Raw genomic sequence first — 46,475 nt, forward strand, 5'->3', positions numbered from 1 at the left:
CGCCAAGCATGCTCAAGCTTCACGATTTTTGCAACAGAGCCGAAAATAGCACCCTTCCGCCTGACCCAGAACTAGAATTTTAGCCGGTCCGCGCCTTCGCGGCCTTCCGGAAAACCACACTTCCGATATCGGCAACGCCAGTACAACAGTCAGGACGTCGTCCTCCGTCAATCCTCCGCCGCCAATCTCTGAAAAAAGGCGATGTCCTCATCAGGCTCGTCCCAGCGGTCGGCGATCCTGGCCCAGCGATCGACCCGATTCCGGAATTCCAGATTATCGATCGAGACGTTGAACGTGTATAGCCGGTTGACGATCTCCCTCATCAGCGCGCGCATCTGGTCATCGTCGAGGTGGGAGACATCATTCCAGCCGATTTCGCGCCCATCGGCATCAATGACGCGGACGTCCGAGTAGTCCCCTGCATGGGTAACCGGGACTATGCCCGCGTGAAGGGTTTCGATGCCCGTATTGCGGACGCACATCATCGCGAGCGTTTTCGCCATCTTGGCGGCAATGCGCTTTTCGTTGTCCCGGTTCATCGGCCCACTATAGCTGCAAATCTCCCGCATAGTAGGCCCGAACCGCTTCTGCTTCGTACATGCTCAGCTCGCACAACGGGCCTGCCGCGGCATTGATCTGGGGTATCTCTACCGAGACACCATCCCCGCCAAACCAATCGACTATCTCTCGCAGCCCGGCCTCATAGTCTGCAAAGGGCAGCACGGTAACCCGAGGATCATCCAGCCACTCCGACTGCAGCCGATAAAAACTGAGATTGCCGCCCCGGGGCTGGCGCAGAACACCTGGAACAAGAGGCGGCGGCAATGCGGCCAGGATGTCTAGTGGCGGGACGCTATCGATGACCGCGCGCATATCCAGATTAATAGCGTTAGGATCGGGTTCAAACCATCGCGGATGCCGCTCAATGCCAACGAACCGCTCCGGAAACAGCTGCATCAACGAATTCGGCAGGCAGCGCTTGTGGAACTCGATCGCCGAGCAAAACCTCTCAACCGGATCCCGCCAGAAGGCATAGATAGCCGTTGGTGAGATGCTCTTCCCAGGGAACTGCTCCTCAGCCAACCTGATCGCTTCCGGCAATGTGGGGTGGCGTCCCATCTCGCCAACCAGATCAACCCCGATCTGGCCAAGGACAGCCCTAGCCGTTTGCGATCCGTTCTTTGGCACGCCGATGAACAGCGTCTTGCGGTCATGCGAAATGATCATGGGTCAGATCCCGGTCGTGGCGTTGGTGTAGGATCCGGCTGCAAAGCTGTAGGTTGGGGTCCCCGCGGTCAGAGTGCGGCTCAGCAACGAGAAGCTGCGGAATGTCAGCGACCAAAAGGTGGTTCCAATACTGGGCGACGACGTGTTGTAGGTCACGCCCTGCGTCGAGGCCCCAGCCACTGACCAGGTGCCGGTCTTTGATCCGTCGATTGGCACTTTGAAGATGGCGCCGCACAGATCCATGTACCCGTAGGGCGAGAAGTCCATCATGGTGTAGATGGAGAACACCATGGCCGTCGAGCTAACCGCCAGGCCCGTGAGGCTGAAAGAGTTCGCGCCATTGCTCGTGTCCAGGCTGACGGTGCGGGCCAGCAACAAGGTGCCATCGATCGAAAACTGATAGATGTCCGCCCCGGCATAGATCGGCGCAAAAACCCGCAGACTGCCGTCTGGCCCGAGGCTCACCGACCCACTGCCGTAGCTGGAAGGCAGGGACAGCTGCCACTGGATCACAGCGCCAGAACTGATCTTGAGGAGGCTCAGCGTGCCGTTGATGCCCGCGAGCCAGTAGATGTTGTTACTGCTGTCTACCGCAACGCCATAGCCGTAATCATAGCCAGTACTCCCGATCGAGCGCTGCCAGCTGACCGAGGGGGTGGCAGTGCTGATGACGTTGATCAGGGCATCGATGTTGCCCGCTGTTGACGTCGAGGTATTGCCAGAGAGGACCAGCAGGCTGCCGTCCGGGCTCAGCGCCATCTGGCTGGCATATTCGTTGCCGGAGCCGCCGATCGAGCGCTGCCACAGCAGGGTGCCGGCGCTGTTGTATTTGGCAATCAGAGCATCGGCATTGCCGGAGCCACCGCTCGATGTTGAATAGCCGGCCACATAGACGTTGCCGGATGCATCGACCGCCGCATTGTACCAGATTTCCTGGCCGGAGCCGTTGAGGCTGCGCTGCCATTGCAGGGTTCCCGAGGTGTCGAGCTTGGCCAGCCAGCCATAGTAGTTGCTCGAGTAGTAGGCCCCGGCAAGGTAGACATTCCCGCTGGCATCAATCCAGCCCCCGTTGATGAAAGGCCCAGAGACGTTTCGGGCCCATATGAGCGCGCCGTCACGGTCCCATTTGAAGACCGCGCTCGTGGCACTGGCGTAGATGTTGCCGCTGCTGTCAGTGCCCAGGATCAGGAAATTGACCACGGTCGAGCCAAAGGTCGCATACCAGAAGCTCTCGTTCGACTTTCCGTAGAGGTTGGAGAGCGAGATCGGCCCGGATGCGACACCAGCCAGCGTACGGACTGCCGCCTCGCCGAGTGAAGTCGTGGTAGTCGATGTGCGGCCTAGTTCGACGGCGACGTTGCCAAGCGAGATCGGCCCCGAACTCTGCAGGGTCATGGTTGGGCCTCGAGGCGATCGACCTTGTCGGCCAGGTCCTTCACGGCCTCGATCAGTACGCCGACGAGATTGCCATAGGCGACAGATAACAGACCATCTTCATGGGTCATGACCGCCGCGGGCACAATGGCTGCCAGTTCCTGGGCGATAAGACCAACGCCGCGATTGCCTGTGTCGCGCCGACTAAAGGTAACACCACGAAGTTTCCGGACCCGGTCCAGAGCGCCAGTGATCGTCTCGATGTCCGTCTTCAGGCGGGCGTCGGAATAGGCCGTGATATCGCCGGTCGCGGTAATCGAGCCAGACACGGAAATACTGCCGGTAAAGCTGTCGCCGGCCTTGTTGGCAGGCGTATAGCCAAGAGCGCTAGTGACATCGCCGGAGGTCATCGATGAGCCCGCGGTGACCCGCCCTTTGGCATCGACCGTGACCTTGAGATAGGTTCCAGCCGTCACGCCGCTATTCGCCAGTGTTGCGGCAAATGACAGAGCCGCCGAGCCGTCAAATGCCGCGCTGGTGCCGGTCACATCGCCGGTCAGCGTAATGGTGCGCCCAGTCGCCCACCTGGTCGCTGTCGCGGCATTGCCGGTGCAGGATCCTGACGAACCGGTGATCGACCCACTGGCCGTGATGTAGCCGCTGGGGTTAGTCGAATTGTACGGCGTGAACCCGAGCGCGGTCGTCACCATGCCTGAGGTCAGATTGCCGAACCCCACCTGTACCACGGTGCCCGCAGCAGTCTTGGAATAGAGCTTCTGGTCAGCCAGATTGACGGCGAGTTCGCCCGCCTGCAGCGATGCCGCCGCAGGCACGCTGGAGGCGGTCGACGATCGTTTGAGCAGGATGGTGCTCGGCATCAGAAGGTTCCACCATCCAGCGTCACGCCATCAATCGAGCCACCGGTGATGGCGACGTTGCTCGCTGCCTGCGTCGACATGGTGCCAAGGCCAGAAATGTCGGTATTGGGAATGGTCGCGGATGCCGTGAACGCCGCCGTGCCGTTGCCCTTGAGGTAGCCGGTGAGCGTGGTGGCCCCCGAGCCTCCTTTAGCCACGCCGAGCGTACCGCCGATATTGCCCAACGTGAGGTTGGCTTCGTTGACATCGAAGGTAGGGTTGCCCGCCACACCATCGCCATTGGTGACTGCGATCTTGGTCGAGCCGGCCGTCAGCGTGCGCGCTGCCACAGTCCCAGCGGCCGTGCGGGCGATAATCCCGTTGGTGCCAAGGTTGTGGAGCGCCAGCGCCTGACCGGTCAGTGCGACAGCGTCAGCGGCCACAGCAATGCCTGTGCCGGCCCCCACGTCGATCGTGTTGCCGGTCTTGGTGAGGCCATTGCCGGCAACGATCTGTCCGGCGCCGTTGAACTGAACGAAGGTGACAGCAGTGGTGCCCAGCGTGCCACCCGCATCAACCGTGCAGAGGTAGCCGACGTCGGCGTTCACTGTGCCCTGTTCGACAAACAGGTAAGCCGAGACATGCTCGTCCCAGGTCGAGAGATCGATCGCCCGAGCCCAGGCGCCAGAGGCAACCACATAGACGCCGTTCTGGGACGGCGTGGTCTGGTCCTTCACTAGCACGCGGTCGCCCGCGGCAAGCGCCACGCCGTCGATCGTCATGATGCCGGACAGCGAGGCAATATTGGCAGTCGATGCGGCTTTCACCGAAGCCTTGGGATCGAGCCCCTGAACGGTCAGATCGACGTAGTTCTTGGTGGCGGCGTCCTGGGCTGCCGTTGGGTCAGCAAGGCCTGTGATGCGCTGGCTGTTGAAGTCCACCGCAGCGGTAGGTGCTGCCAGCTGGTCGAGCCGGTTGGCGCGGACCCGGGCATCGGTGAAATAGAGGTTGGTGCCTTCAGAGACGTCGCTGGTCGAGAGCGTGATGGCACCGGTACGACCAGCCACCGAAGTCACCGGGAACGTGATCGCGACGTTGCTAGCGGCTGTCACCCGACCTTTCGCATCGACCGTGACCTGACCGACTTGCGTGGCAGAACCATAGGAGCCAGCGGTGACGCCGCTGTTCGCTAGGGTCGCGGCAATAGTCGCATTGGCGGTGCCATTGAACGAGGCTGTGCCGGTCACATCGCCGGACAGACCCAGCGAGCGCGCCGTTGCCAGCGCGGTTGCCGTGCCAGCATTGCCCGAGATCGAACCCACAATCGTGCTCGAGAAGGTCTTGATCCCGGCGACGGTCTGGTCGCCCGAGAGCCCGACGAAGGCGCCCGGGCCGCCGATGGCGATGACCGAGGTCGCTGTTCCGCCAGCACCCCCGGTGCCGGTGCCGTAGTAGAGTGTGTTGTCCTGCTCGTTGAATGCGAGCTCGGCATTGGCGAGCGATGCCGGAGCCCCGGCCGCACCGCCTGCGGCCCGGCGCTTGATACGCAGGGTATTGGCCATCAGAAATTACCTCCGTCGACCAGTCTGGCCGCTTTCTCGTTGATCCATGTGTTGGTGGGGGATGAGTACGTGAGCACGTCGCCGCCCTCGGGGAGCTCAAGCGCCACATCGGAGAGGTCCGTGAGCGCACTGAGCGGCCCGGGCGGACCTGGTGGGCCCTGAGGTCCGGCAAACCCGCGTGGACCTGAGATCCCGGCGTTTGAGACCTCGAGGGTTATGCTGGTGCCGTCGCTCTCGACGAGGATGGTCTGAACCGCCTCGATGATCTGCAGCGCGGCCGTCATTCGACATCAAACGTAAGGGTCGGCAGGACTTCACGCTCCCCGCTGTCGTTCTCGAAACCGAGCGTTAGCCAGACTCGCCCAGCGCCGCCCTTCAGCGGCGCAGTCTGCTCATCGGTCCACAGCACCTCGATCTGGCCGCCCGTTGCCGGCGGCAGAATAACAAGCGCGGGCGGTGCAATGTTCGGGCTCTGGTCAATGACCATGAGCGCGAGACCGGAGAGATCCCGAGCAATCCCGGCGCCTTGGTCGGCAAAGAAGGTGGCGCGCACGCGCTTGGTGCCGCCCCGTCGGATGGTCAGCCTGGTCATGCCTGCACCTGTGAGAAAGGAGGGTGGCGGGAGCCACAGCCCCCGCCATTTGATGTCAGCCGATCCGGGTGGTCGCCGTCTTGCGGAACAGGACCCCGCCAATGCCGGTCAGCGCCAGGACGACGGTCAGGACGTCCGTCTGGCTGAGACCTTCCGGCAAGATGCCGATTGCGCCAGCAACACCCCAGATGCTGCCGAGGATCCCGGTCCAGATGGCCTTCGAGGTCCACCAGGGCTTCAAGTCTTCCATGTCAGTTCTCCAAAAGAAAACCCGCCTGAAGGCGGGCGATTGTCCGGCTGCGCAAAGGGGCAGCGGATTGGTCGTGGCCTGATCAGGCCTCGTTGGTGGACAGAGTGCCGGTTGCAGCCAGTTGGACTGGCTTCGCGGTCGCCGGCGCCTTGCGATAGGCCGGCCTGCGCACGGCAATGCAGCGCTCCTTCGCAATCCGGGTGATGGTCACGCCGTCGGATTGGTTGCCGCCGAGCACATGGTAGGCGCCGTAATCTTCACCGACATAGAGCCCGACATGGCCAGATCCCTGGCCGCGGCGGAACACCAGCATATCGCCCAGCTGGGCCTTGTCAGCGGCCTTGCCGAACTTTGCCCAATTGCGTGCCCACAGCGGACCTTCCACGATCGGCTTGCCGCCCCGTTTGGCGACCACGGCCATGAAAAGACCACACCAGGGAATGCCGTCCTCAAGATAGGTCCGGGCTAGCCCGACCTCCTTGGCCCATTCGAGGATCAGCGGATTGCTGGCAGGTCCGGGCACCTCGAATGTGCCGTAAAGTTTGCGCGCTTCTTCCAGCATCCGGGGCAATGGGCGCAGTTCATCGAGCCAGCCATAGGCCGACGGCAAAGGGTTCATGGGAGTTTCTCCTTTGGGAGGTTAGCGGCCGGAAAAGCCCTTGAAGGCAGCGGTGATCACCGCGATCGCGGCAACGAGGGTAGAGAGCCATTTGATGAAGCGGACCACACCCGTTGCCGTGTTCCAGGCGTCGAGCAGGTCTTTGAGTTCCTTGCGCACGGCCTTGAGTTCGGTCTGCATGGCTTCGAGGTCAGCACGGATGAGCGCCATTTCCACGGCGGGGTCTTGTTCGGGCATGGCAGGTCTCAGCGGATCGAGCAGATGATGGCGATGTCGCCGGCCCCAAGATCGACAGTGTAGCCCGGCGCCGGATTGAATTCGGTCTGTCGCTGGCGTGGGCCGGTGGCGTAGTGGATGAAGAGCGCGGCTTCGCTCAGCACGGTTGGCTCGGTCAGCACCTCGAACTGGTATTGTACACCAGGCGCCCGCTTCAACTTCTGCACCACGCAGCAGAGCGTGAAATCGTCGTGGAAGTGCCGGGTGAATTCACCGGCCGGGAGATAGCCACCGCCATTCTCGACATTGTGGCAGCCAGGGGTCCAGGTCTGGATGATCGGACCGTCAGGGCCTTCGAACACGTAGTCGGCCGATCCGTTGATGCAGATCGAGACATGCTCGCACAGGGTCCAGGCAACGCCTGCCTGGTACATCTCAGCGATGGTGGCATTCAGTCGGGGCGGCACGAAGCCCAGCATCGGCCAGAGCCGCCACGAGTTTGCTGGCCGACGAAAGGTGAAGTCGTTCTTGAACACCCCATAGTTGATCTCGAGGTCGTCGTTGATCGCAATCACCTCGTCGGTGACCGTCGGCCGGCGATCTGCCTGCATGTTGTGTTTTCCTCTAGCTGACTGTGACCGAGACGACCTCGCGCACAACATGGCTACCGGACTGACCGCCCGACGTGCTGATTGCGGCGCCACCCAGAGTGGCGGAAAGGTTGAACGTGTCGGTCGCGGTGTTGACGACGAAGTAGGTTGTGTTGGCGAAGATCCCGGCCGGAAGCACCCCGGAGGTCGTGAACTGGACACGCTTGCCGTTTGTCAGACCGTGGGCAGCAGAAGTGACGGTCGCTGGAGTGGCAATCGTGATGCTAGCGGCGCGCGGCAGCATGCTCGTAAAGACATTGCCGCTTAGCGTGCCGTTGGCCTGATAAGCCGTGATCGGGTCCTTGTAGCCGTAGCGTGTTCCAGAGCCGGAGCCGGTGAAGCTGAGCGCTGCGCCGCCCGGTGTGGCCGCGATTTTGAATGCGCTCGCACTGACCACCGACTGGACATAGTAGATGGTGAAGGCCGTCAGCCCGCTGGGCATACCGCCGCTGCAATAGAACTGGACCGGATCGCCAACGGCAAGCCCATGCGACGTCCAGTTCATGGTATTGGTTGGCGATGGACTGAATGTGATCCCGGCGACGTAAGTCGCCCAGGAAACCGAGCCCGCGCTTAATGGATAGACCGTACCGTTGATCCGCAAACGGCTGGGCTCAGGCGTCAAACCGTATCCGTCGAGACCGATCAGCGTGCGCGACGCCGCAGCGTAGAAATCATACTCATGGGCAATCGCGCGGATGTTGCGACCCTGCCAGCTTGCCGGCGTGAAGGCGCCACCCACAAGCGATGTGAAATAGCCGCCATCAGCGCCGAACTGCTCGCCAGCGCTGTATTTGTCGCCCCACGAGTAATAGCTGACGGGTAGATCGATCTGCCGCTCGTCGCTGCCCGATCCAAGCAGGACCCCAAGCACACCCGACATCAGCTGATCCCGGTGCCCGAGACGAACCAGACATTGGTCTCGACCTTGATTAGCGTGGCGAGCCCACGCACGGCGAGCGTCCGGTTGCCAGTGCTGGTGGTGCCGGCCTGGCAAAGCGTAACGCTGGAGCCTTGGGCGATGGTGATGGCTGAACCGCCATTATTGATGATGGTGATGGTCGTTCCGAGCGGGAAGCCGACCGTGCCGTTGGGGGGCACAGTAATGGTCTGCGCAGCAGAATTCAGCGAGTAGATGTGCTTGCCGTTGTCGGGCGCGACCAGCTGGTAGGACGCGCTTTGGACGTTCTGGGGTACTTCGCGAAAACCGATCGACCATGCCGAGCCGCCCGCGTCATTCACGGTGGAGCCGGTCGCCGCGCCCGAGATCGTCTTGTTGGAAAGCGTCTGGCTGTCCGTCGTCCCGACGACTGCGCCTGAGGGAACTGACCTGCCTGACCAGGAAGCGAGATTGGCGCTGTAGCCCTGTACATCGCTGCCGATGGCGAGGCCGAGATTGCTGCGGGCGGTGGCGGCATCGGCTGCACCGGTCCCGCCATTGGCAATGGCCACCGTGCCCGTAATCTTGGAGCCGGCCAGTGCGGTCAGCCAGGCGGGATCAGCATAGGTGCTGGTGGTCAGGACGGCATTGCCGGAAACCGACGGCGCGGAGAGCGCAACGGCCCAGGCGGCAATCGTGCCGCTGCCACCCACCATGGCGACATTGACGACGAGCGCACCGGTGCCGCTGGTGTAGGCCGTAATCTGCCCATGCATCCAGTTGGTGGGTGTGGCCGTGCTGGTGATGGTCACCCATTGGCCCACCACAAAGGCTTTCCCGGTCTGAACGGTCAGGGACTTGGAGCCCGTGCTGATGGCAAGCGAGGTGGTGCTGGTGGCGCTGGTGCCTGGCGCGTTGACGGCAGTGGCCGCACTGGCAGCGGCATTGGTTGCGTAGCCGTTGACCTCGACCGCCAGCGCATTGGCCTCCGAGCCGAAGGTCGGCAGCGCGCCGAGGAAGGCGTCCGCACGCGCAGAGAAGTTCGCCGCGTCCGTCCGTGACGGCGGCGTGGGCAGTGCTGTGATAGGCATGGAATTACCCTTCAGGGTGGATCAGGCCAGAGAGTTCAGGTCAGCCCTTCGATGGTCAGGCTGCAGTAGCTGACGGTCGGGTAGGCAAGGTCGATCGAGAACTCTTTGTAGAAGCCGTAGACGGTAAGGCTCTCGAAGCTTTCAGAGCCAATCCAGAGGACCGGCGAGGCGCGAAGCGCTGCAAGATTGCGGGCCACGTCATCGATGGCGCTGGTCGGCATCACGACACGCGCGGTCATCCGCTTGGCAAAGGCGCGTTCAACTACCGAGGTGACACCGAACTGGTCGGTCTCTTTTCTCGAATAGTCGATGATGCCGATGTCCGCGCCGTGCTCGGTTTCGCCGATCGTAAACTGCCTCCCGAACAAGAGCGCGCCGCAGGAAACGAGGTCGGCTGGATTGTCGCGGGTAATGGTGACGGTGATGATGCCGGCCTCGTAGACCGGCACATCGAGGAACAGCAGGCTCGACTTGCGCCCGACAGGTTCGAAGAACCAGGAGAACCAGTTGTCGATGGCCGTGCCGCCGACATTGAAGCTCTGGGTCTTCGAGTAGAGCTGCGTGCCCGAAACCGTAAGCGAAACCGTCGCGCTCTCCGCATCGGTGTCGATGAGCGCTACGCCGTCGGTCGCGCCTGGTGACAGCACAACCTGCAAGCTTCCCGACCTGGTTGTGGCTGTCCCGACCCGGTCATCGAACATGGCCCAGCGGTTGGTTGGCCCGAGATCCAGCCACTTAGTCGGATCACTTGTCGGGTTAACGCCGGTCGATGCTACCAGTGCCTCATAGCGCCGGTGGGTCGCCGTCAGGATCACCCGCGCACCTACCGCATAGGCTGTCCCCGATGCCCAGACCGGGTGGTCGTTCTCCAGGGCCGTGCTGCTGGTCAGCATCCCGTCCGTCAGTGAGGTCGGCCGGATCAGCTTCATGCCGCCGTTCTCACGGCTAGGGCATCGCCGTCTGGCGTCACCCGCTCGAGGATACGAGCGGTCTTGCTGGTGCCCGAAGCGATCGTAGCCGAGGCAATCCGCTGTTCACCGCGCAGGTCGGAGAGTTCCTGTTTCAGAGCTGCCAGCCCATCGATCAGTACTGTGGCGCTGTCGTTTGCTGGCAACGACGCTGTCGCAGATTGATTGGAGGCGAACTGCTCCCACCAGGTCGGTGTGCTCGCCGTGGCATCCGTTGCCATGTCACTGTGCAACCCGACCATCCCGTTGATGATCGCGACGGTCTGCTCAAGGCTGGCAGCGGTCTGGCCCTGAATGCGCGCCAGTTCCTGTGCCGAGGTAGCAGCATCGGCCGCCACGTTCAGCAGGCTTTGGCTTAGCCCGGGTAGCGACTTGGCCGCCTCCTGATCACCAGCCCGGGCAGCAAGAGTGGCGGCGTTGAACTCGGACAGAACCTGAGCGTAGGTTTTGGTACCGCTGCCGATGCTCCCACGGATGCGGGCAACTTCGGACAACAGGCTATCGGTAATGCTCTCCCAGGCCGAGCGTAGCTTTTCGGCCGCAGCTGCCGCCTCATCAGCTGCCTTTTGCTGGTCCTGCAGCGCCCAGATCTGCTGCTGCTGCGCGCGGTTGCTTTCGTCGAGCTGGGCCAGATCAAGCGCCCGCAGTGCTGCGGTATTACCTTGAACCTCAAGCAGCTGGCGCTCGAGCGACAGGCGTTCATCCGCGATGGCGGCTGCACTGGCTGCGTCCTGGGCCGCGCCAATGAGCTCGGCAAAGGCCGGGGCCAGCTGGATCAGGGTGACATAGGCCGCGCGGCCAGCCTCGGTGGTCAGGTCCTGCGCTTCGACGAGCGCCCGGAAGCCTGCGATGCTTTGCGGCAGCCCAAGTCCAAGGCTCTCGAACACCCGGGCCATCTGCGCGGTCTGGGCCGTCGCCTGTTCGGCCTTGCTGTAATAGAGCGCGAAATACTCGCCCGTCGCGGAGGTCATGTCACTGGCCGAACCGAACAGGTCGAACAGGTTCATCTTCGCCGCAAGGCCCAGATCCTCGACCGAGGTGCCAAGCAGGCTGAGCGAGGAACTCACCGCCTCGACGCTCGATGCAATCCGGATCAGCGTCTCGAAATAGCCTTCGCCAACCTTCTGAAATTGCTCGAGCCCGGGGATCGCGTACTTGGCGAGATTGTCGGCCGCTGCGCCAAAGACAGCGGTCAGCTTTTCCTGGATTTCAGCGCCGGTCAGACCCTTCAGATCGATCTTGCCGATGTTGACGACGAAACCCTGCAAGCGGGATTGGACCTCGCTCAGCGACAAGCCCAGCGGCCCGGCTGCGGCCGAGATCGCATCATAGAAGCCGGAGAAGATCAGCGCGAACTGGCGCTCGAGCTCAGCATCGGCAGCCGAATAGCGGGTCGAGTAACTCGAGCCCATGCTGATCCCGAGGAACTTCTTGGTCTTCTTGACGTCGCTGTAATAGCTCGCGTCAAACCCGCCGGAGAGGATGTCAGCCAGCGACTGGCCACGACCGAAGATGCCCTGGCCGGTGATCGTAGTCTTGGTACCGAACAGTGCGCCGAACGCCTTGCCGACGAGCCCGACCAGACCGCCCAGAATGCCGCCAATGATGGGGATCTTGTTCAGAACGGCCCCGACGCCTTCAAGACCCTTGCCGATGAGGCCAGTCACGCCCGTGGACTGATAGCCGGTGTTTACTCCTGCAGCGGAAGTCTCAGCGCCATTGGTGCGGATGATGAGGTTGGTGAGCCCGCCGATATTGGCCTCGATGTTGCGCAAGGAAGCCAGCATGGCAGCGGAGTAGCGCATGGTCAGCGTGTCCACCTCGCGCAGATGATCGATCGCTTTGGCAATGCTCTCCGACTTGGCCGTGCTGTCCCCAAACACTGTTCCAGTTCCATCATTGGCGGTGGGCAGTTTTGGAGACCCACCAAAGGCGCCGCTGATCGCGACACCGAGCGAGGCAATGACGCCGGCCGTGATGGCGCCGGCCGCAATGTTGAGCGGGAACGGCAGTGAGCGGATGGCGTTCACCACGGCCTCCACCGCCTTGATGCCGGTCGTAATGATCGAGTTGCCCTGTTCGACGCCAGCACGTGCAGTGTCTGAGGCCGCCATGGCAGTGTCGCTCGTGACCTTGGCCGCCGTTTGCGCACCGATCAGGCCGATTTTGACTGCGGCATTCTTGATCGCGACCGCCAGTTCAAAGGCGCGGAAGACCTTTTCAGCGGTCAGCAGCGCCTTGTAGCCGTCCGAACCCTCCTTGAAGAAGCCCTTGGCGGCCGAGGCGAGATTGCCATAGTGATTGATCTCAGCCGATGCCTGGGCGGCACGTGCATCGGCATACTGGAATGAAGTGCGTCCATATTCGCGCTCGGCCTCGGCCACACGCTGGGCTGCAGCCACCTGCGCCGATGCAAAACGGGTGATCTCGACCGTAATCGCACCAATTGCCCCGCCGACCGAGCCGAAGGCATCGGCCATGTTCTGTGCCGCTGCTTCAGTTGCCGAAACCATGTCTTCCAAGCTTTGGAGGAACTGCTCCTGACCGCTTTGCGCGAAGTCTGCTTCCATGAGCCGGATCCGTGCGGCGCGATACCGCTCCCAGGCTTCGACCCCGCGTTCCAGCACGATCTGTTCACGCTCGGCTTCCAGATTTGCGAGTGCCTGCGCCCGGGCCGACTGGCCAAGCAGAGCGACCTGCTGTTCGAGCGGGCCGACCGTCTGGCGCAGGAACTCCGAGGTGGCGAATGCGCGCGTCGCCTGTTCCCAGGCTTCGCCGGCTTGGAGAATTGCAATGCGCGCTTCGTCGGTCGGCGCCTTGATCGCTGCCATCGCAACCTCCATCCGCTTGATCTCGATCGGGGTCTTGCCGATCTTGGCGGTCTCGAGCGCGAGGTTGGCGGCAAAGTCCCGGGCGGCCTGGAGCGCGCGTTCGGCTTCAGTTTCCTTGGGGCCTTTTGCGCTGCTGGCACGGTCAGTGCTGTCGCCGCGGATCTCTTCCGCCTTGGCGGCAAGCCGGGCCTTGGCAGCAGCGATGCTGTTTTCCCGCCAACGCGCTGAAAAGGCATCCATCATGCCCATGGCATCGCCAAAGGCTGACGCGAATTCATCGCGGACCTGTGCGCCCATGCGGGCGGTGGAGCCGGCAAAGCTGTTTTCCATGCGCGGTAGAGCCACGCTCTCGATCCGGGTGATGGTGGCAAGGCCCACTCGGTCAAGCACCGGGTTCACCCATTCGGCGAGCCAATTGAGCGCTGCGATTGCTTTGTTGGCGAGATACTCGATCCCACTGATTGCCAGATTAGCGGCGCCCACGGCGGCTTCGCCGATAACGCCGGGTAGTGCTGTCCAGGTAACGCGGATTGCATTGAACCCGCCGACCCAGCCTGCATAGAGAATGGCGACCGCATATTTGCCAGCAGTCAGCACCGCTTCGAAGGCCGTGACCGCCCAGTCCTTGAGGGTCGAGAATACCGTGCCCAGGTTCAGCCCATCCGAGATGGTCTTCCACAGCCCCTTCATGGTGTCGCCGACGGTGATCCCGACAGGGCCCAGCTTTTCCATTTCCTTTTTGGTGAGTCCCAGGCTTTGCGCATAGCGGTCGAGCTCGCCCGTCTGTTTGACGCTCGACTGGAACAGCTTGAATGCGCCGAACGCGAGTGCAGCGGCAGCAGCGGCTGCGAGAAGATAAGGGTTTGTCAGCGCTGCCGCTGCCGCACTGGCAGCAAGCCCCAGCAGCGCCCGGGCCATGCCGCCGATGCCGACACCGGCCTGCATCGCGATCTGCCCGATCTGCGTGCCCTGCTGCATGAAAACGGTCATGGGTTTCTGGCCAGAGAACAGGCCGACTACCATGTCGTTGAGCTGGAAGACGAGGTTCTGGACATGGTGCCCGGCAAGCTTGGCCGAGCCACCCATCCGCGTGACACCGCCGCCCCCGACCGCATTGAGCGCCCGGTCAGCACGCGAGGCGCTGTCGGCCATATCGCCCATCGCACCTGCCACCGTGCGCTTCATGTCAGCCATCTCCTTCTGGAGACGGGCGACGTTGGTGATCATTTCAATTTCGAGGGTGCCTGCTTTCACGTGCTGGGCTCCTTCGACATCATCAGCGCCCGGAAGGCGTTGGTCACTTTCCGGGAGACTTCATCTCGGTTGAGGACGGACGTGGCAGTCCATGGAGGCGGGCAATCAGGCTCGCGGGCGCGGACGGTTTCAGCGACGAATTCGACAGAAAGCCGTCGCAAGAGGCGGACCAGCCAGGGCGGCAGGTCGAGCCCCATGCAGTGCTGCCACTGGCCTATCGTGGCCCAGGAGATGGGGACTGCGCCCATTGCGCCGGGATCGGTGGGGCCGACTTCCATGAGCCAGTCGATCACCCAAGGGGTGCGGATGCGTGGAAAGTCCGGAGTAAGGTCGTCGATGGCCATTCGCTGCAGCCGGGTCAGCGGTTCGCTCTCCGGCTCAGGCTTTGGCGTTTTTCCAGTGCGCGGCTTGGGCGCGGTGCCCAGCCACGCCAGTTGTCGCACGTAAAGGCTCAGCTCTCGGCCGAGCTCTTCGTAAAATTTGCCCAGTCATTGATGTGGGCGGCGACCTGCGTGGCGATGAACCCGATCGAGGGATCGGCATAGGCCTTGCGGAACAGTTCCTGACCTTCGAGCCCGTCGGCGGGCGGATAGGTGAAGCCATTGAAGCTGACCGTGCAGGCAGCCAGAAAATCAGCCTGTTCGGCGAGCTTCTCCTCGGCCGACTGGTCCATCTTCCCGCGCTTCTTGATCTTGTCCATCAGCTGGTTCTGCTGGCGAGCCTGGGCGCGCTGATAGACCTTGGAGCCTGGGCCGTAGACTGTGATCGAGAGGCGCTTGCCCTTTTCGTCGAACAGCGGGGCATCGTCGCCGCCGACGAGTTCGAGGGTCGAGGTATCGGTGGCAGCGAGGGTCGTGATGTCAAACATGGAATATCTCCGTCAGGGTGTCAGGGATCAGGGCGCGAGGACTTCGACAATGCCCACACCGGCGGAGTTGGTGGTGAGTTCGAGGGTCACGGTGGCGGTGGTGATCTGATCGACCGAACCGACATTGACCTTGAAGCTCATGACCTGCGCCTGGAAGTAGTACTTGTCGCCGTTCTGGGTGGTGACCAAGAAGCTGTGATCAGCGTCCGAGAGCGAGGCGGATTTGAGCAGGATCTGGCCGGTATCATCAGTGTCGAGACCCAGCTGGATCTGCATCGTACCCTGGTTGAAGCTACCCTTCTTCTTGACCACGCCGCGGCTGCCTACGGGATTGAAAGTCACGAGATTGAACTCGCGGCCGAACTCGCCGAGGTCGGAGACTTCGCCGACTACGGTCATGGTCAGCGCATTGTAGCCGGTGGCGTCAAAAGTCGCAGGGGTAGAGGCCGACACCTTCAAGGTGGTGCCGGCGGAAGTCCGAACGGTCATGGCAATGGGTCCTTATGAAGGTGAGGCTAGGCGCGCCTCGTTGAATGAGACGCGGAAGTCCTGCGTCTGCATGTGGATACCGGTCTCCTCGTCGAGGAAATCAGGACCGGCGGAATCTGTGTGGACGGTCACGTCAAAGAGCCCGTCGATGGTAGGCATCTGGTCGGCTGCCGCCTGGCGGACGGCTGCGATAATGGCTTTCACTTCAGGGTAGGTCCGGGCCAGAACGGTCACCTGCACGCGCTCGGTGACGCGGCGTTTCGCGCCCGGAGCCTGGACATTGCGGTCGATACTGCTGACCGACATCAGCGATATCGCCGGCAAGTCCGTGCCCTGCGGCAGCATCCCAGCGGCGATCCGCACAACGGGGACAAGTGACGTCACCCCGGTGTCAGCCACCAGGAGCGAGCGGACCGCAATAACACCGTTCATTCGTCATCGACCTCGAGGGTCGGTGCCTTCAGGTTACCGATCTGGACCCGGTGGGCGATGTATGAGCCCATGGCATTCACCGCTTCCTCGGCTTTCTGGTCAAGCGCTGGGCGCAGGAAGGGTTTTGCGGCGTGACCCGGGTGCATGACCGCGGGCCCGATGAAGTTCTCGCCAATTTTGAGGCTGCCGCGCTTCACCATCTTGTTGATTGTGCCGATACTGACTTTGCGCGGGCCACGCCGGGTCTCACGCACCGGCTTGTCCGCCTCGGAAACCGAGATCAGGTGGGGCGCGACACCATATTCAATGAACAGGCCAAGATAGGAGCCTTTCCCACGCAGTTTGACGTAAGACGAGAGCTTGGCTCCGTCGGTTCGGGTGCCAATCCCGATCGCGCGCTTCAATTGTCCGGTCTTGACCGGGACATTGGCCTTGGCCTGCTGCTGGATCACCTTGGCGCCAGCCCGAAGACCTCCACGGATCACGTTGCGCTCCAGGTTCTTGGGCAGTTCATCAAGCAAACGCAGCAGTTCAGGGCCGCCCTTGAGCCGGATCGTCATGGTGCGGCTCCTTCGCTCGAATGTTCCTCGACCATGAACTCCATGGCCTCCCGCCGCCCCAGTGTTGCCGGGCCGGAAATGATCTGGTGGATGCGTGAATCGATGATGACCCGCATCTCGGCTGTGAGTCCTGGCAGATACCGAGTGCGGATCCGGGCAGGACGGCGACCAATCTGGATGCTGTCGGCCAGGCGCTCGGCCTTGGAGGGGAGAATGTCCTTCACCTCAGCCCAGATGCAGGCGAACTCGGTCCAATTGACCTGTTCGGTGCCATATTGGGTATCGTGCGTGACGACCTTGCGCTCAATCCGGATCCTTGTGTCGAGCTTCGAGGCTAGATCCAGCGACATTTGAGCTGACCCACCAACGTGTCGAAGGCGAGACAGGCTGCACCTTCGCGGTTTTCGAACAGGGATGCGGTTTTGACGAGGATCGCAGCGCGGGCGATCGCCAGATCAGGGTCGTTCTCATCCAATCCGGCCGACAGTGTGATCCGGATCAGGCCGTCTTTACCCAGCTCGGGCCAAGATTTCCCGGATGCCGGGCGGATGCGGGTGACCCCGTGCCGTCGGCGGACGACATAGTCAGCTTCTGGGAGGGCCACCGTTGAACCGCCCAGGGCAGTGTAGCGGATCTCGGCCACCGTGCAGGGCCGGATCGGCACGGTGATTTCGTCCAGCCAGTCTTGCAGCTGCAGTTCGAGGGTCTGTTCGCACAGCTTCAGGCCAGTCTGCTGCTCCAGTTCAGCTTGGGCTGCATCCAGTTTAGCGACGAGCAGCAGGTCCTCGTCACGGCCATCAAGCCGAAGCTGCTGGCGTGCTTCCTCGAGCGTCACGGCACGGTCCTGGGGTGGCTCGATCGTTACGATCTCAGACATTATTCCGCCTTGGTGCGGTGCGTGGAGCCGGATTTGCGGGTGACAGCAGGGGCCGGTTCACTCCCGCCGGCCTCAACAGCAAGCCCGCGTTCGATCAGCTGTCGGCCAAAATGATCGTCGAGCTCGAAGTTCTGGCCGGCAAGGATGTTGTTGGAACTGACCGAGCTGATGTGCAGGGTATCAAGGGCTTTGAGGATCATGGGCTATCCCTTCCGTTGGATGAGAGGGGCCGGAACGAGCCGGCCCCTGCATCATCACGCAGCCGTCGCCGCGGTGGCAGCAGCTGCGAAGTCGCCCTTCACGAAAGCCTCCGGGCGGTAGACCGCGAGCGCGAGGCGCTCTTCGGCCAGGACCGTCACCAGGTTCTTGCGGAAGTTCTGGTCGTCCTCGGTCGAGATCTCGACCATGGCGTCCATGCGGTCGAAGATCTGCGCGCCGAGTTGGAAGGCGCCGGTCAGGAACTTGCCCGTCGCCATTGACTGCGTTGCCACTACCGGCTGCCCCCACAGTGTCGGCGATAGGTTGCCCTGCGGATTGCCGATGATGAACTGGCCGGTGGTGTCCTTAAGCAGTTCGATCGCTGCCCAGTCAGACGGGTGCAGAACGACGCCCGTCGACATCAGCTCGGAAAGAGCGGTCTGCAGCATGGCGAGGCGCAGGACATCGATGCGGGTGACAGGCGCCGGGATGGTGATCGGCGGCGCAAAGGCGGTCGCCTGGGTGTAGACGCCGTGCAGATCGGTGCCTGTACCCCCGCCGTTGAGCAACTGGTTCTCTTCAACAAGCGCCAGGCCATAGGTCAGGCGGCCGTCGATGTAGGACTGCAGCATCGGCACGTCGTCGAGGATCTGGCGGGTCGCCAGCACCCAGTGTGCGATCGTGGTGACGCTGCTGGTCACGACATCGAACTTGATGTCAGTCTGCGGCTTGGTGGCGCCGGCCGTTTCTGAAACGGTGGCCGCTGCATTCGTGAAGCCGGTTTCCTTCACATACTGGACCGCATTGCTGTTGGTGCGGCCTGGGGTCAGTAGGTCGCGGACCGTGAGGCGGCGCTGGCCAGGGGTGATAATCCCCGGCTGACGATCGGGTACGATGAGGTCGCCGGCCGAGCCATTGGCATCGGTCGTGAGGGCAGAGACGATCGCCTTGACCTCGACACTGGCGCGGCCGCGGGCGGTCTTGCTGTTCAGGAACGGCTTGATGGTGTCGGACGAAACGACGCATTCACCGATCGTCCGATAATCGGAGCGTTCGTCATCCTGCTTCTTGCGGGCGAGCTTCTGCTCGACTTCATCGAGGCGAGCCTTGGCTTCATTGAGCGCGGTCAGCGCTTCATCAGCAAGCTGCTTGGTCGCGGCCGAGAGCTCTTCACCCTTGGCAGCCTTGCCCAGCGCCTCTTCGGCGATGGCTTTTACCTGGTCATGGCGCGTATCGAACGCAGCCTTCACTTCTTGCGCCAGCTGATCGGCGCTCTTGGTCTCGGTCATGGGATTGCTCCGTAGGAGGTGGGTTCAGCCGCGGATTTGCGCGGCGAGAGCCGACAGAAAGTCGGTGTTGGACTCACTGCCGGACTCACTCCGGAGCAGCGATTTGAGGCCTTTGCCCGCGATTGCGGTGGCCTGGCTTTTCGAGAACCCTGCCTCGCGCAGGAAATTCTCAAAATCGGAGAGCGACGGCATCGTCTGCCCGTCGGTGACGGTCTTGACCGCCGTCACCTTGGCCTCGGTATTCATGGGCATGGTGACGAGGCTGATTTCGCGAAGATCGATCTTCTTCAGGCGCAGGACGCCGGCCTTGTAAGGGTCGGGAGCGGCACCGCCCTTGGGGATGGTGTAGCCGATCGACAGACCGCCGAGCGCGCCGTGTTTCAGCTTGCCATAGGCACGCTGGGCGACGGGATCGCCGTCGAGGATCAACTGGCCGCGCACGAACAGACCGCGGTCATCCTCGAAGATGTCGCGCCAGACGCCGATCGGTTCGCGCTGGTCGTGCTGCCAGAGCATTGGGATGCCCCAGCCTTCAGCGCGGGCCTTGGCGACGCTCTCCCGGAAAGCGCCCGGTTCGATGAGATCGCCGCCCTGGTCGACATTGCCGAAGGTCGAGGCGTAGCCCTCGAACTGCCCGGTGTCCTGAAGATCACTGGATTTGAGGGTCAGGGTGAGATGTTTCATTTAGGGGGCTCCGATGGGGCATTCGCTCCGGTTGGCGGCAGGATTCCGGCAGGAGCACCGGCCTGCGTGATAGGCACGTTCTGCATCTGCATGCGGGGGACATCGCCGCCTTCGACCGGCGGCAGGTTTTCGAGCGCACGGACCTCGTTGATGGTCATCACGCCATTGGTCAGCATCTGCTGGTAGAAGGAGGCACGCGCCCCGCTGTCGCCGCGCAGCAGGCCTTCCAGGTTGAACTCGATGACGAGACCTGCCTGCCGGTCGGCCGGCGACAGCAGCTGCTTGGCGAGCGCCTGCTCGATGCGCTTCAAACGGCGGCGCAGCGTGAACTTCTGGAACCCCAGCGTCTGCTGTTCGAGCCCAGTGCCCCAGCTGGTGGTCTTCTCGGTGTGGCCGACCATGAATGGCGGCACGCCGAAGAACCGGCAGACCTCTTCGACCGAGAATGCCCGGCTCTGCAGCATCTGCGCGTCTTCCGGACTGATCGAGAGCTGGACCCAATCCATGCCCCGGTCGAGCAGCATCGGCCGTCCGGCATTGATCGCTCCGGCAAACTTTTCCTGCAGCAGTTCCTCGGCCTGTTTGCGCTGGTCTAGGGTCAGGCTGTCGGCGGTCTTCAGCAGCCCCGAGGGCCGCACGCCGTTGCGGAAGGTGTCGCCCGATGCCCGTTCGATGGCTTGTGCCAATCCGAAGGTCTGGCGGCCGAAGCTGAGGGTCGAGAGACCGCCCAGCGGGTTGCCGCCGAAGCCCCGGATGTGGAGCATGTTGTCCTGGCTGACGACACTGCGAATGCCGCCATCCGACCACTCATATTCTAGGCTGCCGTCGCGTATACGGCGCACCGTCATCAGCTCAGGCGCGATAGGCACGCTCAGTGCGACCACTCGGCCATTGCTGCCCCGGATGATCTCGGCATAGGCGTTGCCGCTGAGTTCAATCGAGGCGCAGATGAATTCCCAGAAGTCGACCGCGGTCTGGTCGGCGTTCGGGCTGTCGTGCAGGATCCGGTAGATCGGATGATCGGTCGCGACCGTCCGTGCGCCGCCCCGGGTCCGATAGACCATGAGCGGGAGCGAGGCGATCGTACCGGCGAGCAAATTGACGCAGGCCCAGGCCGAGGCGAGCCCCAACACAGAACTGGTCGAAACTACCTCGCCGGTCGTGGTCGTGCGGCCGCCCACTGCCTGTACCAGCCGAGGGTCAGTAAGACCGATGGAGCGCGCGATGTAGCCGAGCGCCTTTTGCAGCAGGTTCATGATGCCAGGCTCTTCAGCCAGTCATCGATGGAGCCGGAGGTATCGCCTGCCATCGCTGCCCCCACTGCCATGCACAGCGCGACGGCTGCGTCGATCTTGTTGATGGCCCGCTGCTTGGAGAGCCACTTATTGTCCCAGCGATCGGTCTCGGTAACCGCCGACATCATTGCCGAAATGAGGACCGGATTGCGTTTGAGCCGGATGCGGCCTTCGAGGATTAGTTCTTCCAGATGCCGAAGGGAGCCTGGCATCCAGAGGCCTTCGGTCATTTCGCCGGCTGGTTTGGCCCGCTTGGTGCCGCCCTGCGGGTGCTCGACAAAGGCGAGGTCGAGGCCCAGTTCGGCAACTTCCTCCTCGAACCGCCTGAAAGCGTATCGGTCGTAAGCGACTGCCTCGACGCGGTAGTCCGAGGCCATTTCGGCCAAGGCCTGCGCCACATGGCGAAAGCTGATGTTCTCGCCTCCTGGAGCGTTTAGAAATCCGTCGGCGACCCAAAGGTCGTAGGGCTGCTTGTCCCGCAAGACCCGCGCCGACAGCGTATCGCCGGGCGTCCAGACCTCGACCCATGCGTCAAAACAGGGTTTGCCATCCTTCTCGCCATTGCGTTGGACCGCCGCCAGCGCGGTCAAATCCCGGTTCTGGCTGAGATCGAGCCCGAGCCAGACGGATTGCCCTGCCTTGGGATCGAACTCTGCCAGCAGCGGCTCGAGCGTGGACCGCGCCATCCAGGCGGTCTCCGCATCCGTCCACACACAGAAGTGGAGGCGCAAGATGCCGTTCAATTGCCCCGGGATGGCTTTCGCCTGCGCCACGACTTCCGAGAGGTATTGCTCGGTGATCGTGACGCCCAGCAGCGGGTTCGCCTTGATCCAGCAGCTGGAGTCAGTCAGCGGGTCGTCGCCTTCATCAAGCCCGCAGACATAGCTGAAGGTCGTGTCGTCGATGACTTGGCCGAGGAATGTAGGGTCGGTCACCGCATCTGGATTACCGGCCGCCACCCGGATCGCGTGTTCGTGTTCCTCCCATGCGACAGAATTGCGGTCCGAACCCGAGTTGGTGATCATAAACAGCAGCGGATCACGGCGAAACTTGAAGCCGCGCTCTAGCATCTCGATGATCGAGCGATCCGGAAGCTCGTGGACCTCGTCCGCCAGCACAAAATAGGGGCGTGGGCCGGAACCTGTCTTGCCTGTATCGCGCGACACCGGGCGAAAGAAACTGCCCGAGGACAGATGCGCGATATTGAACTCGCGCCCCGGGCCGCCCGAGAACTCCAGCCGCCGTGCCAATGCCGGTGATTGCCGGACCATGCGCACCGCATCTCGGAACAGGATGTTGGCCTGCTCCTTCTTGGCCGCCGCCGCATAGATCTGGGCGCCGGCTTCCTGGCAGGCGGTCATCCCGTAAATTCCGATGCCGCCCGCGACCGGCGATTTGCCGTTGCCCTTGCCCTGTTCGATGTAGGCGCGGCGGAACCGGCGACGGCCATCCTTGCGTTTCCAGCCGAACAACGAGCCGACGATAAACGCCTGGCTCGGCTGCAGTTCGAATGGTTGCCCCTCGAACTGGCCCTCGGAAAGCTTCAGAACCTCCTCGAAAAAGGCGAAGGCGTGATTGGCAGCATCTTGGTCGAACCAGATGCCATCGTTGCGTTTCAAGTCCGCGATGTGCCGTTTACAGGCATTGCGTACATGCGGTCCGGCGACAATCTCGCCTGAGACCACGGCTTTGGCATAGGCCAATGTCCGGTCAGGCGAAGAAGCGGTCGGCGGGGTCCGCGCCTTCTTCTGGCGGCTGGGCCGCGATCCTGCTCCTGGCACTCGGCGTCATCCCGAATTCTGCGGCGTAACGCATCATGTCCGCCGCCGCCTTGTTGGCGGTGCCCACCAGCGGGTTCTGGATCGCGTTGCCGTTCGATGTCTTGATCATGAGGCCGCCGGTCAGCTGGTCCTTCTCCGCCATCTTCGCGATCGCGCGTTCAGCCTGGACCCAGCGGCCGTAAACCATGGCGTAGGCGGCGAGTGCTGCCCGATCGATCTCGGAGAGGATCCCGAGGTTGTAGAGCTCGGTCGCGACGCGGTTCCATTCCTCTACCGCATCTGCATTGAGATGGGCTGGCGGAGCGGGGATCGCGGCTTTGGCCTTCGCCTCTTTGCGGTTGACCTGCCGTTTGCCGGGGTTGGACGTGACAAGCTTCAACTGCGAAGGCTTTGGCTTCCTGCCGGTAATCATGCAGCCTCAGCTATTCTCCCGCCTGCAATCTCGTCGAAGGTTCGGCCGTCACCCTCAAGGGTCGCAGCCTTACCAGTAAAATCTTGCCAGCGCTTCACGGCAACATCGATGTAAGCGGGATTGAGCTCGATGGCGTGGACAACGCGGCCGGTCATCTCACCAGCAATGATGGTAGTGCCCGAACCAGAAAACGGCTCATAGACCGCCTGGCCCGGGCTGGAGTTGTTCTCGATCGGGCGCTTCATGCACTCGACCGGCTTCTGGGTGCCGTGACCCGTCTCGTTCTTCTTGGGCTTGGCGATATGCCAGACGGTGGTCTGCTTGCGGTCACCGGCCCAGTGACCCTTCGCGCCCTTCTTCACGGCATACCAGCAGGGCTCATGCTCCCAATGGTAGTCGCCGCGCGAGAGCACGAGCTGGCCTTTGTCCCAGATGATCTGGGAGCGGAGCATCAAATCGCATGCCGCCAGGCTGTCGCCGACTACGCCCGCATAGAGTCCAGCGTGCCAGACATAGGCAACGTCACCCGGGAACAGCGCCCAGGCTTCGCGCCAGTCGGCCTTGTCGTCGTTCAGCACCTTGCCCTTGGCAGTGCCGGAAGCCCCAACCCCGGCCTTTTCGCGCCAGGCCGGATCATATTCCACGCCGTAGGGCGGATCGGTGACCATCAGGTGGGGTGAGACACCGTTCAGGGCCTTGGCGACGGTGTCGGCATCGGTGCTGTCGCCGCAGACCAGGCGGTGCTTACCAAGCAGCCAGACATCGCCGGGTTTGGCGATCGGATCAATCGGCGCTTCCGGGATTTCGTCCGGGTCTGTGTTACCTTCGGTCTTTTCGGCCAGCAGCTTCGAGAGCTCCTCATCCGAGAACCCGGTCAGCATCAGGTCGAAGTCGAAGCCCTGCAGATCGCCGAGTTCAACGGCCAGCAGTTCGAGGTCCCAGCCGGCGTTCAGCGCCAGCTTGTTATCGGCGATGACATAGGCCTTCTTTTGGGCCTCGCTCCAGCCCTTGGCGACCATGGTCGGGATCTGGGTCAGGCCCAGCTTGCGGGCAGCCGCCAAACGTCCGTGCCCCGCGAGAAGTCCACCGTCCTCATCAACGAGGATCGGGTTGGTCCAGCCCCACTCGCGGATCGAGGCTGCGATCTGCGCGACCTGTTCGTCCGAGTGCGTGCGGGAGTTGCGCGCATAGGGCGTGATCTTCTCTATCGGCAAGAGCTCGCTGCTCTGGGCCGGCCAGTTCTGATCCATAGATGTCCTTGAAACGGGTTCGGCCGCAGGAGCCCGGAAGGGCTTGCGGCACTTGTTTGCGATGTTGGAAAGCCGCTATGGGCGTTGGAGGTGGGGCCTGTAGCTCAGTTGGTTAGAGCTGGCCGCTCATAACGGCTAGGTCGCGGGTTCAAGTCCTGCCGGGCCCACCAATCAAATGAGTTCGAGCTCGCTCAGCACCTTCGCTGCGCCGAGCAACTGGTCGGTCTGGACCGTGATCTCGATCGTCATGCTGTCTGCGGTCGCGCTGGCGTAAACGCCGCCCTCGTAGAGTTCCTGTTCAATCGTCTCGATCACCGCGATGATCCGGCTGCGGTCGAAGTTCTCGGGCAGCGTGCGGATCGCAAGGCGGATGGTGCTGGTGATGCCCGCGCTCATTGTGCGTCTGCCATGATCTCGTAAAGGCCGACAAAGCCGGTCAGGTATGGCAGGCCCTTTGGAATGCCATGTTCCCGCGCAGTGTTGCGGTCGATCTTCCAGCCCATCCAGCGGGTGATGGCGGCGTCGATGGCCCTTTCAAGGCCAAGCCCGGTGTGAATGCCGTTGTGCACATCGTCGGCGAAGTGTCGACCGTGGCGGCTGTCGAGGAAATCCCGCACCCCTTCCGCGCTGCCCACCGTGACCTTGGTAATCGCCGGGAAGGCAATGGCCCAGGCTGCATCGGCATCGGCGAATGCGCTGCTGGTGCCGTAGAAGCCCCAGACTTGGTTGGCAGTTGGCAGGGTCGAGTTGGTCATCTGCATCGCTCCGTGTTCGTGAAGCGACTACCGCTCTTATCGCGGCGACTATCCAGTCAATTCGATGGAAAACATCGACTTTATGGGATCTGACCCCCGGTCCGAGTTTCGCGGTTGCGTAAAGTTTGGGCCAAGCGCGGTTTCCCCCGCCAAACCGCCAGACTTTCGGACCGCCCCCGGCCTGGTCACCAGATCGGCCACCCGTCGGAGCCCACGGCAACCGTCCTGCGCTGGCCGAATTGTTCGGCAGTCCGCTTGGCATGGCACTCGGCGCAGAGACAGCGGATGTTGCTGTCCTCGTCCGATCCGCCACGGGCTAGCGGCACAATGTGGTCAGGTACGGTCGCCTCGCGGACGATCCCGGCATAGGCGCAATCGCGGCAGATGGGTTCCGCCTTTAATCGACGCAGGCGCTGCGCAACTGCCTGGCGTCCCCGAAGTCGTTCAGCCATCGCGCAACGCCTGCAACGAGAAACGCCCGGAAGCTGGTAAGCCCCGGGCGCAACTCGCATCACTACATTTCGGAAACATCTACAGTATAGCAATGCTCCCGTCAATGCTGAATTGTATTTTTATCGTTGAATCACAGTTTGTTAGGTCAACCGCTAGGCGGACGATACTGGCAGCGAACTGTCCCTGTTGATACCGAACAGGGTGACCAGACCTTCGAGCCCGTGCGCCAGATTACGCAGGTCCGCGTCTCCCCAGCCTGCGGCATCCACCTCGTAGCAGACCACCGCGTGGACAAGCATGCTCGGTCGCCGACCGGTCGCGGCGATGGCATCGTGGTCAGCAGTCCGCAGCATCAGGATGGCCGCCGCTGCCCGCTTGCGGATCTTCTCGACGTAGTCCGGATCGTACTCCGTGAGACTGCGGCCGAAGATCCCTTCATCGAGAAGCAAGCCGGTAGCGGAATGCGGGTGGATCGGCGGCAGTCCCATGACCGCCCGGTTGCGAGCCATGAGGTCACCATAGAGCTCCGCAGCTGCCAATTGCTCAGCCGTGATCTTGCCAGCGAATGCCAGCCGGCCGATCGCCGAGCCCAGACGCTCGTCCTTGGCCTGCCTTGCGGTGACGCCGTACTGACGCTGGCGGGCATCCAGAACGGTCGCCGTGACTTCCCGCATGGTCTCGGCTTTGCCCGGTTGCACCAGCTTGCCGCAGGGATGGCGGCGGCCCCCCTTGCGCTTACGACCGCGTGCCACGGATGATCTCCGGGATGAGCGCCGCATAGCCGATCACATCGATGGGCCCGTCTGCGTAGCTGGGGTCGTGCGCCAAGCGGGCAAGTTTCAGGTCAATCATGCACAGCGCCACCTGCTGGGCGGTGACAGGCGTGCCGAGGGTTATCGACCAGCGCCGAGCGATCGCATCCATCTGGGTCTTGGGATCGCCGTAGGCCGCACTGCGATCCTCGAGCACTTGCGCCACGCGCTTCAGGAAACCGGCCGCGCTCACCGGACACCTCCCCGGGTCTCGATGGCCCAGAGCAGGATCGCGATGGCATCAGCCTCGTTGTCCTCGGCCGGGGCAAAGCCCTTTGCCTGGACGGCCGCGATGACGGCCGCCTTGTCGGCATTGCCCTTGCCGGTGATGAACCGCTTGATCGTGCCGACCGGCACACCCTGATAGGCCACCAGCGTTTCCTCGCACCACGCGGTCAATATACCCAGCAGACCACCATAAACATGGGCGGCGTCGGTGCCGGCGTGCCGACGGACTTCCTCGAAGTAGACCGCTTCGATCGGCCCTGCATCGAGATCCAGCTGCTCGAGCCAGCGCCGGAAGCGCAGGTAGCGCATCCCACCACCGTCGTAGCGGGTGTGTTTCAGCGACACAGTCCCGGTGCTGATGTGGCCATCGGACAACTGGAGCGCCCAGCCGGCGCTGGTGCCAAGGTCGAGGGCAAGGATGGCTCCGCGGCGGATCGTTCCGCCGACGTTGGCTTGAGCCGGATTGGGGCAGGCAACGGCCTGCATTTCAGGCAGGGTCATGACGACCTCCTCTTCGTGTGGGGCGGTCGGGGCGAGGACTGGGCCGGTGAAGGCTGGCAGCTCGCCCGGACCCGAAGCGGGTCTGGTCAGGTCGTCATTCGGGCGGACACTGCCGCCGGAAATCTTCATGGGGTTTCAGCTGGGCCGATTGAAACATTGGAGCGCCCAACCCCTTGAGTAGGCTAGGGAATATATAATATTTCAATTATTATTATTTTTATAGGGGTACGCCTCTCTATCTTTAAAACGCGCGCGTACGCGAGGGGATATATAAGGCACCCCTTGAAAGATTGAACTTTCTCCGAAACCCGATTTTATTACGCAAATCCATATGCTTGGATGCCATAAAGCTGCTTTTGACGGAACTTGGGCCATTGAAGGACCATCCAGAGGGGAATCCATCACGACGGTCCTTGGTGATTGGTGGCGACCTTTTTGCCACTCGCGTCCCGCCAATTACCCGACCAGCGCGCCAGCCTGTAGACCATGGCCTGCCTGGTAGCAGAGCTACGCATGCCCGTCGTTACGTCTCCGCTCTCGATCAGGGTCTGGATGATATCGTCGCGGTCCCGGGATTTGAGCCACTGGGAGCCGCGGGTCAGTTCAGACTTGGTGATGCCCTTGGCGCCGGCTGCCCGGATCAGTTCACGCAGACGTTTCAGGTGAGCCTCGGTCTCGGTATCTGCGACATGGCGGTCCACCGCCTCCATTGCCCGCTGAGCGTAATGACGCACGAAAGCGATGGCCCAATCTGCGTCATCAATCGCGATGACGGGAGCCACCGGATCTTTGCCCACCGCCACGATCAGTGCCAGTTTCAGCGCGATTTCGCCAATGCGCGCCAGAATAGCCGTAATCGACGTGCCCGCCGCCGCGCGCAATTCGTCGGTCAGCTCCCCGCTCAGCGACTTGAAGCGGGCACGCGCATCATCGGTCATCGGCACAGTGGTCAGCACCACAGCGGTCTGCGGTCCCGAGGTGGTGCCTGCCAGATTGCCGCGCTGTTGCCCGGGACCCGACGCCAGCAACTGTAGTCCTGCAATCAGGTCCGCAGGCGGGGTGCGAAGCCCGACGGCGACGTTTTCGTCTGGGTAGTCCTCGTCACTGGGCAGGATCAGGAAGCGGGCGAGCGAGCCATCCACCACATTGGCTCCTTGCAGCGCGCCCCAGAAGTGCAGCGGGGTCGTGGTGCCATAGACGCAGAGACACGGCTGAACGATGTCACGCCGCTCATTCGTGCCGTCGCGGTTGGCGTATTCCGCGCCCAGGAAGATCCCGCCGGCCGAGGTATAGAGCTCGGTCATGTTGTCTAGGATCTCGGTGATGTGGCGCGGGCTGCGTTTGCGGTCTGCCGCGGCCGAGAGAAACATGCCGAACTCGTCAATCTGGAACAGGATCGCGGGCTGGCGATGCAAGGCGGTCAGCAGCCCCGCGCCGGACGCGATCTTGTTGCCGCCCAGATGATTGGCGAGCCCGGCCTCGAACAGCACCTCGTTGATGATTTCGCGAGAGTGGTTCTTGCCCGAACCGCTGTCCGCGATGCCCACCACATAGAGGTTCGAGCGCAGGTTGCTTTCGGTACGGTAGAGCCGCCCCATCAGTGCACCGATTGCGCAGAGGCTGGCGCCAAGCGAGAGCAGCGGCTGAGGCCGGCGAGCGGTCGATAGCATGTAATCAGTCAGTTTGCCGACCAGTCCGCCCGGGATCGTGAGGTTGAAGCTGACGGGCGCAGCCATTGCATCGGCATCTGCCACAACGTCGAGCCGGGCCAACATGCCGGAAGCAGGATGGCATCCGTCGATCGGCTGACTGCCATCGAGCACCATGCCGGGCTCGGGCTTCCAGCCGCGCTCCATGGCCAGATGGTAGATGGTGCCTGCACCAATCCGGGCCGGACGGAAGCTGGCCCACGCCTTCTCGGTGACGGCAGGATCATTCTTCGCCGCCTGATCGGACCAGTCGGTGAAGACAACCTTGCCGGCTTCACCCAAGCTGCCCTTGATGGCCAACCCGATCCGCACCCAGCTGTCGTAATCAAGATCGTTGTTGGGGATCTGGATCAGCGCCGAACGCACCGCCTCCATGGTGCCCGTCTGAGCGTGACCCGGTACGGCCGAACCTGTGCTCGCTGGCGCGCTCAGACTTGCGGGACGCATCTCAGGCGGGACCAGAGTCAGCGCTTCTTCAATGAAGGCGGCCGCCATGTCCGCGTCGATGACCGGCAGGCTATCGAGATCGAGTTCTGACAAACCTTCCTCGGGCCAGGCGTAGGGCTGTCCGGTATCGGGGTGATCCGCGTAAGCCACGAACTGCTGGCCAAGGCACAGCACCTCGAGCGGGGCCCGGCGAATGCCGCGAAACGGCGCGCTTGTGCGGTAGACCAGCAGGCGTTTCGGCGCCCGGCCAATGCGCAGCGCCGGGGTGTCGCCAAGCCGGGCGCGTGCCAGCTGCTCGATCTGCAGCGCAAGGTCCGGGTCCGACACGATGTCGATATCGATGGCGGCAACGCCGCCACCGACAATGCCAATGCCGCAATCAGGCCAGCCGGACCATGTCGAAACCTCGACCTCGGTCGTAGACCGCTCAGCATGACGGTTCCATTCCGGATAGTCGACCCATGCGCCGCGTTGATACCGGCCCGGCTTCTTGCCGCCGGGCGCGATGGGCAGGATGGTATAGCCGTTGGCGAGAAGGCGCGAACCATGGCGCGCCATGAAGGACGTGTTCATCAGAAGGGGCACTCCGACAGGTCGGCGGCAAGCTCGCGAAGGTGGTCGCAGTAACCGGTGATGAGATGCTCGACGAAGGCGGACCACTCGGCGTCAGTCAGTGCCACAAGGTCGGTCTTGCCGATCTGTTCGAGATAGCGGCCACCGGCCTGTCCGCCTTTGACCATGGCGGCCTGTTCATTGCGGCTGGTGTTGATCATGCCCTGCCTCCGGTGACAGAGTTCCTGGCAGACACGGCTGCAAAGATACTTGCGGCTTTCGTCCCGGCGGGGATCGGAGACCCGGTAGTGCGAGACGAACCAGCCGAAGCCGCGGGGTTCGCGATGGCAGACCGAGCAGAGCCCGGGGTTGGCGTATGGCATGTGTCGAACCTTGCCTTGGTGATTTCGGTGTAGTTGCCCGACGGGCGCACAGCGATGTGGCTGGGGCGGCGCAGACGGTGGACCAGCTGCAGAGCCGCATAGACCGAGCGTGGCACAGGAATGCCCGGCGCCCGTTCACGCCACCATGCCTCGGCCTTGGTGCGGGGGTAGCCAGTGTGCTCGAGACAGATCCACTCGTGGTGCCAGCCAAGGCCGCACTGATAGGTGACCTTGAGCGAAGGGCGGCCACCCGGCTTTTCATGACGCTGGTAGGAGATGTTGGAGACCTGGAGCCATTGCGGCCCCTTGGGCTTACCGGACGAAAGCACGGCAAGTGTCGACGCGGTGGGCGCCAGCTTCACCTTGCGAGCCGGAAAGAGATATCCGCAATCGGGGCATTCCAGCGCCGCGGCAGCCACGATGCTGTCGCAATCCGGACAGAGCTTAACCGGCGCATCACCATCGCCCGAACCCGGCCGTTTCGGCTTCACGAGGTCGATCGGGCCGTGACGTTTCACATTTCCGGCGAAGTCCAGGACAAGGCAGTTGTCCTTGCCTTGCGCCAGCCGTGTGCCGCGCCCAGCCATCTGAACGTAAAGCCCGGCCGACTTGGTCGGGCGCAGCATGGCAATGAGATCGACGGCCGGGGCGTTGAAGCCGGTGGTCAGCACCCCCATCGATGCCAGCGCGCGGATCTTGCCGGCCTTGAACTCCGCAATGATGCGATCGCGCTCATCCTTGGGGGTGTCGCCGAAGATCGTCGCGCAACTGATCCCGCACCGACGGAATTCCTCGGCAACGTGGTTTGCGTGACTGACGCCCGAGCAGAAGGCCAGCCACGACTTCCGGTCCTTTCCGTAGGCGATGATCTCTCCCACTGCGGCCTTGGTGATGGCGTCCTGGTCGACCGCCTTCTCGAGATCACGGGCGATGAACTCGCCCCCGCGCGTACCGACGCCAGTCACATCCAGCTTGGTCTGCGGTTGCTTGGACATCAGCGGACTGAGGTAGCCAGCTATGATCAGGTCGCGGACCGACACCTCGTAAGCGATGTCGGTGAACAGTGCATTTTCGCCTTCGTGGAGCATACCGGAGTCCAGGCGATATGGCGTAGCCGTCAGCCCGATCACCTTCAGCTTCGGGTTGATGCGCTTCATCGCATCAAGGAACTTGCGGTACATCGTGCTGGCTTTGCCCGGGATGAGATGGGCTTCGTCGATCAGGATGAGATCGCAGTGGCCGATTTCCGCAGGGCGGCGGTGGATCGACTGGATGCCTGCAAACAGGATGCGCGCTTCGGCATCACGGCGCCCAAGGCCGGCCGAGTAGATACCGGCAGGGGCTTGCGGCCACAGGCCCAGCATCTCGGCATGGTTCTGGGCGATAAGCTCGCGGACATGGGTCACGACCAGAATACGCTGGTCGGGCCACGCCTTGAGCACCCCGTCGATGAACGAGGCCATGACCAGACTTTTGCCGCCAGCGGTCGGGATGACCACCAAGGGGTTGCCGTTCTTGTCTTCGAAGTAGCTGTAGATCGCGGCGATCGCCGACTGCTGGTAGGGGCGGAGCTTAAGCATTTGCGGCCTCCTTCTGGCGCGCGTCGTTCAGCCAGTCGGAGCCGTCGGCCATGCGGTAGGCGACGAAATCCTCGCCAGCGTCGGTGACGGTTCCGGGGACAAGATCAGGGATGAAGAGATGGCGGGCGCAGGCGCGGCGCTGGTCCTGGGCACCAAGCCTGCGGTCATGACGGGCGCAGTGCCAACCGCCCTCGACGGGCGTGGAATGCAGACAGGTCCGGCAGTTCACCGCAGCCGCTTCGCCGGTGTGGCAGGCAGCATGGTGCGAACACATGCGGCACTCGAACCAGGTCGGATCATCGCTGATCCGGGCCGGCGGATGCTGGGCCTCGATGGTGCGTTTGGCCTTGTCGAGCAGCCGCGTTGCAGCTTCAGGATCGGCCTCGATCCGCTCGATATGCAGCGCATCGGTGTCCTTGCAGACCGCAATGTACATGGCCCGGGTCAGCCCGGTCAGGTGCATGTAGATCAGCATCTGGGCGGTGTGCTGCGGCTTCGATTTCACGACCCCCTTGGCGACAAGGTCGGCGAAGCTCTTGATCGAGTGTGTCTTGAACTCAACCACGTGCCAGGTCTTCGGCGCTTCCAGCAGGCCAAGGGCGACGCCATCAAGGGAACCGCCGAAATGACCGCCATGGGCCTCGACCCGGAACTGGCGACCGGTTTCGGGATCAACCTCCAGCACTGTGGCACCGGTCGAGCGCAGGTTGGCGACGATCCGGTCTTCCTCGCGCTGCCCAGTCTCGAACAGGCGAAGCATGCGACCGGAAAAACGCGAAGGCGTGACCCAGCGGAAATCAAACCATAGCGCGCGGCCGCAGGGCTTGCCGATCAGCGATGCGCCGAGATGCTCGCGGAAGCCGTCACCCTGGAGGTTTTCGTAAGCGGCATAGATGGCCGTCAGTGTGGGCGTTGGCGGGGTGGGAAGTTCTGCCATCACAGATCCTCCGCTTCGGTGCACGCACGGGCTTCGGCGAGCAGTTCGGCCCAGACGGCGGGATCATGGCGGGCGCGCAGGATGTCGATCAGCGCGTCCTTCATCTTGTTGCGGCGGTGCCAGCCGCTGCCATCGGCAAGCAGTTCAGCCCGTTCGCGGTAGAGGTGGCGCTGCGCGGTGCGGGCGCGGTTGAACCACACCGGGTCGATCGGCTTTCCCTGCGTCTGGCGGGTCAGATCGGCGGTCGCGATCTGGGTGCGGATCTTGGCGATGGCGTCGTCGAGTTCGATCAGGCGGCGCTGTTTTTCAGGCAAGCAGGGGGCGTTCGCGGCCACAGGGGCCGCGTTGAGCGGTTCAGTCATGGTCAGTCTCTTTGGTCTGGCTGAGGCCGCCGCGATTTCCCGCAGCGGCCTGCAGGGGTCAGCCGTTACGGTTCCAGGGGGCAGCAGCCGGAGCGGCCGGAGTCTGCGAGGCCGTGGGCGCGGCCTGATAGGCAGGCGCCGCCGGCGCAGTTCTTTCCGGGACGAGGTAGCGGATCGTATTCTTCTCCGAGTAGCCGTCCTTGGGCGGCTTCACGCCAACCTGGATCGTCATCGGCACCAGGTGCAGATCGACGCTGTCGTTGACCTGCAGCTTGCCGGTCGCGTGGCAGATGGCCGACAGCGTGCGCTGCGCAATCTCGACCGTCTGCGGGTTTGAGTTCACGAGGTTGAGCTGGTCGAACAACTTGCGTCCCTGGTACTGGCCCTCGATGATGTCGAGCATCAGCCAGAGGAACTGGCCCATGCCGTTGCGGGTGACGCGCATTTCGCTCTCGACGATCTGGGCGCGGTACTTGCCGGCGGGAAGAACATCGTAGCCGGTGGTGGGTTCGATACCTGTCGCATCGAATGCGGTGTCAAAACGTGCCATTGAGAAAACTCCGGATCAGGACTGTTCGGGCTGAGGCATGGCCGCGACGAAGGCTTTCCAATCGAGCGGAAGCGTGTCGGGCAGGCCGTAGCGGTTCTTGGCGAGGAAGGCCGGACGCTCGGCGGTGTGCAGGACGCGCTCACCGGAGCCGAGTGCCCGAGCTACCTTCTTGTTAAAGCCAACATCCGCCTTCGTGATGGACATGCGGTAGTTGGCAAAAAGCACGACATCGCAGTGCTCCTGCAGCAGGGCTGCGGCACGGGCCTGAAGCTTGATGACGTAGCGGTCGTAGGGCTCATGTTCAGGGCTATCGAAGCGCTTGATGTCGGTATGCGCGATCTGGACGACGGCCATGCCGCGGCGATCACGCAGGGTGTTCAGGCGATCGAGATATTCGCGCCAGACCGTAAGCGCCTCGGCATAACCCTTGCCGAAACCGGGTGCTTCGATCGAGGCCCAGCCATTGCGGCGGCAGGTCTCGGCCCAGACCAGCGGTTCCAGCCAGTCCACGCTGTCGATTACGACAGTGCTGTAGGCGTGCTCCTCGTTGAGCAGGGCGTCGAGCGCCTCAACAACATCGGCGTAGCTGGTGGCGAGCGGGAAGTGCGGAACCTTCAACATGCCAAGGCCGTCCTCGGTCATGATGACGACAGGGGCGTCGGCTCCAGCCGCGAAGGTCGTCTTCCCGACCCCATGCACGCCGTGCATGAGGATACGGGGCGGGCGCAGCGTGCTCGACGTCTGCAGGGAGGCAATCGAAATAGCCATCAGTTCGCCTCCTCTTGAGCCATGACATCAGCCTCGGGCTCGCTGGAGTAGACGGCCAACAGCGGGGTGCCGTCGGCGTGGGTGCCGGCTTCTTCAATGTGATACCGGCGCTGGACCTCGAAGATTTCCGGCAACTCCCAGCGACGGTAGAGGCCGGGGATCCGCTTCAAAGGCTCAGTCGGGATGGCAGTGGTATGGCTCATCAACTGGGACTTTCTGTTTGGGCAAAGACGCTCGGTGCGTCCGAAGTTGAAAGGCCAACGGCGCGCACCGAACGGGACAACGGGGTCAGGATTTTTGTTCTGCATGGTCACGCAGGCGCTTCAGGGCGCGCTGGAACCGCTTGCGTGCCGCCGGCTCTGACAGGCCCAGCTGCTGACCGGCCTCGGCCTGGGTGTACCCGTCGATGACCACGCGAAGGACAAGGTCTGCGTCCACGCCGATCAGACGGGTCAGTTCGGCAAGCAGCTTTCCGGGTTCCAGCTCCGGGTCCGAGACCTCGAAAACACCCCCGTGTAGATCGGTGTCGAACTCGTCCTGGACGGCTTGGCGGCCGGTTTCGCGTTTGTGCGCTCGCAGCACGTCGCGTTCGACGTTCTTGAGGATTGTGGCCGCGATCCAGTTCACGCGATCGAGATCAAGTTCGCGGATCGCGGCCGTCGCGCGAGCCAGGATTTCAGACGCGATTTCGTCGGTCTGTCCGAGGCAGCGAGCCCGTGACCGACGAAAGACGCCGTCAAGTCCGGGCCACAGCGCAAGTAGCATCAGCGTGAGAGCACAGTCCCCGGCACGGTCATTGGCCTTGGCGCCCTTTATCAGATCGCCGAGGAGCAGGTTCTTCTGATCGGGCGAGCTATCGCCGCGATGCAGGTGGTCCAGCAATGCCGCCGGGTCCGCAAAACGGGTCAATCCGCGGTGGCGGTTGCACACCGTGGCGAAGCCGCGCTGGAAGTTGAGGGTGGAAGACGATTGAACGAGGTGTTGGTGAAATTCGTGCCACGAGGAGGGCATTTGACGCCAGCCTGACGGCCGGGCGTCGAGCGCCTCCTACTGGCCAGATCAGGGCGTCAAGCGCCTCTCGTTTCGGGGATGTTCGGGTAAGTCTGTCGCTAAGCTAGCAAGCGGACTTCTTGTTCAGGGTGCCGCAACCGTGGCAGTTCGCGGTAACCGGGAACCCCACCAGATACTCGCGGTGCTTCTGAACGCGGATGTGCAGCTGGTTTCCGTTAGCGACACCCAGGAGCTTACCGCACTCAGTACAGCGCCATTCAGGCTCGCCACCGGTCATGCCACCACTAGTGACAGGCGCATTATCGCCGCCATCGTTTGCGGCGGAAAGGCGCCGGATTTTCTTGAGCCGGTAAGCACTCGTGTGCGGCTTTCCGGGGACCTGAACCAGGGAAGGATTAGAGGGGTCAACATTCATAGTCGGGGACTCCATTTGGGGGTTTTAAAGGGACGAGATCGGTGGTTCGGAAAAGCGCGTGCTTTCCCGTTGAGGCAGTTTTGAAAATGCGAGATTTCAGCGTGTGTTAGGCGGCTTCGCCGGCCTCGGCTTCCGCTCCGCGCCGTTTGAAGCCAAGACTGGCAGCCTTCTGACGGCTCTGGCGTGCTTGGTTGCGGGCTTCGCGGAAGTCCGGTTCAAGTTCGGTGAGTTTGTCGACCAAGCCCTGCAAATCGTACATGTTCGACATACGGCCCTTGTGGTCTGCATAGCGCGGAATGCGCTTGATCAGGCCTTCGTCCTCAAGATCTGTCAGGTAACGCTGGATCTGGCGTTCGCCGATGCCGAGCCGCTGAGACAACTCCTTCTTGCTCGGATAGGGTTTGCGTCCAGCATCCCACCAGTGATCCACGATCTGGATCAGTACCGCCAATTGTGTCGGGTTCAGGTGCAGACGGCGCTGCGCTCTCAGCAACAGGGACGGCAGCATGCAAAACCCACTGTCCATGACCTTCGCGCCCCATTTCTGGCTAGCGGGGGACTTCCGGGACTTCTTCTCCGGTGCTACCTTGTCGGTCGTTGTTTCGTCTTGATTCGTGTCAGTCATTCGCAATCTCCATGCCCGGTAAATGGGCCCGTTGAGTCGAATGCACAAGGATTGACCCGGGGACATATTTAACCCCAGGGCTACGGTCATTACCGCCTCTACCGGAGAGGCGAGAGTGTCTCCTGAATCAGGACGTATGTAACCATGACGAACGTTAAGTCGTATAAGGAGCATAAGGTGCCCCAGTCAAAAATGACCTAGGGTCGCGCCTGAACTTTTTCTCCCACAGCGGTTCTCTCGGTTTCCATCAGTGTCCCGTTGCCCTCGGGCATTTGGCTTTTCCGTCTCAGCACCATCGTTCGGCACAGCTGGACGAGAGACGGAGACCCACACGTGAAACGCCCCAATCCGCTGCCACCCTGCGAAATGACTCCGGCCCAGCGTCGGAGCGAGCTGTGCGCTATCCTCGGGCTTGGCCTCGCCCGCCTGCACCTTCGGAATGTCGGCCAACTATCTGAAGAAGATGGAGACTTTCCGCTACACTTCGCGCTTGAACAGAGCGGTAGTGCACCTCCAACTCAATGGAGCAACGCACAATGAAACCCGATCCCGTCCTTGCCCGCCTGGCCGCCATGAAGGCGGCTCCGGTCGCCGAGCTGAAGAAGCAGTGGCGCGAGCTGTTCAGCGAGGAACCGCCGGCCTTCAACCGGCGATACCTCGAAAGCCGACTGGCCTACCGCATCCAGGAGCTGGCCTACGGCGGTCTCAAGCAGGAAACAGTCAGGCGCCTGCAACAGATGGGCGAACAGCTCGACGGCGGCAACATTACCACCCGCCGCGTTCGGGCTGACCTGAAGCCGATCGTCGGGACCCGCCTGATCCGGGAGTGGCAGGGGGTCGAGCACACCGTGACCGTCACCCAGGACGGTTTCGAATGGCAGGGACGCCCCTACCAGTCACTGTCAGCAATCGCCCGCGCCATAACCGGGTCGCGCTGGAATGGCTGGATATTCTTCGGCCTTAAGGATCATCGGAGGGCAGCATGAACAAACCGGTCGTCCGCAAGCTGCGCTGCGCGGTCTACACGCGCAAATCATCGGAAGAAGGGCTGGAGCAGGAGTTCAACTCGCTGCATGCCCAGCGCGAGGCCTGTGAGGCCTACATCACCAGCCAGCGTGCCGAAGGGTGGGTGCTGGTCCGCGACCAGTATGACGACGGCGGTATTTCCGGCGGCACCCTTGATCGTCCGGGATTGAAGCGCTTGCTTTCCGATATCGAGGACGGGCTGATCGACGTGGTGGTGGTCTACAAGATCGACCGCCTCTCGCGATCCCTGATGGACTTTGCCAAGCTGGTCGAGGTGTTCGACCGGAACGACGTGACATTCGTCTCGGTGACGCAGGCGTTCAATACGACGACCAGCATGGGCCGGCTGACCCTCAACGTCCTGCTGTCCTTTGCCCAGTTCGAGCGCGAAGTGACCGCCGAACGCATCCGCGACAAGTTCGCCGCCAGTCGCGCCAAGGGCATCTGGATGGGCGGTGTCCCCCCACTGGGCTATGATGTTCAGGCACGAAAGCTGGTGGTGAATGAACCGGCGGCCGCCAATGTCCGCTACATTTTCCAGCGGTTCCGCGATGTCGGCTCGGCCACACTTCTGCTGCGGGAATTGAGGGAGCGAGGCATCACGACCCGGCAAGGGAAGACGATTACCAAGGGCTACCTGTATCGCCTGCTCGCCAACAAGGCTTACATCGGGGAGGCCGTCCACAAGGGCAACAGCTATCCCGGTGAGCATGAGGCGATCATTGATCAGGAACTCTGGGATGCGGTGCGCGCCATCACGAAGGAAAGCCCTCGGACCCGGGCAAACCGTGCGCGCGCCAATACGCCTGCCTTGCTGAAGGGACTGCTCTGGGGTTCGGATGGCGGGGCGTTTTCACCGACCCACTCCTGCAAGAACGGCAAGCTCTACCGCTACTATGTCAGCCAGACGCTGCTCCGCCATGGAGCAGGTTCCACCACGGTGGGGCGCGTGCCTGCCGCCGAAATCGAGGGCGCGGTCGTCAACCAGCTGCGGGCCGTGTTCCGGCAACCGGAAATCATCATCGGCGCATGGAAGGAGGCCGTCAAACACGCGCCCGCAATGACCGAAGCTCAAGCGCGGGAGGCCCTGATCAATCTGGACCCGATGTGGGATGACCTGTTCCCGGCCGAGCAGGCCCGGATCGTGCAGCTACTGATCGACCGGGTCATCGTTGGCAGCGCCGGTCTCGAGCTGAAGCTGCGGGTGGACGGGCTCGATGCGCTGGCCCGCGAACTGCAGGTGCCGGAACTGGAGGAGGCAGCGTGAACAAGGTCGTGACAATTCCCGAGACACTGTCGATCCACATTCCGTTCCAGATCACCAAGCGCGGGGGCCGCAAGGAGATGGTTCTGCCAGCCGGTGCCCAGCTTCAGCGCCCCCGCACCGACAACACGGTGGTCAAGGCGCTGGCGCGAGCTTTTCGCTGGAAACGCCTGCTGGAAACCGGGGCCTACACCTCGGTGTCCGACCTTGCGGAGAAGGAAAAGATCGGCCTGAGCTATCTGACCCGGGTCCTGCGCATGACGCTGCTGGCCCCTGACATCGTCGATGCCATTCTCAACGGCCGGCAGGGCGACGGGATCGATCTTGCCATACTGGCCGCGCCGTTCCCCAACGAATGGGACGCGCAGCGGCGACATTTTGGCATCGACGCCTGATGGGGTGCATCGCGGTCGAAAGCACGCATCCTTTTTGCTGACGGCGGCGACCCTGGCTTGCTATCGCAAGCAGCATGACCAACGTCCGCGCCGTCGATAGCTTCACCGAGATCGCCACCTTGCGCATCACGCTCAAGGATTCTGACCCGCCGATCTGGCGCGAGGTTGAAGTGCCGACCTCGATCACCCTCAAGGTCCTGCATGATATCGTCCAGGTCACCATGGGATGGCTGGACTATCACCTCTGGCAGTTCGTCATCGGCGGTCAGACCTATGGCCTGCCCACGGACGAAGACTGGGGCACAGCGCCGCGCAAGCCCGCCTCCCGAACCCGTCTGCGTGACGTCATTGGCCCGGGCACCACGCCGATCGATTACACCTACGACTTCGGCGACAACTGGGAACACGAGCTCGTTATCAGCGATGTGCGTCGCGGTGATCCCGGCAAAGCCTACCCCCGCTACATTGGCGGTGAGCGAGATTGCCCGCCCGAAGATTGCGGAGGCATTCCCGGCTTTTACGAGATGCTGGAAGCCAGGGCGGATCCAACCCATCCGGACCATGCCGAGATTAGCGAGTGGCTGGACGAATACGACCCTGACGAGCTGGATGTTTTTCCGATCGAGGTGGCGCTCGGCCGGATTGCCGCACGCCGCAATGCGGCGGCCAAGCGTATTCTGAAGCCGGCAAACGACTGAAAGGCCTGGGGCGCGGACAGCGCCACCCCTGCGGCGGGTTTACCGCACGGGCTGATCGCATCCGTTGACGAATCACAGCAACAGTGTTCTTTTTATGTTCCATTCATCCTGGAACCTGAAAAGTGCTGCGCTTCGTCGAATATCCCACCCCGCTCGAACTGCCTTTGTTTGGCTCGCCTGTAGAGGCTGGCTTCCCAAGCCCGGCCGATGACCACATCGAGGGCAAGCTCGACCTGAACGAGCATCTGGTGCGGCGGCCGGCCGCAACCTTCTTTGTGCGTGCGGCCGGGGAGTCCATGCGCGGCGCCTGATCCGGCATCCGCCACTCGCCGGAATGGATGGAAACCGCACTAGATCGTAACTACTCACTATGGCCATCCTGTCGATGCTGATGTGTGATGGGCCGTCACCCGCGGCAAATCGATTGCTTCCTGGTAATGCAATCGGCTCATCTACGCCTTGACGTGGCGCTTACCCGATCCTAAAAAATAGTGATTGATTACTATCTAAGGCGCGACTCATGCAGACCAGATATATGCCAGCTGACGAGCGACGGGCCGTCACTGTCGAGGCCGTGGTGGCGCTGGCGGCGCAGCAAAACCCCGGCGACATCACGACCGCCGCGATCGCTGCACACATGGGGGTCACGCAAGGGGCGCTGTTCCGGCATTTCCCGACCAAGGAAGCCATCCTTGAGGCGGTCATGGATTGGGTGGCGGATCGGTTGCTGGCGCGGATCGACAAGGCATCTCACGGCGCGCCAACGCCGCTAGATGCGCTTGAAGCAATGTTCATGGCCCATGTCGGCTTTTTCGTGGAACATCCCGGCGTCCCTCGGATGCTGTTCGGGGAATTGCAGCGGGCCGAAATGACAGCGCCCAAGCGCGTGGCGCACAAGATGTTGCGACGTTACCGCGAGCGGCTCGTCACTGTGATCGAGGACGGCAAGTCAAGCGGGCAGCTGGAGCAGGGTAACGACACGGCCGCGCTCGGCACGCTGTTCATCGGAATGATCCAGGGGCTGGTGATGCAATCGCTGCTGGCCGGTGACGTGCAACTTATCCGTCGGGAAGCGCCGGGCGTATTCGCGCTGTTCCGCCGCGCAGTCGCGGTGCGCCCATGAACATCACCGCCATGCAGCGCCGCAAACTGGCGCTGATCGCTGTCATAGCCGTGCTCGGCGCTCTGCTGGCCTATGTGGCGCTGCGTTCCGGCCCATTGGCGCCGATTGCGGTCACGACGGCAAAGGTGGAGAGCCAGTCGCTGCGCCCGGCGTTGTTCGGGGTTGGCACGATCGATGCCGAACGCACCTACCGCGTCGGGCCGACGTTTGCGGGCCGGGTCAGGAGCCTGACCGTCAATGTCGGTGACCGTGTGGTGGCAGGCCAGACTATTGGTGAGATGGATCCGGTCGATCTGGATGACCGGATGGCCGCGCAAGCATCGGCCATGCAGGGTGCCGAGGCGGCTGTTCGCGAGGCCACCGCCCGGCAAGCCTATGCCGCAAGCGAGGCAGGCCGCTATGAAAGCCTGCTGGCCGCACGTGCCACCAGCGAAGAGGTGCTGGCCGCCAAACGGCAGGAACTGGTGGCGGCCAAGGCTGCGGCCGCGAACGCCCGGTCCAATCTGGAGCGGATGCGCGCAGACCTTTCCGGGCTGCAATCGCAACGCGGCAACCTGCGCCTCATTGCGCCGGCATCGGGAATTGTCACGCTGCGAGAGGTAGAGCCGGGCACGGTTGTGGCCGGTGGGCAGACCGTCATCGAAATCATTGATCCGGCGAGCCTGTGGGTCGATGTCCGGATCGATCAGGTGAGTTCGGGCGGGCTGCGGGCTGGATTGCCGGCGCGAGTGCAATTGCGATCGGGCGATGGGAAGGTTCTGCATGGCCGGGTGCTACGCATCGAGCCCAGAGCCGATCCGATCACGGAGGAAACCCTGATCAAGGTGGTGTTCGACACGCTTCCCACGCCGCTCCCCCCGCTTGGCGAATTTGCCGAAGTCACGCTTGACCTTGCCCCGATTGCCAAGGGTCCGGTTGTGCCGAATGCCGCAATCCGGCGGATGGGTGACCGCATCGGCGTATGGAAACTTGACGACGGGGACCCTGTGTTTGTGCCGGTCGAACTCGGCAAGGCCGATCTGGGCGGGCGCGTTCAGGTGCTCAAAGGGCTGGACGATGGCGATACGATCATCGTCTACAGCGAGCAGGAGCTCGGCCCAAACAGCAATATCAGCGTTGTTGATCGCATTCCCGGGGTCACGCCGTGATCAGCCTTGCCGGGCGGGACATCCTCCACAGCTGGGGGAAGTTCGTGTTTACCGGCGTTGGCCTCGGCCTGCTGATCGGGGTAACGCTGGTGATGGCCGGGGTGTATCGCGGCATGGTCGATGACGGGAAGGCACTGCTGGATAACAGCGGTGCTGATCTGTGGGTGGTGCAGCGCGACACGCTTGGTCCCTACGCGGAATCCTCCAGCATCAGTGATGATCTCTACCGCACCGTGCTGGCCATGCCGGGTGTCGCCGAGGCTGCCAATGTCACCTATCTGACGATGCAGGTCCGCCAAGGCGAGACCGACGTCAGGGCGATGGTGGTGGGCATCATGCCCGGCGCGGCATGGGGATCGCCGGGCTGGCCATCCTATCTGGTCGAAGGTCGCCAGATCACGCGGGGCCATTACGAGGCCGTCGCCGATATTGCCTCGGGCTTTGGGCTGGGGGATGAGATCACCATTCGCCGCAACCGGTATCAGGTGGTCGGGCTGACGCGCCGCATGGTGTCGTCCAGCGGCGACCCGATGGTGTTCATTCCGCTGAAGGATGCACAGGAGGCCCAGTTCCTGAAGGACAATGAAGCCATCTGGCAGAACCGTAGGCGAACTGCGGCCAACCCGGCGTTCAATCGTCCCGGACAGCCAGATATCCTCGATGCGGTGGATGCCTCCCAGGCCAGCAGCACGTCGGTCAACGCCATTCTGGTGCGGCTTGCGCCCGGCGGCGATGCCGAAGCTGTGGCCCAGGCGATCCGCCGCTGGAAAAGATTGACTGTCCACACCCGCGCCGAAATGGAAGACATCCTGATCGGCAAGCTGATCGCCACCTCATCACGGCAGATCGGGATGTTTCTGGCCATCCTGTCGATCGTCAGCGCAGCGATAGTCGCCTTCATCATCTACTCGCTGACGATGGACAAGATCCGCGAGATCGCGGTGCTCAAGCTGATCGGCACGCGCAACCGCACGATCGCGGGGATGATCCTCCAGCAGGCCCTTGCGCTTGGGACAATCGGCTTTGCGGTGGGCAAGATCACCGCCACTTTCGCCGCGCCATACTTCCCCAAATATGTGCTGCTGTTGCCGATGGATGCCATCGCCGGTTTCATCGCGGTGATGATCATCTGCGCGCTCGCCAGCCTGATTGCGATCAGGATGGCGTTGAAGGTCGATCCGGCCGAAGCGATCGGAGGCTGAGATGACAGCGCTTGGCATTCGCATCGAAGGACTGAGAAAACGCTACGGCGAAGGCGACACCGCTGTCGATGCCTTGAAGCATGTCGATATGGAGGTTGCGCCGGGAGAAGTGGTTGGTCTGATCGGCCCTTCGGGATCGGGCAAGAGCACGCTGCTCAAATGCCTTGGCGCGGTGATCGATCCGACCGCAGGCCGCATGACGCTGGGCGGCGAGGTGATTTACGATGATGGCTGGAAGGTTTCCGACCTGAGGGCGCTGCGCCGCGACAAGATCGGCTTCGTGTTTCAGGCACCCTATCTGATCCCGTTTCTCGATGTGGTGGACAATGTCGCGCTGCTGCCGATGCTGGCCGGGCTGCCCAATGCCGAAGCCCGCGCGCGCGCATTGGAATTGCTGACCGCGCTGGATGTGCACCACCGGGCAGCGGCCATGCCGTCGCAATTGTCGGGCGGGGAACAGCAACGCGTCGCCATCGCGCGCGGTCTGATCAATCGCCCGCCGGTGATCCTGGCTGACGAGCCGACGGCGCCGCTGGACTCCGAACGCGCCATGGCGGTGATGCGGATCCTGAATGAGATGGCCGAAAAATATCAGACCGCCATCATCATCGTCACCCATGACGAAAAGATCATTCCGACCTTCAAGCGAATTTATCATATCCGGGACGGCATCACGTCCGAAGAAGCGGGTGAAGGACGGCCCATCTCATGACCCTTGGCAAAAACCACACGCCGCTGCCGCAATCAGGAAAGCCGGTCTTGGCCACCCGCCATGCCGCCAGCCTTGCCTTGATGGTTGTGCTGGCCGGATGCGCTGCGGGGCCGGATTTCGAACGGCCCGCGCCGCCGGTGTCCGAAACCTATTCGTCCCATGCCGACAACGCGCTCGTCACGCCGGCTCCTTCCGCAGTGGACAGCGCCCAGCGGGTTGTGCCGGGAATGCCGGTGGCAGCGGAATGGTGGCGCACCTTCGGATCGCCGCGGCTCGATGCGTTGATTGCCGATGGCTTGCAGCACAGTCCCACACTGGCCGCCGCGCAAGCCACGCTGCGGCAGGCGCAGGAGCTGCAGCAAGCCCGCGCTGGATCGACGCAGTTGCCGCAGGCCGAAATCGGTGCATCGGCGCAGCGTCAGCGGTTCAATCCGGGAGCCTTGGGGCAGGATCAGGACCCCCGCGAATTCAGCCTTTACAACGCCGGCGTCACGGTCAGCTACAATCTCGACCCGGCCGGCAGCAATCGCCGTGCGATCGAGGCGCTGTCAGCGCGCGCCGACACGCAGGGGTTTGAATTGCAGGCCGCCCGGCTGACGCTGGCGGGCAACATTGCGACCGCTGCTTTTGCGCGAGCGCAGATCGCCGCGCAGATCGAAAGCACCACGGCGCTGCTCGCCAACATCGAAGAACAACGCGATATTGCCCGCGCTCGGCTGCGGCTGGGCAATGCCGCCGCCGATGAAGTGCTGGCGCTGGACACACAGACTGAGCAGCTCCGGGCCGGGCTTCCCGTGCTCAGGCAGCAACTGGCGGAAACCGAACATCTGCTGGCCACGCTGGCGGGCCGGGCACCCGGCCAGGGCGGTGTCCCCGATTTCGCGCTGAGCGAGTTCACCTTGCCGCAGGATTTGCCGCTGGTTGTGCCTTCGCAGCTTGTTCGCCAACGGCCCGACATTCTGGCGGCCGAAGCCATGGTCCATGCCGCCAACGCGGATTACGGCGTGGCCGTGGCGCAGATGTATCCGCAACTGAACCTCAGCGCGACGCTGGGCACGCAGGCGCTGACGGGCGACGCGCTGTTCGGCGGCCAGTCGATTGTCTGGAATATCATCGGGCAGTTGACCCAGCCGCTCTTCAACTCCGGCCTTCCTCATGAAAAACGGGCGGCGCTTGCCGGGTTCGATGCTGCCACGGCCCATTACAAGGAGGCGGTGCTGGAGGCCTTGCGCGACGTGGCCAATGTGCTGGTGGCGGTGGACACCGACGCCCACGCTCTCGCCGCGCAGTCCAGCGCCGCTGCTGCTGCTCAAGGATCGCTGAAGACGATGCAGCGACGCTACCAGCTTGGCGCGGCAAGCCATGTCGAGGTTCTGATCGCCGCCCAGCAGGCAGAGCGGGCACAGCTGGCGGTGATCGCGGCCCGGGCCGACCGTCTGGCAAACAGCGCCGCCTTCTATGTTGCGATGGGGGGCGGGCCAGTTCCAGCTGAGGTCACGGAGTAGCCTTTGATCTTTGCCTAATGCCGCCAGTAAATGGAACTATGCCTCCCGGCGCCCAGCAGATCATCCCCGTGTGGCGAGCGGTTCGGGAACATTGACCGAAAGCCTCGTCGATCCGAGCACCTATTTCCCTCGCCGTCACGCCGGAAACTCGCGCGACCCTGAAAACTCGCCGTTCAGCAAATCACCAAGTTGCAGGCGCGAAGCGCCCTGCGGCAGCTTCCTTAGAGTCGGCTTGCAGCTTTAGCTCGGCCGTGGTCAAGAACCCGTTATTTGGCAACCAGCCCAGTTGTTGGCGGGATGCCGGCAGCATTGGCCAAGCGCTCGTCGTCGGATATTGGCGAAACCCGCCGTTCGGCACCTCGCCGTCGGACGGCAGGAAAGTCTAAAATTCAGCCATCCAGGTTGACTGGTAACCTTGTCCGCTTTCTGGCGATCGACATGCTACCCACCAACCGACGTAGTTGCTCAAAACGGACATCTGAATTCCTCCGACGACCCTGCGCGGGGCGATCCCACACTCAGTCTAAGCGAGATGTCGATTTCATCGTCGAGCTTAGAGACCGGTCTCGATCTTATAAGCTCGAAACATAGGCACACCCTACGCGACAGGTCGCCATGATATTGCAATGAAATTAAACAAGAAAATGTCGGAACGTGCGCATGGCAGCTTCTCAATCAAATCCGACTGACCAATCGGATCAGATAAGTTGATCGTTATGCCGCTGGAAAAGCGATACATTTTTCAGACTTCAATCATGCGAATCTGATTAGCCCGCCTTATTCATGAGCCTTCCTGTCAGGGCGTTGC

The 46,475-nt window shown here is 62.7% G+C and carries 55 protein-coding genes and 1 tRNA gene; 11 read left to right on the forward strand and 45 right to left on the reverse strand.

Annotated features, from left to right (window positions below; translation table 11 throughout):
• Nucleotides 1-167: 167 nt before the first annotated feature.
• The 29 genes from CHU93_RS04485 to CHU93_RS04625 all read right to left on the reverse strand — a co-directional run bounded on the left by CHU93_RS04485 (nucleotide 168) and on the right by CHU93_RS04625 (nucleotide 24,506).
• The gene (locus CHU93_RS04485) at nucleotides 168-539 is read right to left on the reverse strand and encodes a hypothetical protein (protein WP_094472956.1); all 372 of its coding nucleotides are present in this window, start codon (nucleotides 537-539) and stop codon (nucleotides 168-170) included.
• Nucleotides 540-546: 7 nt separating this feature from the next.
• Complete coding sequence (locus CHU93_RS04490) at nucleotides 547-1,227, reverse strand: hypothetical protein (protein ID WP_094472957.1); 681 nt, start codon at nucleotides 1,225-1,227, stop codon at nucleotides 547-549.
• A 3-nt stretch (nucleotides 1,228-1,230) separates the two neighbouring features.
• Complete coding sequence (locus CHU93_RS04495) at nucleotides 1,231-2,622, reverse strand: NHL repeat-containing protein (RefSeq protein ID WP_133064317.1); 1,392 nt, start codon at nucleotides 2,620-2,622, stop codon at nucleotides 1,231-1,233.
• Nucleotides 2,619-3,479, reverse strand: a complete 861-nt coding sequence (locus tag CHU93_RS04500; protein WP_094472959.1) for a tail fiber domain-containing protein — start codon at nucleotides 3,477-3,479, stop codon at nucleotides 2,619-2,621. The genes CHU93_RS04495 and CHU93_RS04500 overlap by 4 nt, the downstream gene beginning before the upstream one ends.
• The gene (locus CHU93_RS04505; protein ID WP_094472960.1) at nucleotides 3,479-5,020 is read right to left on the reverse strand and encodes a phage tail protein; all 1,542 of its coding nucleotides are present in this window, start codon (nucleotides 5,018-5,020) and stop codon (nucleotides 3,479-3,481) included. Before CHU93_RS04505 ends, CHU93_RS04500 begins: the two co-directional genes overlap by 1 nt.
• Nucleotides 5,020-5,304: a hypothetical protein gene (locus CHU93_RS04510; RefSeq protein ID WP_094472961.1), complete on the reverse strand. Its 285-nt coding sequence runs from the start codon at nucleotides 5,302-5,304 to the stop codon at nucleotides 5,020-5,022. Before CHU93_RS04510 ends, CHU93_RS04505 begins: the two co-directional genes overlap by 1 nt.
• A complete protein-coding gene (locus tag CHU93_RS04515; protein WP_094472962.1) occupies nucleotides 5,301-5,612 on the reverse strand; it encodes a hypothetical protein in 312 nt (103 codons plus the stop codon). Before CHU93_RS04515 ends, CHU93_RS04510 begins: the two co-directional genes overlap by 4 nt.
• A 55-nt stretch (nucleotides 5,613-5,667) precedes the next feature.
• Nucleotides 5,668-5,862 carry a hypothetical protein gene (locus CHU93_RS04520; protein ID WP_094472963.1) on the reverse strand — a complete coding sequence of 65 codons (195 nt, stop codon included), beginning with the start codon at nucleotides 5,860-5,862 and terminating at the stop codon, nucleotides 5,668-5,670.
• Between the two features lie 82 nt (nucleotides 5,863-5,944).
• The gene (locus CHU93_RS04525; RefSeq protein WP_094472964.1) at nucleotides 5,945-6,481 is read right to left on the reverse strand and encodes a TIGR02594 family protein; all 537 of its coding nucleotides are present in this window, start codon (nucleotides 6,479-6,481) and stop codon (nucleotides 5,945-5,947) included.
• Between the two features lie 21 nt (nucleotides 6,482-6,502).
• Nucleotides 6,503-6,718, reverse strand: coding sequence for a hypothetical protein (locus tag CHU93_RS04530; protein WP_094472965.1), 216 nt, complete (start codon nucleotides 6,716-6,718; stop codon nucleotides 6,503-6,505).
• Between the two features lie 8 nt (nucleotides 6,719-6,726).
• Nucleotides 6,727-7,308, reverse strand: a complete 582-nt coding sequence (locus tag CHU93_RS04535) for a hypothetical protein (protein ID WP_094472966.1) — start codon at nucleotides 7,306-7,308, stop codon at nucleotides 6,727-6,729.
• Between the two features lie 13 nt (nucleotides 7,309-7,321).
• Nucleotides 7,322-8,230: a hypothetical protein gene (locus CHU93_RS04540; protein ID WP_094472967.1), complete on the reverse strand. Its 909-nt coding sequence runs from the start codon at nucleotides 8,228-8,230 to the stop codon at nucleotides 7,322-7,324.
• Nucleotides 8,230-9,318 (reverse strand): hypothetical protein, encoded by a 1,089-nt coding sequence (locus CHU93_RS04545; protein ID WP_094472968.1) that lies wholly within the window; start codon nucleotides 9,316-9,318, stop codon nucleotides 8,230-8,232. The genes CHU93_RS04540 and CHU93_RS04545 overlap by 1 nt, the downstream gene beginning before the upstream one ends.
• A gap of 35 nt (nucleotides 9,319-9,353) precedes the next feature.
• Nucleotides 9,354-10,247 (reverse strand): hypothetical protein, encoded by an 894-nt coding sequence (locus CHU93_RS04550; RefSeq protein WP_094472969.1) that lies wholly within the window; start codon nucleotides 10,245-10,247, stop codon nucleotides 9,354-9,356.
• A complete protein-coding gene (locus tag CHU93_RS04555) occupies nucleotides 10,244-14,371 on the reverse strand; it encodes a phage tail length tape measure family protein (protein WP_094472970.1) in 4,128 nt (1,375 codons plus the stop codon). The genes CHU93_RS04550 and CHU93_RS04555 overlap by 4 nt, the downstream gene beginning before the upstream one ends.
• Nucleotides 14,368-14,814, reverse strand: a complete 447-nt coding sequence (locus CHU93_RS17695) for a hypothetical protein (protein WP_207759215.1) — start codon at nucleotides 14,812-14,814, stop codon at nucleotides 14,368-14,370. Before CHU93_RS17695 ends, CHU93_RS04555 begins: the two co-directional genes overlap by 4 nt.
• An 8-nt stretch (nucleotides 14,815-14,822) precedes the next feature.
• Nucleotides 14,823-15,239, reverse strand: coding sequence for a hypothetical protein (locus tag CHU93_RS04565; RefSeq protein ID WP_094472971.1), 417 nt, complete (start codon nucleotides 15,237-15,239; stop codon nucleotides 14,823-14,825).
• A 27-nt stretch (nucleotides 15,240-15,266) separates the two neighbouring features.
• Entirely contained in the window at nucleotides 15,267-15,728 is a 462-nt protein-coding gene (locus CHU93_RS04570) for a hypothetical protein (RefSeq protein WP_094472972.1), read from the reverse strand.
• 12 nt (nucleotides 15,729-15,740) lie between these two features.
• A complete protein-coding gene (gene gp17, locus CHU93_RS04575; protein ID WP_094472973.1) occupies nucleotides 15,741-16,160 on the reverse strand; it encodes a tail completion protein gp17 in 420 nt (139 codons plus the stop codon).
• Nucleotides 16,157-16,720 carry an HK97-gp10 family putative phage morphogenesis protein gene (locus tag CHU93_RS04580; protein WP_094472974.1) on the reverse strand — a complete coding sequence of 188 codons (564 nt, stop codon included), beginning with the start codon at nucleotides 16,718-16,720 and terminating at the stop codon, nucleotides 16,157-16,159. Before CHU93_RS04580 ends, gp17 begins: the two co-directional genes overlap by 4 nt.
• Nucleotides 16,717-17,070: a phage head closure protein gene (locus tag CHU93_RS04585; RefSeq protein ID WP_094472975.1), complete on the reverse strand. Its 354-nt coding sequence runs from the start codon at nucleotides 17,068-17,070 to the stop codon at nucleotides 16,717-16,719. The genes CHU93_RS04580 and CHU93_RS04585 overlap by 4 nt, the downstream gene beginning before the upstream one ends.
• On the reverse strand, nucleotides 17,055-17,597 hold the full coding sequence (locus CHU93_RS04590) for a head-tail connector protein (protein ID WP_094472976.1): 543 nt from the start codon (nucleotides 17,595-17,597) through the stop codon (nucleotides 17,055-17,057). Before CHU93_RS04590 ends, CHU93_RS04585 begins: the two co-directional genes overlap by 16 nt.
• Entirely contained in the window at nucleotides 17,597-17,797 is a 201-nt protein-coding gene (locus CHU93_RS04595; protein WP_094472977.1) for a hypothetical protein, read from the reverse strand. The genes CHU93_RS04590 and CHU93_RS04595 overlap by 1 nt, the downstream gene beginning before the upstream one ends.
• Nucleotides 17,798-17,851: 54 nt before the next feature.
• Nucleotides 17,852-19,084: a phage major capsid protein gene (locus tag CHU93_RS04600; protein ID WP_094472978.1), complete on the reverse strand. Its 1,233-nt coding sequence runs from the start codon at nucleotides 19,082-19,084 to the stop codon at nucleotides 17,852-17,854.
• 24 nt (nucleotides 19,085-19,108) lie between these two features.
• The gene (locus CHU93_RS04605; RefSeq protein ID WP_021245853.1) at nucleotides 19,109-19,768 is read right to left on the reverse strand and encodes an HK97 family phage prohead protease; all 660 of its coding nucleotides are present in this window, start codon (nucleotides 19,766-19,768) and stop codon (nucleotides 19,109-19,111) included.
• A complete protein-coding gene (locus tag CHU93_RS04610) occupies nucleotides 19,765-21,024 on the reverse strand; it encodes a phage portal protein (protein WP_094472979.1) in 1,260 nt (419 codons plus the stop codon). Before CHU93_RS04610 ends, CHU93_RS04605 begins: the two co-directional genes overlap by 4 nt.
• Nucleotides 21,021-22,766, reverse strand: a complete 1,746-nt coding sequence (locus tag CHU93_RS04615) for a terminase large subunit (RefSeq protein ID WP_207759216.1) — start codon at nucleotides 22,764-22,766, stop codon at nucleotides 21,021-21,023. Before CHU93_RS04615 ends, CHU93_RS04610 begins: the two co-directional genes overlap by 4 nt.
• A gap of 7 nt (nucleotides 22,767-22,773) precedes the next feature.
• Nucleotides 22,774-23,256, reverse strand: coding sequence for a phage terminase small subunit P27 family (locus tag CHU93_RS04620; RefSeq protein WP_207759217.1), 483 nt, complete (start codon nucleotides 23,254-23,256; stop codon nucleotides 22,774-22,776).
• A complete protein-coding gene (locus CHU93_RS04625) occupies nucleotides 23,253-24,506 on the reverse strand; it encodes a site-specific DNA-methyltransferase (RefSeq protein ID WP_094472980.1) in 1,254 nt (417 codons plus the stop codon). The genes CHU93_RS04620 and CHU93_RS04625 overlap by 4 nt, the downstream gene beginning before the upstream one ends.
• 93 nt (nucleotides 24,507-24,599) lie before the next feature.
• Here CHU93_RS04625 and CHU93_RS04630 point away from each other — a divergent pair.
• Nucleotides 24,600-24,676 (forward strand) — tRNA-Ile (locus CHU93_RS04630).
• A 1-nt stretch (nucleotide 24,677) separates the two neighbouring features.
• Here CHU93_RS04630 and CHU93_RS04635 read toward each other — a convergent pair.
• The 16 genes from CHU93_RS04635 to CHU93_RS04710 all read right to left on the reverse strand — a co-directional run bounded on the left by CHU93_RS04635 (nucleotide 24,678) and on the right by CHU93_RS04710 (nucleotide 36,594).
• Nucleotides 24,678-24,902: a hypothetical protein gene (locus CHU93_RS04635; protein ID WP_094472981.1), complete on the reverse strand. Its 225-nt coding sequence runs from the start codon at nucleotides 24,900-24,902 to the stop codon at nucleotides 24,678-24,680.
• Complete coding sequence (locus CHU93_RS04640) at nucleotides 24,899-25,261, reverse strand: hypothetical protein (protein WP_094473005.1); 363 nt, start codon at nucleotides 25,259-25,261, stop codon at nucleotides 24,899-24,901. The genes CHU93_RS04635 and CHU93_RS04640 overlap by 4 nt, the downstream gene beginning before the upstream one ends.
• Nucleotides 25,262-25,446: 185 nt before the next feature.
• On the reverse strand, nucleotides 25,447-25,713 hold the full coding sequence (locus CHU93_RS04645; protein ID WP_165768604.1) for an HNH endonuclease: 267 nt from the start codon (nucleotides 25,711-25,713) through the stop codon (nucleotides 25,447-25,449).
• A 153-nt stretch (nucleotides 25,714-25,866) separates the two neighbouring features.
• Nucleotides 25,867-26,466 (reverse strand): hypothetical protein, encoded by a 600-nt coding sequence (locus CHU93_RS04650; RefSeq protein ID WP_133064318.1) that lies wholly within the window; start codon nucleotides 26,464-26,466, stop codon nucleotides 25,867-25,869.
• Complete coding sequence (locus CHU93_RS04655; protein ID WP_094472984.1) at nucleotides 26,450-26,719, reverse strand: DUF6378 domain-containing protein; 270 nt, start codon at nucleotides 26,717-26,719, stop codon at nucleotides 26,450-26,452. Before CHU93_RS04655 ends, CHU93_RS04650 begins: the two co-directional genes overlap by 17 nt.
• Nucleotides 26,716-27,255, reverse strand: a complete 540-nt coding sequence (locus CHU93_RS04660) for a crossover junction endodeoxyribonuclease RuvC (RefSeq protein WP_243375221.1) — start codon at nucleotides 27,253-27,255, stop codon at nucleotides 26,716-26,718. Before CHU93_RS04660 ends, CHU93_RS04655 begins: the two co-directional genes overlap by 4 nt.
• A gap of 401 nt (nucleotides 27,256-27,656) precedes the next feature.
• Nucleotides 27,657-29,984, reverse strand: a complete 2,328-nt coding sequence (locus tag CHU93_RS04665; RefSeq protein ID WP_094472985.1) for a PriCT-2 domain-containing protein — start codon at nucleotides 29,982-29,984, stop codon at nucleotides 27,657-27,659.
• Complete coding sequence (locus CHU93_RS04670; RefSeq protein ID WP_094472986.1) at nucleotides 29,984-30,184, reverse strand: DUF6511 domain-containing protein; 201 nt, start codon at nucleotides 30,182-30,184, stop codon at nucleotides 29,984-29,986. The genes CHU93_RS04665 and CHU93_RS04670 overlap by 1 nt, the downstream gene beginning before the upstream one ends.
• Complete coding sequence (locus CHU93_RS04675; RefSeq protein ID WP_094472987.1) at nucleotides 30,181-31,926, reverse strand: DEAD/DEAH box helicase; 1,746 nt, start codon at nucleotides 31,924-31,926, stop codon at nucleotides 30,181-30,183. Before CHU93_RS04675 ends, CHU93_RS04670 begins: the two co-directional genes overlap by 4 nt.
• Complete coding sequence (locus tag CHU93_RS04680; protein ID WP_094472988.1) at nucleotides 31,919-32,863, reverse strand: PD-(D/E)XK nuclease family protein; 945 nt, start codon at nucleotides 32,861-32,863, stop codon at nucleotides 31,919-31,921. Before CHU93_RS04680 ends, CHU93_RS04675 begins: the two co-directional genes overlap by 8 nt.
• Entirely contained in the window at nucleotides 32,863-33,225 is a 363-nt protein-coding gene (locus CHU93_RS04685; protein ID WP_207759218.1) for a hypothetical protein, read from the reverse strand. The genes CHU93_RS04680 and CHU93_RS04685 overlap by 1 nt, the downstream gene beginning before the upstream one ends.
• A 58-nt stretch (nucleotides 33,226-33,283) precedes the next feature.
• Nucleotides 33,284-33,775 (reverse strand): DUF669 domain-containing protein, encoded by a 492-nt coding sequence (locus CHU93_RS04690; protein ID WP_094472989.1) that lies wholly within the window; start codon nucleotides 33,773-33,775, stop codon nucleotides 33,284-33,286.
• A gap of 15 nt (nucleotides 33,776-33,790) precedes the next feature.
• Nucleotides 33,791-34,543 (reverse strand): ATP-binding protein, encoded by a 753-nt coding sequence (locus tag CHU93_RS04695; RefSeq protein WP_094472990.1) that lies wholly within the window; start codon nucleotides 34,541-34,543, stop codon nucleotides 33,791-33,793.
• Entirely contained in the window at nucleotides 34,543-34,857 is a 315-nt protein-coding gene (locus CHU93_RS17700; RefSeq protein WP_207759219.1) for a hypothetical protein, read from the reverse strand. The genes CHU93_RS04695 and CHU93_RS17700 overlap by 1 nt, the downstream gene beginning before the upstream one ends.
• Nucleotides 34,832-35,554 carry an RNA polymerase sigma factor gene (locus tag CHU93_RS04705; protein WP_094472992.1) on the reverse strand — a complete coding sequence of 241 codons (723 nt, stop codon included), beginning with the start codon at nucleotides 35,552-35,554 and terminating at the stop codon, nucleotides 34,832-34,834. The genes CHU93_RS17700 and CHU93_RS04705 overlap by 26 nt, the downstream gene beginning before the upstream one ends.
• A 521-nt stretch (nucleotides 35,555-36,075) precedes the next feature.
• The gene (locus CHU93_RS04710; protein ID WP_094472993.1) at nucleotides 36,076-36,594 is read right to left on the reverse strand and encodes a helix-turn-helix domain-containing protein; all 519 of its coding nucleotides are present in this window, start codon (nucleotides 36,592-36,594) and stop codon (nucleotides 36,076-36,078) included.
• Nucleotides 36,595-37,130: 536 nt separating this feature from the next.
• Here CHU93_RS04710 and CHU93_RS04720 point away from each other — a divergent pair.
• The 10 genes from CHU93_RS04720 to CHU93_RS04765 all read left to right on the forward strand — a co-directional run bounded on the left by CHU93_RS04720 (nucleotide 37,131) and on the right by CHU93_RS04765 (nucleotide 45,667).
• Nucleotides 37,131-37,580: a DUF2924 domain-containing protein gene (locus CHU93_RS04720; RefSeq protein WP_094472994.1), complete on the forward strand. Its 450-nt coding sequence runs from the start codon at nucleotides 37,131-37,133 to the stop codon at nucleotides 37,578-37,580.
• The gene (locus tag CHU93_RS04725; protein ID WP_094472995.1) at nucleotides 37,577-38,887 is read left to right on the forward strand and encodes a recombinase family protein; all 1,311 of its coding nucleotides are present in this window, start codon (nucleotides 37,577-37,579) and stop codon (nucleotides 38,885-38,887) included. Before CHU93_RS04720 ends, CHU93_RS04725 begins: the two co-directional genes overlap by 4 nt.
• On the forward strand, nucleotides 38,884-39,279 hold the full coding sequence (locus tag CHU93_RS04730; RefSeq protein WP_094472996.1) for a hypothetical protein: 396 nt from the start codon (nucleotides 38,884-38,886) through the stop codon (nucleotides 39,277-39,279). The genes CHU93_RS04725 and CHU93_RS04730 overlap by 4 nt, the downstream gene beginning before the upstream one ends.
• Before the next feature lie 74 nt (nucleotides 39,280-39,353).
• Nucleotides 39,354-39,977: a plasmid pRiA4b ORF-3 family protein gene (locus tag CHU93_RS04735; RefSeq protein ID WP_094472997.1), complete on the forward strand. Its 624-nt coding sequence runs from the start codon at nucleotides 39,354-39,356 to the stop codon at nucleotides 39,975-39,977.
• A gap of 122 nt (nucleotides 39,978-40,099) precedes the next feature.
• Nucleotides 40,100-40,288, forward strand: coding sequence for a S24 family peptidase (locus CHU93_RS04740; protein WP_207759220.1), 189 nt, complete (start codon nucleotides 40,100-40,102; stop codon nucleotides 40,286-40,288).
• A gap of 209 nt (nucleotides 40,289-40,497) precedes the next feature.
• The gene (locus CHU93_RS04745; protein ID WP_094472998.1) at nucleotides 40,498-41,100 is read left to right on the forward strand and encodes a TetR/AcrR family transcriptional regulator; all 603 of its coding nucleotides are present in this window, start codon (nucleotides 40,498-40,500) and stop codon (nucleotides 41,098-41,100) included.
• On the forward strand, nucleotides 41,097-42,248 hold the full coding sequence (locus CHU93_RS04750) for an efflux RND transporter periplasmic adaptor subunit (RefSeq protein WP_094472999.1): 1,152 nt from the start codon (nucleotides 41,097-41,099) through the stop codon (nucleotides 42,246-42,248). Before CHU93_RS04745 ends, CHU93_RS04750 begins: the two co-directional genes overlap by 4 nt.
• Nucleotides 42,245-43,450, forward strand: a complete 1,206-nt coding sequence (locus CHU93_RS04755; RefSeq protein ID WP_094473000.1) for an ABC transporter permease — start codon at nucleotides 42,245-42,247, stop codon at nucleotides 43,448-43,450. Before CHU93_RS04750 ends, CHU93_RS04755 begins: the two co-directional genes overlap by 4 nt.
• 1 nt (nucleotide 43,451) lies before the next feature.
• Nucleotides 43,452-44,162, forward strand: a complete 711-nt coding sequence (locus CHU93_RS04760; RefSeq protein WP_094473001.1) for an ABC transporter ATP-binding protein — start codon at nucleotides 43,452-43,454, stop codon at nucleotides 44,160-44,162.
• A 47-nt stretch (nucleotides 44,163-44,209) separates the two neighbouring features.
• Nucleotides 44,210-45,667 (forward strand): efflux transporter outer membrane subunit, encoded by a 1,458-nt coding sequence (locus CHU93_RS04765; RefSeq protein WP_207759221.1) that lies wholly within the window; start codon nucleotides 44,210-44,212, stop codon nucleotides 45,665-45,667.
• Nucleotides 45,668-46,475: the final 808 nt, after the last annotated feature.

Origin of the sequence: Sandarakinorhabdus cyanobacteriorum (assembly GCF_002251755.1) — a bacterium.
Taxonomy (GTDB): Bacteria; Pseudomonadota; Alphaproteobacteria; order Sphingomonadales; family Sphingomonadaceae; genus Sandarakinorhabdus; species Sandarakinorhabdus cyanobacteriorum.

What these genes read in the sequence shown, in the direction of transcription:
- CHU93_RS04485 (WP_094472956.1), bottom strand. Translation starts at nt 539, where the DNA reads ATGAACCGGGACAACGAAAAGCGCATTGCCGCCAAGATGGCGAAAACG.
- CHU93_RS04490 (WP_094472957.1), bottom strand. Translation starts at nt 1,227, where the DNA reads ATGATCATTTCGCATGACCGCAAGACGCTGTTCATCGGCGTGCCAAAG.
- CHU93_RS04495 (WP_133064317.1), bottom strand. Translation starts at nt 2,622, where the DNA reads ATGACCCTGCAGAGTTCGGGGCCGATCTCGCTTGGCAACGTCGCCGTC.
- CHU93_RS04500 (WP_094472959.1), bottom strand. Translation starts at nt 3,479, where the DNA reads ATGCCGAGCACCATCCTGCTCAAACGATCGTCGACCGCCTCCAGCGTG.
- CHU93_RS04505 (WP_094472960.1), bottom strand. Translation starts at nt 5,020, where the DNA reads ATGGCCAATACCCTGCGTATCAAGCGCCGGGCCGCAGGCGGTGCGGCC.
- CHU93_RS04510 (WP_094472961.1), bottom strand. Translation starts at nt 5,304, where the DNA reads ATGACGGCCGCGCTGCAGATCATCGAGGCGGTTCAGACCATCCTCGTC.
- CHU93_RS04515 (WP_094472962.1), bottom strand. Translation starts at nt 5,612, where the DNA reads ATGACCAGGCTGACCATCCGACGGGGCGGCACCAAGCGCGTGCGCGCC.
- CHU93_RS04520 (WP_094472963.1), bottom strand. Translation starts at nt 5,862, where the DNA reads ATGGAAGACTTGAAGCCCTGGTGGACCTCGAAGGCCATCTGGACCGGG.
- CHU93_RS04525 (WP_094472964.1), bottom strand. Translation starts at nt 6,481, where the DNA reads ATGAACCCTTTGCCGTCGGCCTATGGCTGGCTCGATGAACTGCGCCCA.
- CHU93_RS04530 (WP_094472965.1), bottom strand. Translation starts at nt 6,718, where the DNA reads ATGCCCGAACAAGACCCCGCCGTGGAAATGGCGCTCATCCGTGCTGAC.
- CHU93_RS04535 (WP_094472966.1), bottom strand. Translation starts at nt 7,308, where the DNA reads ATGCAGGCAGATCGCCGGCCGACGGTCACCGACGAGGTGATTGCGATC.
- CHU93_RS04540 (WP_094472967.1), bottom strand. Translation starts at nt 8,230, where the DNA reads ATGTCGGGTGTGCTTGGGGTCCTGCTTGGATCGGGCAGCGACGAGCGG.
- CHU93_RS04545 (WP_094472968.1), bottom strand. Translation starts at nt 9,318, where the DNA reads ATGCCTATCACAGCACTGCCCACGCCGCCGTCACGGACGGACGCGGCG.
- CHU93_RS04550 (WP_094472969.1), bottom strand. Translation starts at nt 10,247, where the DNA reads ATGAAGCTGATCCGGCCGACCTCACTGACGGACGGGATGCTGACCAGC.
- CHU93_RS04565 (WP_094472971.1), bottom strand. Translation starts at nt 15,239, where the DNA reads ATGTTTGACATCACGACCCTCGCTGCCACCGATACCTCGACCCTCGAA.
- CHU93_RS04570 (WP_094472972.1), bottom strand. Translation starts at nt 15,728, where the DNA reads ATGACCGTTCGGACTTCCGCCGGCACCACCTTGAAGGTGTCGGCCTCT.
- gp17 (WP_094472973.1), bottom strand. Translation starts at nt 16,160, where the DNA reads ATGAACGGTGTTATTGCGGTCCGCTCGCTCCTGGTGGCTGACACCGGG.
- CHU93_RS04580 (WP_094472974.1), bottom strand. Translation starts at nt 16,720, where the DNA reads ATGACGATCCGGCTCAAGGGCGGCCCTGAACTGCTGCGTTTGCTTGAT.
- CHU93_RS04585 (WP_094472975.1), bottom strand. Translation starts at nt 17,070, where the DNA reads ATGTCGCTGGATCTAGCCTCGAAGCTCGACACAAGGATCCGGATTGAG.
- CHU93_RS04590 (WP_094472976.1), bottom strand. Translation starts at nt 17,597, where the DNA reads ATGTCTGAGATCGTAACGATCGAGCCACCCCAGGACCGTGCCGTGACG.
- CHU93_RS04595 (WP_094472977.1), bottom strand. Translation starts at nt 17,797, where the DNA reads ATGATCCTCAAAGCCCTTGATACCCTGCACATCAGCTCGGTCAGTTCC.
- CHU93_RS04600 (WP_094472978.1), bottom strand. Translation starts at nt 19,084, where the DNA reads ATGACCGAGACCAAGAGCGCCGATCAGCTGGCGCAAGAAGTGAAGGCT.
- CHU93_RS04605 (WP_021245853.1), bottom strand. Translation starts at nt 19,768, where the DNA reads ATGAAACATCTCACCCTGACCCTCAAATCCAGTGATCTTCAGGACACC.
- CHU93_RS04610 (WP_094472979.1), bottom strand. Translation starts at nt 21,024, where the DNA reads ATGAACCTGCTGCAAAAGGCGCTCGGCTACATCGCGCGCTCCATCGGT.
- CHU93_RS04620 (WP_207759217.1), bottom strand. Translation starts at nt 23,256, where the DNA reads ATGATTACCGGCAGGAAGCCAAAGCCTTCGCAGTTGAAGCTTGTCACG.
- CHU93_RS04625 (WP_094472980.1), bottom strand. Translation starts at nt 24,506, where the DNA reads ATGGATCAGAACTGGCCGGCCCAGAGCAGCGAGCTCTTGCCGATAGAG.
- CHU93_RS04635 (WP_094472981.1), bottom strand. Translation starts at nt 24,902, where the DNA reads ATGAGCGCGGGCATCACCAGCACCATCCGCCTTGCGATCCGCACGCTG.
- CHU93_RS04640 (WP_094473005.1), bottom strand. Translation starts at nt 25,261, where the DNA reads ATGACCAACTCGACCCTGCCAACTGCCAACCAAGTCTGGGGCTTCTAC.
- CHU93_RS04645 (WP_165768604.1), bottom strand. Translation starts at nt 25,713, where the DNA reads ATGGCTGAACGACTTCGGGGACGCCAGGCAGTTGCGCAGCGCCTGCGT.
- CHU93_RS04660 (WP_243375221.1), bottom strand. Translation starts at nt 27,255, where the DNA reads ATGACCCTGCCTGAAATGCAGGCCGTTGCCTGCCCCAATCCGGCTCAA.
- CHU93_RS04665 (WP_094472985.1), bottom strand. Translation starts at nt 29,984, where the DNA reads ATGAACACGTCCTTCATGGCGCGCCATGGTTCGCGCCTTCTCGCCAAC.
- CHU93_RS04670 (WP_094472986.1), bottom strand. Translation starts at nt 30,184, where the DNA reads ATGATCAACACCAGCCGCAATGAACAGGCCGCCATGGTCAAAGGCGGA.
- CHU93_RS04675 (WP_094472987.1), bottom strand. Translation starts at nt 31,926, where the DNA reads ATGCTTAAGCTCCGCCCCTACCAGCAGTCGGCGATCGCCGCGATCTAC.
- CHU93_RS04680 (WP_094472988.1), bottom strand. Translation starts at nt 32,863, where the DNA reads ATGGCAGAACTTCCCACCCCGCCAACGCCCACACTGACGGCCATCTAT.
- CHU93_RS04685 (WP_207759218.1), bottom strand. Translation starts at nt 33,225, where the DNA reads ATGACTGAACCGCTCAACGCGGCCCCTGTGGCCGCGAACGCCCCCTGC.
- CHU93_RS04690 (WP_094472989.1), bottom strand. Translation starts at nt 33,775, where the DNA reads ATGGCACGTTTTGACACCGCATTCGATGCGACAGGTATCGAACCCACC.
- CHU93_RS04695 (WP_094472990.1), bottom strand. Translation starts at nt 34,543, where the DNA reads ATGGCTATTTCGATTGCCTCCCTGCAGACGTCGAGCACGCTGCGCCCG.
- CHU93_RS04705 (WP_094472992.1), bottom strand. Translation starts at nt 35,554, where the DNA reads ATGCCCTCCTCGTGGCACGAATTTCACCAACACCTCGTTCAATCGTCT.
- CHU93_RS04710 (WP_094472993.1), bottom strand. Translation starts at nt 36,594, where the DNA reads ATGACTGACACGAATCAAGACGAAACAACGACCGACAAGGTAGCACCG.
- CHU93_RS04720 (WP_094472994.1), top strand. Translation starts at nt 37,131, where the DNA reads ATGAAACCCGATCCCGTCCTTGCCCGCCTGGCCGCCATGAAGGCGGCT.
- CHU93_RS04725 (WP_094472995.1), top strand. Translation starts at nt 37,577, where the DNA reads ATGAACAAACCGGTCGTCCGCAAGCTGCGCTGCGCGGTCTACACGCGC.
- CHU93_RS04735 (WP_094472997.1), top strand. Translation starts at nt 39,354, where the DNA reads ATGACCAACGTCCGCGCCGTCGATAGCTTCACCGAGATCGCCACCTTG.
- CHU93_RS04745 (WP_094472998.1), top strand. Translation starts at nt 40,498, where the DNA reads ATGCAGACCAGATATATGCCAGCTGACGAGCGACGGGCCGTCACTGTC.
- CHU93_RS04750 (WP_094472999.1), top strand. Translation starts at nt 41,097, where the DNA reads ATGAACATCACCGCCATGCAGCGCCGCAAACTGGCGCTGATCGCTGTC.
- CHU93_RS04760 (WP_094473001.1), top strand. Translation starts at nt 43,452, where the DNA reads ATGACAGCGCTTGGCATTCGCATCGAAGGACTGAGAAAACGCTACGGC.